Annotated in this window: 53 protein-coding genes, 2 tRNA genes and 2 pseudogenes (1 of these 57 cut by a window edge); 26 read left to right on the top strand and 31 right to left on the bottom strand. The window is 62.6% G+C overall.

The genetic code is table 11. The features are described 5' to 3' along the window. A protein-coding gene (locus NKI85_RS19790) for a TfoX/Sxy family protein (RefSeq protein WP_352528797.1) crosses the window boundary here: on the bottom strand, positions 1 to 154 show its 5' portion. 170 nt of this gene lie to the left of the window's left edge; only the first 154 of its 324 coding nucleotides appear in the window; it begins with the start codon at positions 152 to 154; the stop codon falls past the left edge of the window. Positions 155 to 244: 90 nt separating this feature from the next. Between NKI85_RS19790 and NKI85_RS19785 the strand changes: the two genes are divergently transcribed. Further along, positions 245 to 742, top strand: coding sequence for a GFA family protein (locus NKI85_RS19785; protein ID WP_352528795.1), 498 nt, complete (start codon positions 245 to 247; stop codon positions 740 to 742). Between the two features lie 162 nt (positions 743 to 904). On the opposite strand, the gene sufA is transcribed toward NKI85_RS19785, so the two are convergent. The 7 genes from sufA to NKI85_RS19750 all read right to left on the bottom strand — a co-directional run bounded on the left by sufA (position 905) and on the right by NKI85_RS19750 (position 8,168). Next, positions 905 to 1,285 (bottom strand): Fe-S cluster assembly scaffold SufA, encoded by a 381-nt coding sequence (sufA, locus tag NKI85_RS19780; protein WP_006206001.1) that lies wholly within the window; start codon positions 1,283 to 1,285, stop codon positions 905 to 907. Positions 1,286 to 1,395: 110 nt separating this feature from the next. Beyond that, the gene (locus NKI85_RS19775; RefSeq protein WP_352474719.1) at positions 1,396 to 1,788 is read right to left on the bottom strand and encodes an SUF system Fe-S cluster assembly protein; all 393 of its coding nucleotides are present in this window, start codon (positions 1,786 to 1,788) and stop codon (positions 1,396 to 1,398) included. A 5-nt stretch (positions 1,789 to 1,793) separates the two neighbouring features. Further along, positions 1,794 to 3,035, bottom strand: a complete 1,242-nt coding sequence (locus NKI85_RS19770) for a cysteine desulfurase (protein ID WP_352528793.1) — start codon at positions 3,033 to 3,035, stop codon at positions 1,794 to 1,796. A 169-nt stretch (positions 3,036 to 3,204) separates the two neighbouring features. Continuing rightward, on the bottom strand, positions 3,205 to 4,473 hold the full coding sequence (sufD, locus tag NKI85_RS19765) for a Fe-S cluster assembly protein SufD (RefSeq protein WP_352528791.1): 1,269 nt from the start codon (positions 4,471 to 4,473) through the stop codon (positions 3,205 to 3,207). Between the two features lie 25 nt (positions 4,474 to 4,498). After that, on the bottom strand, positions 4,499 to 5,254 hold the full coding sequence (gene sufC / locus NKI85_RS19760) for a Fe-S cluster assembly ATPase SufC (protein ID WP_352528789.1): 756 nt from the start codon (positions 5,252 to 5,254) through the stop codon (positions 4,499 to 4,501). Between the two features lie 29 nt (positions 5,255 to 5,283). Next, on the bottom strand, positions 5,284 to 6,801 hold the full coding sequence (gene sufB, locus NKI85_RS19755) for a Fe-S cluster assembly protein SufB (RefSeq protein WP_352528787.1): 1,518 nt from the start codon (positions 6,799 to 6,801) through the stop codon (positions 5,284 to 5,286). Between the two features lie 188 nt (positions 6,802 to 6,989). After that, positions 6,990 to 8,168, bottom strand: a complete 1,179-nt coding sequence (locus tag NKI85_RS19750) for a cysteine desulfurase family protein (RefSeq protein ID WP_352528784.1) — start codon at positions 8,166 to 8,168, stop codon at positions 6,990 to 6,992. A 255-nt stretch (positions 8,169 to 8,423) separates the two neighbouring features. Between NKI85_RS19750 and NKI85_RS19745 the strand changes: the two genes are divergently transcribed. Next, the gene (locus NKI85_RS19745) at positions 8,424 to 9,098 is read left to right on the top strand and encodes an alpha/beta hydrolase (protein ID WP_023717356.1); all 675 of its coding nucleotides are present in this window, start codon (positions 8,424 to 8,426) and stop codon (positions 9,096 to 9,098) included. 12 nt (positions 9,099 to 9,110) lie between these two features. Then, positions 9,111 to 9,779: an FMN-binding negative transcriptional regulator gene (locus NKI85_RS19740; protein WP_352777540.1), complete on the top strand. Its 669-nt coding sequence runs from the start codon at positions 9,111 to 9,113 to the stop codon at positions 9,777 to 9,779. 41 nt (positions 9,780 to 9,820) lie between these two features. Here the strand turns inward: NKI85_RS19740 and NKI85_RS19735 are convergent, their stop codons facing one another. Next, positions 9,821 to 10,153, bottom strand: a complete 333-nt coding sequence (locus NKI85_RS19735) for a lipid-A-disaccharide synthase N-terminal domain-containing protein (RefSeq protein ID WP_023717355.1) — start codon at positions 10,151 to 10,153, stop codon at positions 9,821 to 9,823. Next, complete coding sequence (locus NKI85_RS19730) at positions 10,146 to 10,874, bottom strand: glycosyltransferase family 2 protein (RefSeq protein ID WP_352777537.1); 729 nt, start codon at positions 10,872 to 10,874, stop codon at positions 10,146 to 10,148. Before NKI85_RS19730 ends, NKI85_RS19735 begins: the two co-directional genes overlap by 8 nt. A 289-nt stretch (positions 10,875 to 11,163) precedes the next feature. Here NKI85_RS19730 and tyrS point away from each other — a divergent pair, with 289 nt between their 5' ends. Beyond that, positions 11,164 to 12,417 (top strand): tyrosine--tRNA ligase, encoded by a 1,254-nt coding sequence (tyrS, locus tag NKI85_RS19725; RefSeq protein WP_352777535.1) that lies wholly within the window; start codon positions 11,164 to 11,166, stop codon positions 12,415 to 12,417. Between the two features lie 97 nt (positions 12,418 to 12,514). Here tyrS and NKI85_RS19720 read toward each other — a convergent pair whose 3' ends face one another. Further along, positions 12,515 to 15,892 carry a hypothetical protein gene (locus NKI85_RS19720; RefSeq protein WP_352528776.1) on the bottom strand — a complete coding sequence of 1,126 codons (3,378 nt, stop codon included), beginning with the start codon at positions 15,890 to 15,892 and terminating at the stop codon, positions 12,515 to 12,517. A gap of 96 nt (positions 15,893 to 15,988) precedes the next feature. On the opposite strand from NKI85_RS19720, the gene NKI85_RS19715 reads away from it, so the two are divergent. The 14 genes from NKI85_RS19715 (at position 15,989) to NKI85_RS19650 (ending at position 29,066) form a co-directional block, all read left to right on the top strand. Continuing rightward, the gene (locus tag NKI85_RS19715) at positions 15,989 to 16,456 is read left to right on the top strand and encodes a peroxiredoxin (protein ID WP_352528774.1); all 468 of its coding nucleotides are present in this window, start codon (positions 15,989 to 15,991) and stop codon (positions 16,454 to 16,456) included. A gap of 139 nt (positions 16,457 to 16,595) precedes the next feature. After that, positions 16,596 to 17,891 carry a M23 family metallopeptidase gene (locus NKI85_RS19710; RefSeq protein WP_352528772.1) on the top strand — a complete coding sequence of 432 codons (1,296 nt, stop codon included), beginning with the start codon at positions 16,596 to 16,598 and terminating at the stop codon, positions 17,889 to 17,891. 196 nt (positions 17,892 to 18,087) lie between these two features. Then, the gene (locus NKI85_RS19705; RefSeq protein WP_352777532.1) at positions 18,088 to 19,524 is read left to right on the top strand and encodes an FAD-binding oxidoreductase; all 1,437 of its coding nucleotides are present in this window, start codon (positions 18,088 to 18,090) and stop codon (positions 19,522 to 19,524) included. After that, positions 19,521 to 20,261 carry a FadR/GntR family transcriptional regulator gene (locus tag NKI85_RS19700; RefSeq protein ID WP_352528768.1) on the top strand — a complete coding sequence of 247 codons (741 nt, stop codon included), beginning with the start codon at positions 19,521 to 19,523 and terminating at the stop codon, positions 20,259 to 20,261. The genes NKI85_RS19705 and NKI85_RS19700 overlap by 4 nt, the downstream gene beginning before the upstream one ends. Positions 20,262 to 20,263: 2 nt before the next feature. Then, the gene (locus NKI85_RS19695; protein WP_352528766.1) at positions 20,264 to 20,701 is read left to right on the top strand and encodes a VOC family protein; all 438 of its coding nucleotides are present in this window, start codon (positions 20,264 to 20,266) and stop codon (positions 20,699 to 20,701) included. Positions 20,702 to 20,793: 92 nt separating this feature from the next. Next, positions 20,794 to 21,822, top strand: a complete 1,029-nt coding sequence (locus tag NKI85_RS19690; protein ID WP_352528809.1) for an ABC transporter substrate-binding protein — start codon at positions 20,794 to 20,796, stop codon at positions 21,820 to 21,822. Further along, a complete protein-coding gene (locus NKI85_RS19685) occupies positions 21,822 to 22,595 on the top strand; it encodes an ABC transporter ATP-binding protein (protein ID WP_352528764.1) in 774 nt (257 codons plus the stop codon). The genes NKI85_RS19690 and NKI85_RS19685 overlap by 1 nt, the downstream gene beginning before the upstream one ends. Then, positions 22,592 to 23,347, top strand: coding sequence for an ABC transporter permease (locus tag NKI85_RS19680; protein ID WP_352528763.1), 756 nt, complete (start codon positions 22,592 to 22,594; stop codon positions 23,345 to 23,347). Before NKI85_RS19685 ends, NKI85_RS19680 begins: the two co-directional genes overlap by 4 nt. A 117-nt stretch (positions 23,348 to 23,464) precedes the next feature. After that, a complete protein-coding gene (locus NKI85_RS19675) occupies positions 23,465 to 24,631 on the top strand; it encodes an ROK family transcriptional regulator (RefSeq protein WP_352528761.1) in 1,167 nt (388 codons plus the stop codon). Further along, entirely contained in the window at positions 24,628 to 25,392 is a 765-nt protein-coding gene (locus tag NKI85_RS19670) for an ATP-binding cassette domain-containing protein (RefSeq protein ID WP_352528759.1), read from the top strand. The genes NKI85_RS19675 and NKI85_RS19670 overlap by 4 nt, the downstream gene beginning before the upstream one ends. Positions 25,393 to 25,431: 39 nt before the next feature. Beyond that, a complete protein-coding gene (locus tag NKI85_RS19665) occupies positions 25,432 to 26,472 on the top strand; it encodes a sugar ABC transporter substrate-binding protein (protein WP_352528757.1) in 1,041 nt (346 codons plus the stop codon). 163 nt (positions 26,473 to 26,635) lie between these two features. Next, the gene (locus tag NKI85_RS19660; RefSeq protein WP_254817612.1) at positions 26,636 to 27,631 is read left to right on the top strand and encodes an ABC transporter permease; all 996 of its coding nucleotides are present in this window, start codon (positions 26,636 to 26,638) and stop codon (positions 27,629 to 27,631) included. Then, positions 27,628 to 28,413, top strand: coding sequence for an SDR family oxidoreductase (locus NKI85_RS19655; protein WP_352528755.1), 786 nt, complete (start codon positions 27,628 to 27,630; stop codon positions 28,411 to 28,413). Before NKI85_RS19660 ends, NKI85_RS19655 begins: the two co-directional genes overlap by 4 nt. Next, positions 28,410 to 29,066 carry a GNAT family N-acetyltransferase gene (locus NKI85_RS19650; protein ID WP_352777526.1) on the top strand — a complete coding sequence of 219 codons (657 nt, stop codon included), beginning with the start codon at positions 28,410 to 28,412 and terminating at the stop codon, positions 29,064 to 29,066. The genes NKI85_RS19655 and NKI85_RS19650 overlap by 4 nt, the downstream gene beginning before the upstream one ends. A 179-nt stretch (positions 29,067 to 29,245) precedes the next feature. Here NKI85_RS19650 and NKI85_RS19645 read toward each other — a convergent pair whose 3' ends face one another. Both NKI85_RS19645 and NKI85_RS19640 read right to left on the bottom strand, forming a co-directional pair. After that, the gene (locus NKI85_RS19645) at positions 29,246 to 29,635 is read right to left on the bottom strand and encodes a hypothetical protein (protein ID WP_352528751.1); all 390 of its coding nucleotides are present in this window, start codon (positions 29,633 to 29,635) and stop codon (positions 29,246 to 29,248) included. A 344-nt stretch (positions 29,636 to 29,979) separates the two neighbouring features. Then, positions 29,980 to 30,055 (bottom strand) — tRNA-Val (locus tag NKI85_RS19640). A gap of 216 nt (positions 30,056 to 30,271) precedes the next feature. Between NKI85_RS19640 and NKI85_RS19635 the strand changes: the two genes are divergently transcribed. Continuing rightward, positions 30,272 to 30,348 (top strand) — tRNA-Asp (locus tag NKI85_RS19635). A 205-nt stretch (positions 30,349 to 30,553) separates the two neighbouring features. Here NKI85_RS19635 and rbsK read toward each other — a convergent pair. The 3 genes from rbsK to NKI85_RS19620 are packed head-to-tail and all read right to left on the bottom strand — an operon-like array spanning position 30,554 to position 33,028. Further along, positions 30,554 to 31,480: a ribokinase gene (gene rbsK, locus NKI85_RS19630; RefSeq protein WP_352528749.1), complete on the bottom strand. Its 927-nt coding sequence runs from the start codon at positions 31,478 to 31,480 to the stop codon at positions 30,554 to 30,556. 4 nt (positions 31,481 to 31,484) lie between these two features. After that, positions 31,485 to 31,937, bottom strand: coding sequence for an RbsD/FucU family protein (locus NKI85_RS19625; protein ID WP_352528747.1), 453 nt, complete (start codon positions 31,935 to 31,937; stop codon positions 31,485 to 31,487). 32 nt (positions 31,938 to 31,969) lie between these two features. Then, positions 31,970 to 33,028, bottom strand: coding sequence for an ABC transporter ATP-binding protein (locus NKI85_RS19620; RefSeq protein WP_352777642.1), 1,059 nt, complete (start codon positions 33,026 to 33,028; stop codon positions 31,970 to 31,972). Between the two features lie 293 nt (positions 33,029 to 33,321). On the opposite strand from NKI85_RS19620, the pseudogene NKI85_RS19615 reads away from it, so the two are divergent. From NKI85_RS19615 to NKI85_RS19605, 3 genes and pseudogenes are all read left to right on the top strand, one after another. Continuing rightward, positions 33,322 to 34,985: pseudogene (locus NKI85_RS19615) on the top strand (ABC transporter substrate-binding protein). A gap of 125 nt (positions 34,986 to 35,110) precedes the next feature. Further along, positions 35,111 to 36,232, top strand: a complete 1,122-nt coding sequence (locus tag NKI85_RS19610) for a carbohydrate ABC transporter permease (RefSeq protein ID WP_352777640.1) — start codon at positions 35,111 to 35,113, stop codon at positions 36,230 to 36,232. A gap of 13 nt (positions 36,233 to 36,245) precedes the next feature. After that, positions 36,246 to 37,163: a carbohydrate ABC transporter permease gene (locus tag NKI85_RS19605; protein WP_352777523.1), complete on the top strand. Its 918-nt coding sequence runs from the start codon at positions 36,246 to 36,248 to the stop codon at positions 37,161 to 37,163. 50 nt (positions 37,164 to 37,213) lie between these two features. Here NKI85_RS19605 and NKI85_RS19600 read toward each other — a convergent pair whose 3' ends face one another. Continuing rightward, positions 37,214 to 37,957, bottom strand: coding sequence for a creatininase family protein (locus NKI85_RS19600; RefSeq protein WP_352777521.1), 744 nt, complete (start codon positions 37,955 to 37,957; stop codon positions 37,214 to 37,216). Positions 37,958 to 37,962: 5 nt separating this feature from the next. Continuing rightward, positions 37,963 to 38,529 (bottom strand): 6-phospho-3-hexuloisomerase, encoded by a 567-nt coding sequence (gene hxlB, locus NKI85_RS19595; RefSeq protein WP_352528739.1) that lies wholly within the window; start codon positions 38,527 to 38,529, stop codon positions 37,963 to 37,965. A gap of 184 nt (positions 38,530 to 38,713) precedes the next feature. Between hxlB and NKI85_RS19590 the strand changes: the two genes are divergently transcribed. Then, positions 38,714 to 39,736, top strand: coding sequence for an aldo/keto reductase (locus NKI85_RS19590; protein WP_352777519.1), 1,023 nt, complete (start codon positions 38,714 to 38,716; stop codon positions 39,734 to 39,736). A gap of 88 nt (positions 39,737 to 39,824) precedes the next feature. On the opposite strand, the gene NKI85_RS19585 is transcribed toward NKI85_RS19590, so the two are convergent. The 4 genes from NKI85_RS19585 to clpP form a co-directional block, all read right to left on the bottom strand. Further along, positions 39,825 to 40,097, bottom strand: coding sequence for an HU family DNA-binding protein (locus NKI85_RS19585; protein ID WP_023674657.1), 273 nt, complete (start codon positions 40,095 to 40,097; stop codon positions 39,825 to 39,827). A 195-nt stretch (positions 40,098 to 40,292) separates the two neighbouring features. Beyond that, complete coding sequence (gene lon / locus NKI85_RS19580; RefSeq protein WP_352528805.1) at positions 40,293 to 42,704, bottom strand: endopeptidase La; 2,412 nt, start codon at positions 42,702 to 42,704, stop codon at positions 40,293 to 40,295. A 281-nt stretch (positions 42,705 to 42,985) separates the two neighbouring features. After that, positions 42,986 to 44,260, bottom strand: coding sequence for an ATP-dependent Clp protease ATP-binding subunit ClpX (gene clpX / locus NKI85_RS19575; RefSeq protein ID WP_352528735.1), 1,275 nt, complete (start codon positions 44,258 to 44,260; stop codon positions 42,986 to 42,988). A 305-nt stretch (positions 44,261 to 44,565) separates the two neighbouring features. Further along, positions 44,566 to 45,195 (bottom strand): ATP-dependent Clp endopeptidase proteolytic subunit ClpP, encoded by a 630-nt coding sequence (gene clpP / locus NKI85_RS19570; RefSeq protein WP_352528733.1) that lies wholly within the window; start codon positions 45,193 to 45,195, stop codon positions 44,566 to 44,568. A gap of 346 nt (positions 45,196 to 45,541) precedes the next feature. Here clpP and NKI85_RS19565 point away from each other — a divergent pair, with 346 nt between their 5' ends. After that, entirely contained in the window at positions 45,542 to 46,132 is a 591-nt protein-coding gene (locus NKI85_RS19565) for a hypothetical protein (protein WP_352528731.1), read from the top strand. A 4-nt stretch (positions 46,133 to 46,136) separates the two neighbouring features. On the opposite strand, the gene NKI85_RS19560 is transcribed toward NKI85_RS19565, so the two are convergent. Next, positions 46,137 to 47,240, bottom strand: coding sequence for an NAD(P)/FAD-dependent oxidoreductase (locus NKI85_RS19560; protein WP_352528729.1), 1,104 nt, complete (start codon positions 47,238 to 47,240; stop codon positions 46,137 to 46,139). 97 nt (positions 47,241 to 47,337) lie between these two features. Here NKI85_RS19560 and NKI85_RS19555 point away from each other — a divergent pair, with 97 nt between their 5' ends. Next, positions 47,338 to 48,585, top strand: a complete 1,248-nt coding sequence (locus tag NKI85_RS19555; protein ID WP_352528727.1) for a cytochrome P450 — start codon at positions 47,338 to 47,340, stop codon at positions 48,583 to 48,585. A 164-nt stretch (positions 48,586 to 48,749) separates the two neighbouring features. Here NKI85_RS19555 and NKI85_RS19550 read toward each other — a convergent pair. The 3 genes and pseudogenes from NKI85_RS19550 to NKI85_RS19540 all read right to left on the bottom strand — a co-directional run bounded on the left by NKI85_RS19550 (position 48,750) and on the right by NKI85_RS19540 (position 50,721). After that, positions 48,750 to 49,649 (bottom strand): annotated as a pseudogene (locus NKI85_RS19550) (LysR family transcriptional regulator). A 142-nt stretch (positions 49,650 to 49,791) separates the two neighbouring features. Beyond that, the gene (locus NKI85_RS19545; RefSeq protein ID WP_352528725.1) at positions 49,792 to 50,025 is read right to left on the bottom strand and encodes a hypothetical protein; all 234 of its coding nucleotides are present in this window, start codon (positions 50,023 to 50,025) and stop codon (positions 49,792 to 49,794) included. Positions 50,026 to 50,121: 96 nt separating this feature from the next. Further along, the gene (locus tag NKI85_RS19540; RefSeq protein WP_352528723.1) at positions 50,122 to 50,721 is read right to left on the bottom strand and encodes a hypothetical protein; all 600 of its coding nucleotides are present in this window, start codon (positions 50,719 to 50,721) and stop codon (positions 50,122 to 50,124) included. A 58-nt stretch (positions 50,722 to 50,779) separates the two neighbouring features. On the opposite strand from NKI85_RS19540, the gene NKI85_RS19535 reads away from it, so the two are divergent. After that, entirely contained in the window at positions 50,780 to 51,232 is a 453-nt protein-coding gene (locus tag NKI85_RS19535) for an LVIVD repeat-containing protein (RefSeq protein WP_352777514.1), read from the top strand. Between the two features lie 158 nt (positions 51,233 to 51,390). On the opposite strand, the gene NKI85_RS19530 is transcribed toward NKI85_RS19535, so the two are convergent. The 5 genes from NKI85_RS19530 to NKI85_RS19510 all read right to left on the bottom strand — a co-directional run bounded on the left by NKI85_RS19530 (position 51,391) and on the right by NKI85_RS19510 (position 55,029). Continuing rightward, positions 51,391 to 51,747: a cupin domain-containing protein gene (locus NKI85_RS19530; RefSeq protein WP_352528719.1), complete on the bottom strand. Its 357-nt coding sequence runs from the start codon at positions 51,745 to 51,747 to the stop codon at positions 51,391 to 51,393. Next, positions 51,747 to 53,027: an O-acetylhomoserine aminocarboxypropyltransferase gene (locus NKI85_RS19525; protein ID WP_352528717.1), complete on the bottom strand. Its 1,281-nt coding sequence runs from the start codon at positions 53,025 to 53,027 to the stop codon at positions 51,747 to 51,749. The genes NKI85_RS19530 and NKI85_RS19525 overlap by 1 nt, the downstream gene beginning before the upstream one ends. Before the next feature lie 150 nt (positions 53,028 to 53,177). Further along, on the bottom strand, positions 53,178 to 53,699 hold the full coding sequence (locus NKI85_RS19520) for a CoA-binding protein (protein ID WP_352528715.1): 522 nt from the start codon (positions 53,697 to 53,699) through the stop codon (positions 53,178 to 53,180). Between the two features lie 76 nt (positions 53,700 to 53,775). Beyond that, positions 53,776 to 54,198: a VOC family protein gene (locus NKI85_RS19515; protein ID WP_352528713.1), complete on the bottom strand. Its 423-nt coding sequence runs from the start codon at positions 54,196 to 54,198 to the stop codon at positions 53,776 to 53,778. Between the two features lie 9 nt (positions 54,199 to 54,207). Next, the gene (locus tag NKI85_RS19510) at positions 54,208 to 55,029 is read right to left on the bottom strand and encodes an enoyl-CoA hydratase (RefSeq protein ID WP_352528711.1); all 822 of its coding nucleotides are present in this window, start codon (positions 55,027 to 55,029) and stop codon (positions 54,208 to 54,210) included. Between the last annotated feature and the right edge of the window lie 70 nt (positions 55,030 to 55,099).

The raw sequence follows: 55,099 nt of genomic DNA, 5'->3' as shown, positions 1-55,099 counted from the left end.
GGGCGCTTTCGGCGTCGGCCTTCAGCATCAATTCGCCGCGGATGACGATGGCGACGATGACGCCGTCGAAGTAGATGCCTTTACCGCCGAACAGCTTGCGGATGCTGACCGGCCCGAGGCCTTCGAAAAGCTCTTCTATGCGCTCGTTGTCCATGCGGCGATCATGTCATCGGGATTTCCCCTTGTCATCGCCGCAACCGGCACCATCCTGACAAGTTCAGAATCAATTTCGTCGGAGTTTTTCATGCCGCTTCTGCTCAAGGGATCCTGCCGGTGCAATGCCGTGCGTTTCGAGGTGGAGAGCCACACGCCGGTGCCGTTCATGCTGTGCTACTGCTCGATCTGCCGCAAGCAGCAGGGCGGCGGCGGTTTTGCCATCAATCTCGGCGCCGATTACGAGACGCTGAAAATCGAGGGCAAGCGCCATCTCGGCGTCTACCGGGCTGAGATCGAGGACGACGAGCACCCGCAACGCGAGATCTCGTCAGGCCAGCGGAATTTCTGCAGGAAATGCGGGGCAGCACTCTGGCTCTACGACCCGACCTGGCCGGAGCTGGTGCACCCCTTCGCCTCGGCGATCGACACAGACCTGCCAAAGCCGCCGGAGAAGGTTCATCTGATGCTGAAATACAAGGCGAACTGGGTCGAGCCCGATATCGGCAAGGGCGACAAGGTCTTCGACGTCTATCCCGAGGAATCAATCGCCGACTGGCACAAGAGGACGGGGATGTGGGTGGATTAGGGTTCTTCGGCAGTCCCCCTCATCCGGCCCTTGGGCCACCTTCTCCCCGGAGGGGAGAAGAGACTGGCTCGACCGACCTCTTCTCCCCTCCGGGGAGAAGGTGGCCGCGAAGCGGCCGGATGAGGGGGTCTCGCGAAAGCCTACTTAAAGAAAAGAAAATTCTCAGGCTGAAGCGCGCGCCTCGGCCAGTGCCTTCAAATCAGCCGGCTTCAATTCGACCGATTCACCGCAGCCGCAGGCCGAGCTCTGGTTCGGGTTGCGGAAGGTGAAGCCGGTGCGCAGTGTCGTCTGCTCGAAATCCATCTCGGTGCCGAACAGGAAAAGTGCCGCCTCCGGCGCGACATAGACATGCGCGCCGTCGCGCTCGATATGGTCGTCCTTGGTGTTGGGCTCGGTCACCAGATCGACCGTATATTCCATACCAGCACAGCCGCCCTTCTTGATGCCCAGGCGAATGCCATGTGCATTCTCACGGGTCGCGACGATCTCGCGAACCCGGTCGGCGGCCTTTTCGGTCATGGTGATGACGGCGAAGCGTCCCATCTTTTTCTTTCTCCATTCCTTGCAGGTTCAAGGCCTGCCGAATGATTCTCACCTAAAATGGTGAAGTTTCCTGCCCGGCGCAAGTCCGCCGATCTTTGTCCGGTCGGATGCTAATACCACCCAACCGCCACCTGCGCCTCTTCCGACATGCGGTCCGGCGACCAGGGTGGGTCGAAGGTCATGTTGACCTCGACGCCGGAGACGCCTTCGACGGCGCCGACGGCGTTTTCCACCCAGCCAGGCATTTCGCCAGCCACCGGGCAGCCCGGCGCGGTCAGCGTCATGTCGATCTTGACCGAGCGGTCGTCCTCGATGTCGATCTTGTAGACGAGGCCGAGCTCGTAGATGTCGGCCGGGATTTCCGGGTCATAGACCGTTTTCAGCGCCGAGACGATGTCGTCGGTCAGCCGCGCCAATTCGTCGGCGGGGATTGTCGATCCGGAAACCGCCGCATTGGTCGTCGCTTCCGAATTTGTCTCGGCGGTGTGGCTGGCATCGTCCATGATCGTCACCCGAAGAACTTTCGCGCTTTTTCCAGCGCATCGGCCAAAGCATCGACTTCGGCCCTGGTATTATACATGCCGAACGATGCCCTGCATGTGGATGTTACGCCGAAGCGTTTCAACAGCGGCTGGGCGCAATGGGTGCCGGCGCGGACCGCCACTCCCTGCCGGTCGATGACCATCGACACGTCATGGGCATGGATGCCCTGCAGCTCGAAGGAAATGATAGCGCCCTTGCCGGGGGCATCGCCGAAGATGCGCAGCGAGTTGATGGCGCGCAGCCGCTGATGCGCATAGTCCTTCAAATCGGCCTCGTGCGCGGCGATGCGCTCGCGGCCGATCTTTTCCATATATTCCAGCGCTGCACCAAGCCCGATCGCCTGCACGATCGGCGGCGTGCCGGCCTCGAAGCGGTGTGGCGGATCGTTGTAGGTGACGATGTCTTGCGTCACCTCCTCGATCATCTCGCCGCCACCCATGAACGGGCGCATGCGCTCCAGAATGTCCTTCTTGCCGTAGAGCACGCCGATGCCCGATGGGCCATAGACCTTGTGGCCGGTGAAGACGAAGAAATCGCAGTCGAGATCCTGCACGTCGATCGGCATATGCACGGCGCTCTGGCTGCCGTCGACCAGCACCGGTATGCCGCGCGCATGGGCGATGCGCACGATCTCCTTGATTGGAGTCACCGTGCCGAGTGCATTCGACATGTGGGTGATGGCGACGAGCTTGGTGCGGTCGGTCAGCCGCTTCTCGAACTCCTCGATGTGGAAGACGCCGAGATCGTCGACCGGCACCCAGACCAGCTTGGCGCCCTGCCGCTCGCGGATGAAATGCCAGGGCACGATGTTGGAATGATGCTCCATGATCGACAGGACGATTTCATCGCCCTCGCCGATGTTCGGCATGCCGAAACCGTAGGCGACGGTGTTGATCGCCGCCGTGGTGTTCGAGGTGAAGACGATGTTGTCGGTATCAGGCGCGTTGAGGAAACGGCGCACCGTCTCGCGCGCCTTTTCATACGCGTCGGTTGCCGCATTCGACAGGAAATGCAGGCCACGGTGGACATTGGCGTATTCCTGGGAATAGGCGTGCTGAATGGCGTCGAGCACCGCCTGCGGCTTCTGCGCCGAGGCGCCATTGTCGAGATAAACGAGAGGTTTGCCGTAGACTTGCCGCGACAGGATCGGGAAGTCGCGGCGGATCGCCTCGACGTCATAGGGGATGTTTTCGACTTTCTGGTCCACAGCAATCAACCTTCCAATGTGGCTCCCCCTCACCCGACCTCCGCTTCGCTACGGCCACCCTCTCCCCGCTGGGGAGAGGAGATCGCCAGCGTCGCCGCCTGTCTCTTCTCCCCTTGGGAAGAAGGTGGCCGCGAAGCGGCCGGATGAGGGGGCCTCGCCCTATGCCGCTCTACCCGTGCGCCACGAACCAGTTGTCGAGCCTCGCCTCCAGCGCCTCGACGATGGCTTCGTCGTCCAGTTCCTCGATCACTTCGGCGACGAAGGCCTTGACCAGCAGGCCACGCGCCGTCTTCTCGTCGATGCCGCGCGCCATCAGGTAGAACAGATGGCTGTGGTCGATCTCGGTGACGGTCGCGCCATGGCCGCAGACGACGTCGTCGGCAAAGATTTCCAGCTCGGGCTTGGTCGAGAACTCGCCGTCATCCGACAGAAGCAGCGTATTGCAGGCCATCTTGGCGTTGGTCTTCTGCGCATATTGATGGACGTTGATGCGGCCCTGGAAGGCGCCGCGCGCCTTGCCGGTCACTACGTTGCGGATCACTTCCGTCGAGGCGGTGTGCGGTACGGCGTGGTCGAGCACCATGGTGACGTCGGTATGGGTGTCGCCGGCCAACAGGTTGATGCCGCGCAAGGTGAATTCGGCGCCTTCGCCGGTCGTCTTCACAACGACTTCCTGGCGCACAAGCTTGCCGCCGGCATTCATGACGAACAGCGTCAGCTTCGAATTCTTGCCGAGATGCGCCTTGAACTGGGCAAGGTGCGTTGCCGTATCCGGCTGCTCCTGCACGATCAGCCAGGTCACTTCGGCGCCCTCGTCAAGCAGAAGCTGGCTGACCGAACTGACCAGCGCCGCCCCCTCGCCAGCCTGGCGCTCGACGATAACAGCCTTGGCGCCGGTGCCGACGCGGACGTCCAGGCGCACATGCGTCTGTCCACCGGCCTGCAAATTCTGCAATTCGAGCGGCTTATCCAGTTGGGCACCGTCGGCGATGTCGACGAAATAGCCGTCGGCAACAAAGGCGGTGTTGAGCGCGCCGATGGCGTCGTCGCTGCCATAAGAATCGAGCCCAGGTGCTGCGCTGCCGTCGGTCAGCTTTTCCGACAGGCGCTGCACGGCAACGCCATCGATGCTAGCGAGCTTCGCGCTCGAAACGCCGTTCAGCACCGGCAAAACGCTGGAGCCTTCGACGATCGGCGCAATGGCTTTCGCGACCGCTGCCGGATCGAAGTCCGGCACCGAAGTCAGCAGACGACGCAGGTCCGTATAATGCCAGGATTCGATGCGCCGCGTCGGCAGGCCGCTCTTGATCGCCTCGATGGCGTCGTCGCGCTTCAGCATCACCGCGCCGTCGCCCGGCAGCAGCGACAGCCGCTCGCCGAAGGCGTCGATCAGCGCCGTTTCGGCTAATGTTCGCTGGGGTGTCGTGTGCATATTCATCAGTTTCGTCCTGCCTTCCGGCATCTCACGCGGCTTGCCCGATCACGCCGGCATAGCCATTGGCCTCGAGATCGAGCGCCAGCGACTTGTCGCCCGACTTGATCACCTGGCCCCTGTAGAGCACGTGCACGGTATCAGGCACGATGTATTGGAGCAGGCGCTGGTAGTGGGTGATGACGACGATGGCGCGGTCCGGCGAGCGCAGCGTGTTGACGCCGTCCGCGACGATCTTCAGCGCATCAATATCGAGACCGGAATCCGTCTCGTCGAGCACGCAGAGCTTTGGCTCCAGCAGCTTCATCTGCAGAATCTCGGCGCGCTTTTTCTCGCCGCCGGAAAAGCCGACATTGAGCGGCCGCTTCAGCATCGCCATGTCCATGTTGAGCGAGGCGGCCGCCTCCTTCACGCGCTTGAGGAATTCCGGGATTTTCAGCGGTTCCTGGCCGCGCGCCTTGCGCTGCTCGTTCATCGCAACTTTCAGGAATTCCATCGTCGCCACGCCCGGTATCTCCATCGGATACTGGAAGGCGAGAAAGATGCCGGCGGTAGCGCGCTCGGCCGGATCCATGTCGAGGATCGACTGGCCGTTATAGAGGATGTCGCCCTCGGTGACCTCATAGTCCTCGCGCCCGGCGAGGATGTAGGACAGCGTCGATTTCCCCGAGCCGTTCGGGCCCATGATGGCGGCGACCTCGCCGGCCCTGACCGTCAGGTTCAGGCCGCGGATGATCTCGGTGCCGTCATCGACGATGCGGGCATGCAGGTTTCTGATTTCAAGCATTCTTCTTTTTCCTGAAAATTCTATTCCGGTCAGCCGACCGAGCCCTCAAGCGATATCCCGATCAGCTTCTGCGCCTCGACCGCGAACTCCATCGGCAGCTGCTGGATGACGTCCTTGACGAAGCCGTTGACGATCAGCGCGATCGCCTCTTCCTCGGGGATGCCGCGCTGCATGACGTAGAATTTCTGGTCCTCGGAAATCTTCGACGTCGTCGCTTCGTGCTCGAACTGGGCCGTCGAATTCTTGGCTTCCATGTAGGGCACGGTGTGTGCGCCGCACTGGTCGCCGATCAGCAGCGAGTCGCAATTGGTGAAGTTGCGGGCGTTGGTCGCCTTGCGGTGCGCCGAAACTTGGCCGCGATAGGTGTTCTGCGAAAAGCCGGCGGCAATGCCCTTGGAGATGATGCGGCTCGACGTGTTCTTGCCGAGATGGATCATCTTGGTGCCGCTGTCGACCTGCTGATAACCGTTCGACACCGCGATCGAATAGAACTCGCCGCTGGAATCGTCGCCGCGCAGGATGCAGCTCGGATATTTCCAGGTGATGGCCGAGCCGGTCTCGACCTGCGTCCACGAAATCTTCGAGCGATGGCCGCGGCAGTCGCCGCGCTTGGTGACGAAATTGTAGATGCCGCCCTTGCCTTCGGCGTCGCCGGGATACCAGTTCTGCACCGTCGAATATTTGATCTCGGCATCGTCGAGCGCGACCAGCTCGACCACCGCGGCGTGAAGCTGGTTCTCGTCGCGCTGCGGCGCCGTACAACCTTCGAGATAGGAGACGTAAGCACCCTCCTCGGCGATGATCAGCGTGCGCTCGAACTGGCCGGTGTTCTTCTCGTTCATGCGGAAATAGGTCGACAGTTCCATCGGGCAGCGCACGCCCTTGGGCACGAAGACGAAGGAGCCGTCGGTGAACACGGCCGAATTCAGCGTCGCGTAGAAATTGTCGGAGGTCGGCACGACCGAGCCGAGATATTTCTTCACCAGCTCCGGATGCTCGCGGATCGCTTCCGAGATCGAGCAAAAGATGACGCCGGCCTGCGCCAGCTCCTTCTTGAAGGTGGTGACGACGGAGACGGAATCGAACACCGCATCGACGGCGACGCGGCCTGACTTGTAGACGTTGTCGCTGGCTTCCTCGAGCTCCGACGCATCGGTCTTCTGCACGCCGGCAAGGATTTCCTGTTCCCTGAGCGGAATGCCGAGCTTCTCGTAGACCTTCAGCAGTTCGGGATCGACCTCGCTGAGCGAAGTCGGCCCCGGCGTGCTCTTGGGCGCGGCGTAATAGTAGAGATCCTGGAAATCGATTTTGGGATAATGGACGCGCGCCCATTTCGGCTCATCCAGCGTCAGCCAGCGGCGATAGGCTTCCAGGCGCCATTCCAGCATCCAGGACGGCTCGTCCTTCTTCGCCGAAATGAAGCGGATAATGTCTTCGCTCAGGCCCTTGGGGGCCTTGTCCATCGCGATTTCGGTCTGGAATCCGTATTTATACTGGTCGACATCGATCTTTCGAACTCGATCGATCGTCTCCTGCACAGCAGGCATCAGCGTTCTCCATCCACGCCGGGGTCAAGGCCCGGCAGTTTTCAAACTATGGCACCGCAAACGTGCACCCATCAGGCACCCGAGGCGGCGTAAGTTTCATATAGTGCGTTCATGCCGGAAATTCACCCGGCCAAATGCGAACGCACGGCTCTACCAGGCCGCAAGGCCCTACATTTCGTCTGCCGCGCTCAGGCGGCTCGTTCCCTGCTTGCCTTTTCCTTACCGGCTTGCCGCGCGACGATCGTCGCCAGCGCCGCGCGAAACAGCTCGATATCTTCGGCGCTGGTCGCGTGGCCGATGGACACGCGCAACGCGCCAAGGCTGTCACCATAACCCATGGCTTTCAGCACATGGCTCGGGCCGACCTTGCCCGACGAACAGGCCGATCCGGCCGACAGCGCCACGCCGGCCAGGTCGAAGGCGATCTGCGCCGTCTCGGCCTTGATGCCGGCAATAGCGAAGAACGTGGTGTTGGCAAGCCTTGCAGCGCTGGTCCCGAAGATTTCGGCATCCGGCACCAGCGTTTTCACGATCGCCTCAATTTCCTCGCGACGCTGCCGCACCGCATCGATCGTTTCCAACCCGGCAAGCGCCTCACGCGCCGCCGCGCCAAACCCGGCGATCGCCGCCAGGTTTTCAGTGCCGCCGCGATGGCCCTTTTCCTGGCCGCCGCCGCTGACCAGCGGTTTTGGCATCATCAGGTCCGACGCCGCGACAATGGCGCCGACGCCCTTGGGGCCGCCGATCTTGTGCGAGGACAGAATCAAATAGTCGCCGTAACCCGCCGAGATATCGAGCGGAATGCGGCCCGCCGCCTGCACCGCATCGACAACCAGGACGCCGCCCGCCGCCTTGACGATTTCGGCGATGCGGCCGACTGGCTGGATCACGCCGGTTTCATTGTTGGCGGCGTGGATCGCCACCAGCGGCAAGCCTTCGGCCTTGTCATGTGCGGCGAGCGCTGCCGCCAAGGCGTCGAGCCTGACGATGCCGTCGGCGTCGACGCCGATCCGCGCCAGCTGCGCCGCCGGGAAGCCCCCGCCATTCAGCAGGCAAGGATGATCGGCCTCGGACACATAGAGCCGGCTCATGCGGACGGCACCGCGCCCCATCCGCCAGTCCGGCGTCAGCAGCGTCGAGGCAGCTTCCGTCGCGCCGGAGGTGAATACGACATGCTCGGCCCTGGCGTTGACCAGTCGCGCCACGACGCGCCTGGCATCCTCGATCAGCCGCCGCGCGGCGCGGCCCTCGGCATGGACCGAGGACGGGTTGGCGGCGACGTCGAGCGCAGCGACCACCGCCGCGCGCGCCGAGGCAAGCAGCGGCGCGCTGGCGTTGTAGTCGAGATAGGCGCGTGCTCCGGCCATTTCCGTCCAACTGGTCCCTTCAAAAGCTGTTCCGCGAAGATAGCGCGTTATTTCCTTGAAATTGCAAGGCAAGACGTCCTATTTACGCGGCTTGCGGCGCGGGTGGCCGAGCCACAATTTTTGGCCGCCCAGTTTTGAACAATTCTAAACTAGCTTCTAGAAAGACGCTCGCCCTGCGTCAAGGCCTAGGGAAGAGTGGGGCCAGAGGAAGAGTTGTTCCGGGCGCCGCGCAATTTATGCCAAGTGGAGTATTTCATGCCTGAGGTCATTTTCACCGGTCCGGCCGGCCGTCTGGAGGGTCGCTATCAGCCCTCGAAGGAAAAGAGCGCGCCGATTGCCATCGTCCTGCACCCGCACCCCCAGTTCGGCGGCACGATGAACAACAAGATCGTCTACGACCTCTTCTACATGTTCCAGAAGCGCAATTTCACCACGCTGCGCTTCAATTTTCGCGGTATCGGCCGCAGTCAGGGCGAATTCGACCACGGCACCGGCGAGTTGTCTGACGCCGCCGCGGCGCTCGACTGGGTGCAGTCGCTGCATCCAGATTCCAAGAGCTGCTGGGTCGCCGGCTATTCGTTCGGCTCGTGGATCGGCATGCAGCTCTTGATGCGCCGGCCCGAGATCGAAGGCTTCATCTCGATCGCGCCGCAGCCCAATACCTATGATTTCTCGTTCCTGGCGCCATGCCCGTCGTCCGGCCTGATCATCCATGGCGACGCCGACAAGGTCGCGCCGCCCAAGGACGTACAGGGCCTGGTCGACAAACTGCACACGCAAAAGGGCATCACCATCACCCAGAAGACCTTGCCCGGCGCCAACCATTTCTTTGCCAACCATGCCGAGCTTCTGATCGAGGAATGCGCGGACTATCTCGATCGCCGGCTGGCCGGGGAACTGTCCGACCCACGGCCGAAGCGGCTGAGATAATCGGGAACGACGATGTACCAGCCGCCTCATTTCCAGGAAACCCGGCAGGACGTCCTGCACGGGCTGATCCGGGCGCATCCGCTTGGCCTGCTGGTCTCGAATGGTGCCGAGGGGCCGGTCGCCAACGCAATTCCCTTCCTGCTCGACGCCCCCTCCCTGCTCAACGAGGAAGTGCCGCCGAACGGCAGGCTACGCGCCCATCTAGCCAGGGCCAATCCGCAATGGCGGCTTTTGGCCGACAATCCCCTGTCGCCCGTGCTGGTCGTCTTCCAGGGCGCGGACGCCTATGTGACGCCGTCCTGGTACGAGACCAAGCGCGAAACCGGCAAGGTGGTACCGACCTGGAACTACGCCATCGTCCAGGTGCGCGGCATCGTTACGGTGGTCGAGGACCAGGATTGGCTGGCTGAGCAGATTTCCGATCTGACAATGTCGCAGGAGGGCAATCGCGCGACGCCGTGGGCGGTGACCGACGCGCCAGCACCCTTCATCCAGTCGCAGATCAAGGGCATTGTCGGCCTGGAAATCGAAATCACTGAAATCAGCGGCAAATGGAAGGTCAGCCAGAACCGGCCGGCCGCCGACCGCATCGGTGTCGCCGAGGGGCTCGAGAGCGAGGCTGCCAGTTCGGCCGACATGGTCCGGCTGGTAAGATCCTACGGCGGGCTGGACAGCAAGTAATCTGGATTGCTTGCTCGACCGGTTTAGGGCCGGAAGCGGGCTCAATCGACCTTCGTCATCGCCGCCTTGCGCTCGTTGGCGATCAGCCAGAGATTGCGGATATAGATCAACAGGCCCATGGCCTGGCCAGCGATGAACACCGGATCCTGACGCTGGATGGCATAGACCAGCAGCAGGCCGCCGCCGAACAGCGAAAAGAACCAGAAGGCGATCGGCACGACACTGCGCTTGGCCTTTTCCGACGCCACCCACTGCACCAGAAACCGCATGGTGAAAAAGAACTGGGCGACGAAGCCGAGCAGTACCCAGGCATCGAATTGCTTGACGAAAACATCGTGAAGCCAGGTCGCCAATTCCTGAAGCACGTTACCCATGCGTGATTTCCTCTACTTTGGGCATTCTGCGGCGCCTGCGGCGCAGCCACCAGACACCGGCAAGATCGAGCACGCCCTGCAGGCCGCGATCGAAGATGCCGTAGTTCGATTTGCCGTGACGGCGGGAGCGGTCGACGACGTCGCAATGAACGACGCGGTAGCCCTCCTGGATGACCAGCGCCGGAACAAAGCGGTGGGTGCCGTCGAAGAACGGCAATTTCCTCAAGATGTCGGTGTGGATCGCCTTGAGGCCGCAGCCCGTGTCCCGCGTCTCGTCGTGCAGGATGGCCTTTCTCAGCCCGTTGGCGAAACGCGACGCCAGCTGCTTGATCTTGCTGTCGCGGCGCTTCAGCCGCTGTCCCTGCGCGGCCCCGACGTCGGGACCAGCCTGCCGCAGCGCATCGATCAACATTGGGATGTAGCCGGGATCGTTCTGGCCGTCGCCGTCGATGGTGGCGACGATATCGCCGCGCGCTGCCCAGGCGCCGGAGCGCACCGAGAGCGACTGGCCGGCAGATTTTTCATGCCTGAGGTGGCGCAGCGGAAACGCGCGAAGTGCCGCCTGGGCGGCGAGCACCGAAGGCGTGTCGTCGGTCGAGCCGTCATCGACGACGATCACCTCGAAGTCGCGCCCGGCCATGGCAGCGCCGATCTCGTCGAGCAGAAGCGGCAGGTTCGCCGCCTCGTTCCGGCAAGGAATGACGATGGATATCTCCGGCATCTCGACTCTGTCACAGGATATGGCATTCGATCGATGCCGCGCGGTCCAGCGGAAGAGCCCCGCTGGCGCGGCGCCTCATTACGCCAGCCGAAACGAGGACGCAAGCATAGGGAATGTCATCCGCGGGAACGCAAAACCGGATTCCACTTTTGCTGATCGCGCAAACCCATCCGAAGCGCGATCGGACGCAAAACCGGATTCCACTTTTGCTGATCGCGCTTGGATGCTAAACGCCCGCCTTCATGCACATCCCGAGCCGCCGCGGCCGGGCGCTTCCGGGAAAGAAACGATGTCCGCCTTCAAATCCGATTTCCTGCGCACAATGAGCGAGCGCGGTTTCATCCACCAGACCTCGGACGATGCCGCCCTCGACCAGCTTTTCGCCACGGAAACGGTGAGCGCCTATATCGGCTTCGATGCCACCGCGAAGAGCCTGCATGCCGGGTCGCTGATCCAGATTATGATGCTTTACTGGCTGCAGCAGACCGGCCACCGGCCGATCGCGTTGATGGGCGGCGGCACCTCGATGATCGGCGATCCGTCGTTCAAGGACGAGGCGCGCAAGCTTTTGACGCCGCAGGACATCGAGAACAATCTGGCCGGCATCCGCCGCAACTTCGCTCCGTACCTCAAATTCGGCAGCGGCTCGAACGACGCCGTCATGATCAACAATGCCGACTGGCTGATGGATATCAACTACGTCAATTTCCTGCGCGATGTCGGCCGGCATTTTTCGGTCAACCGCATGCTCACCTTCGATTCGGTCAAGCTCAGGCTGGAGCGCGAGCAGTCGCTGTCGTTCCTGGAATTCAACTACATGATCCTGCAAGCCTACGACTTCGTCGAGCTCTACAAGCGCCTCGGCTGCCGGCTGCAGATGGGCGGCTCCGACCAGTGGGGCAACATCGTCAACGGCATCGATCTCGGCCATCGCATGGAAGGCGCGCAGCTTTACGCGCTGACGACGCCGCTGCTTACTACCTCGTCCGGCGCAAAAATGGGCAAGTCGGCATCGGGCGCGGTCTGGCTCGATGCGGAGATGCTGTCGGCATACGAGTTCTGGCAATATTGGCGCAACACCGAGGATGCCGATGTCGGCCGGTTCCTGAAGCTTTACACGACCTTGCCGCTCGCCGAGGTCGCGCGCCTCGAACGGCTCGGCGGCTCGGAGATCAACGAAGCCAAGAAGATCCTCGCCACCGAGATCACCGCCATGCTGCATGGCCGCGAGGCGGCGGAGAAGGCCAGCGAAACGGCGCGTAAGACGTTCGAGGAAGGGGCGCTCGCCGAAACACTGCCGACCGTCGAGGTGGGCAGGGCCGATCTCCAAGCCGGCGTCGGCATATTGTCGCTGTTCGTCACCGCCGGGCTGGCAGCGTCCAACGGCGAGGCGCGGCGGCATATCCAGGGCGGCGCCGTGCGCCTCAACGACCAGCCGGTATCCGACGACCGCCGGATGGTGACGCTGCAGGATCTCGGCCCGGAAAACGTCGCAAAGCTGTCGCTCGGCAAGAAAAAGCACGTTCTGGTGCGGCCGGTTTGAGTGTCTGAGATGCTGTGCAGAGCCCTTGATGTCGGCAGGACAGAGGGGGGCGCGAAGGATCGCTACAGAGCGACTTTATTCCGAACCCCGACCCGCCTCACCGGTATTCAAAGATCGACCTGAAAATGCCGGGCGCGATCACCGATAGCGGATTGACGTCGAGGGTCGGCTTGTTGGCATTGCCCCTGAGCCTGTAGGTGACGCCGATCAGGCCGCGGTCGCGGCCATTGCCGAGCAGCGCGCCGATCAGCGGCAGTTCGCCGAAGATGCGGTTTACACCGTAGGCCGGCATGAACGTGCCGGTCATGTCCATATTGTTGTTCTGATCATAGAGCGTGCCCTGGAAGGTGGTGCCGATGCGCGAGCCGCGCAGCACGCCGTTGCGCAGCTTCAGATAGCCGCTGCCTTTGTCGATTTCGCTAAAACCGCGCTCGAACTTCACCCTCGACGTGTCGAGATTGCCCTTGACCGCCTCATTGAGGCTGCGGCTGTCGCCGGCCGGCGTCGTCGACACGATCGAGGCGAGCTTCGGCTCGTTGACGATAAAGAAGTTCTTGGCGTCGACCTGGCCTTTCATCGGCCCGTCGCCGGCCCCAGTGAGCGCCAGCGTGATCGAGCCGCCTTCCATATGCTCGTAGATGTTGAGGAAGCGCAGTATGGCGCCGGCGTCGGCCGACTTCATGTTGAGTGTGCGCAAGCCGCCGCCGGTCGTGTTGCTGATGGTGATCGCGGCTCCCGAATCTGCCGTGGCGCTCACCTTGAGCCCGTTCACCCTGGAGCCGGCGCCGCTGTAGTCGAGCTTCAAATTCGACAGCACCTCGTCGTGGAAGCCGGTCAGGGAACTGACGTCGGCGCTGACCGAGATCGCATCGACGCCGGTGGTCTTGGTGGCGGTGTCGACGTCGGACGTGAATTGCTTGATCAGCGAGCGTGCGTCCAACGCGCTGCCGCTGACCTCGACCGCATAGGCCTTGCCCGACCGCTTCACCGAGACGGCGACGTCGTCGCCCCTGTTCAAGGTGACCTTGCTGAACCGGGCCGAGGACAAGGCGCCGTTGACCAGCACGGCGCTGCCGTCGATGGAGAAGGTCTTGCCGTCGAGTTCGAAATTGGACAGCGTCGTGGTGTCGCCGGTCTTCGCCATGGCGAAGACGACCTTGGCGGGAATGCCGGGGCCCTTGCTCCAGCCGGCCCAGGGAATGTCCAGCCTGGCATTGGTCAGGTCGGCCGACACGTTCTGGTTGCCGGCGCCGCTCTTGTCGATCGCCACCTTGATGGTTCCGGAAAGCAGCGTCGACAGGCCAGGCATGGCGGTGGCGCGCGTCTTGTCGTCGAGCACCAGCGCTACTTTACGACTGCGCGGCGGGCCGCCATCCCTAAGCGGTTCGATCAGGTCGAGCTCGGCCGGAATGCCGTTGAGCAGCGCCTTGGCCGAGATCACCGCCCGGTCGGGCGCGACCGTGATCGAGCCGTCGGCATGGCTGACCGTCTGGCCCTCGAACGGCTTGCCCAGCGACAGATCCTTGTAGTCGAGTGCCACCAGCCAATCGAGTTTGGACGAGTCGACGCCGGACTGCAGCGGAATATCGGCCTTGACGTGGCCGGTCACCGTTCCGGACAGGTCGTCCGGCAGCAGGCCGACATGGCGCATGGCGTTGATCGGGTCAAACGATGCCAGTTCGGCGATTGCCGGCGCCTCGCCGGCGACATCGATGTCGAGCGCGCCGATCACCGGCGGATGATTCGCCGCCTTGACGGTGAGCGTGCCGTTGCTCGCCGCCACGGTACGGCCGCTCGGCATATAGACGCTTCCCGAGGACAGCGCGACGTCGACGTCGTTGCCGTGGAAGCCGACGACGCCGACGGCATCGCGGATCGGCGGGATGCGGCCGGCCGTGTCGAAGCGCGATCCTTCAACCTGGAATCGGCCGAACACTTCATCGGCGGAAAGCGGCACGCCGTTGCCGAGCCGTCCGGGTACGACCTGGAACTGCAGGCTGCCGTCGACGACGCGGCCGCCGAACAGGTTCTTAAGCACCCACAGCCTGGCATTCCGCGCCGAAAACCATGGCCATAATTGCTTGACGTGCGAGACCGGCATGTCGTGAACGTTGAGCGCGACCGATATGCCCGGCGCCTGGTTGGCGACAAATGAAACCGAGGCCGTGCCCAGCACTTCGCTGGCCGGCCCGGACCGGACGCCGATCTGCTCGGCGATCAGCTTTTGGCTCGTCGGCTGGTAGACGCCGGCAATACGGGCAATGAAGCTGAGCGCCGGCTCCGGCGAATCCGAAGGCGCCAGGGTCGAACCGTCGCTGGTCAGGTCGTAACGATAGGATGGCTCCTCGCCGGCTGTGCCAGTAGCCGGCTTCGGCCCGATCGAACCGGCGAAATCGAAGGTCGAGCGGCCGGTCTTCACCAGCAAACTGTCGACCTGGATCTTGTTCGAGCCGGCGACGAGCGTTGCATCGAGATCGACGTCGGCCGGAAGCAGGCCGCGCGGCCCGAGATCGAGCACCGATCCAGTCAGCGACAAGGCAGCGGTCAGCCGCGAACCATTGTCGCCGACGCCTTCCGACCCCGCCAGCTTCAAGGTGATCGCACCCAATTTGCCACCTGCCGCCGCAGTGTCGGGGTCCGCCGCCTCGACGCTGGCGTCCAGCGCGGTGATGCGTCGCGTCGCCGGATCGCGGGTGGCGGAAGCGGCGATGGTGAGCGCCCTGCCGTCGACATCCGCGTCGGATGAAAACTCCATGCTTCCCGGTCCCGACTGCGACACGGAGGCGTCGGCGATGGTGACCGATTTGACCGATCCGGTCTCGGGCAGTGCCAGCTCGACGTTGCGCAGATCGATCTGGCGCATCGAATCCTCGCGCACCGCATCAAGCGCGCGGTTGATGTTGGCGAAGACGGCGGCGGAAAGTTTTTCCGGATCGATGAGGCCGTCCTGGTTGCGCAGCCCGGCCGTCCAGTCGCCGCCGGACGGCATTGCCGCCATAACGACGTGCGCGTCGGAAATCCTGGCGCTGGTCAGCCGCACCTCGCCCGAAAGCAGCGGGATCAGCCGGATGCCGAAGCGAACCTGGCCGGCATCGGCCATCGGCTTGCCCTTGGCGGTCTTGAGGCTGACGTCGCTGACCTGCAGCGCAATGAAACTCGACCCGTCAAGCGTCAGCCGGGCCGGCCCGACGGCAACGTCGACATCGAAGCCGGCCAACCTCTCGATTGCCGTTTCGGCCTCCGCACGAAGCCGCTCCGAGCCGAAGCCTGACACGCCGATCGCATAGACGCCGGCCGCAGCCAGCAGCACAAGGGCGACAAGGCCGGCAAACAGCCGCGCCATCAAACGAACGCCGCGACCGATCGACGCCTGGCCGAGCGGCGGTACGCGGCATGCGGACGGAAAGGTCCCCAGGTCGGTGATCTCGTCACGCCTGAACCTGATCTTCTCGTGCTGCGGTAGCTCCTGATCCACGCAATCTTCCGTTGAAACGAATTCGATCGTGGACGAATCCCCGCTCGACATTATATCGGTGCAGCCTGGCGCGTAACCTCAAACAAGGGCATCGGTATGGCTGACCTCGACGTGGGCGATATTGCGCCGCAATTCGATCTTCCGCGCGACGGCGGCGGCTCACTCAGCCTCGCCGCATTGCTGGGAAAACCCATCGTACTCTATTTCTACCCACAGGACGACACCACAAGCTGCACCAACGAGGCGATCGGCTTTTCGCAGTCGAAGCCGGAATTCGAAAAGGCCGGCGCTGTCGTGATCGGCCTGTCGCCGGACAGCGTCAGGAAGCACGACAGGTTCAAGGCGAAATACGATCTGAGCATCGATCTGGTCGCCGACGAGGAACGCAAGGTGATCGAGGCCTACCATTTGTGGGTCGAAAAGAAGCTCTACGGCCGCACCTATATGGGCGTCGAGCGCGCGACGTTCCTGATCGGCCGGGACGGACGCATCGCCAGGATCTGGCGCAACGTCCGCGTCAAGGGTCATGCCGAAGAGGTGCTGGAGGCGGTTCGCGCGCTTTGAGTGCTGCGGCACGCCGCTGCAACTCGATGCGCGTTTTGCGCGAAGACCTTTGCCTGGGCGTTCGATCCGGCAAAACTTTGTTAACCCTAATAATGTGTAATCAGGCTCGTCGTTGGTATCGTAACGAAAGCTTGGTCCCGTGAACGTAACCAGTCAGTCAGCGGTCTTCGGCAGGCGCAGAGAGCCCCACACGGTCATCATCGCCCGGGGCGACCAGATAAGGCATTTCACCATACGTCCGTGGCTGGCCGCATTTTGCGGCTCGGCGCTGGCGGCGATCGTCATAGGCTACCTGCTGGCGACCTCTTATCTGGTGCTGCGCGACGATCTGATCGGCGCCACGACGGCGCGGCAGGCGCGCATGCAGCAGGCCTACGAAGACCGCATCTCGGCACTGCGCAGCCAGGTCGACCGCATCACCAGCCGACAGCTTCTCGACCAGCAGCTGATGGAAACCAAGGTCAGCGAGTTGCTGGAGCGGCAGAGCCAGCTCAGCCTGCGTCACGGCCGCCTCGGCCCGATCCTCGAACGAGCCGAAAATGAGGCCGGAACGCCGCCCGAACCGACGGCAAAGCCGGACGAACATGCCGATGCGACCGGCAGCATCGCACGGCCGACGGCCTATTCCGTCGCCAGCCTTGCTGCCCCGCTTGCCGGCCCTGTGGACGTCGACGACACGAGGCCGTTCTCGCTGTGGTCGACCCGCGCTGATCCGCTGCCGAGCGAGAGCACGGCCGACCGGGCAGACAAGCTCTTCGTTTCGATCAACAACTCGCTCAAGGCGATCGAGAGCCAGCAACTCACCCGCATCGCCACACTTGCCGACAATGCCTATAAGAGCGCCGACGCGATCTCGCAGGCGCTCGAGGCCGCCGGCCTGCCGCCCACCAGCGAATTCGAAAAGAGCGACGTCGGCGGCCCGCTGATACCACTTGACAGTTCGTTGACCTTTGACAGCAAGGTCAAGGAGTTGGACGAGGCGCTTGACGCGCTGGATCATCTTAAAAAGGAAGCGCGCCGGCTGCCGCTCGCCAACCCCGCGCCCGGCCATAGCGTCACCAGCCCGTTCGGCGTGCGCACCGACCCCATCCTCGGCACGGCCGCCTTGCATTCCGGCATGGATTTCAGGGCGCCGATCGGTATGCCGGCCAAGGTCACGGCAGCCGGCGTGGTCGTCAAGGCCGGCTGGAACGGCGGCTACGGCCGCATGATCGAGGTCGACCACGGCAATGGTTTTGTGACGCGTTACGGGCATCTCAGCGAAATCGACGTCGCCGTCGGCCAGAAGCTCGATGCCGGCGACATCATCGGCAAGACCGGCAACAGCGGCCGCTCGACCGGCCCGCACCTGCACTACGAGGTTCGCCACAATGGCGAGGCGATCGACCCGCTGCGGTTCCTGACCGTCGGCAAGAAGGTCGAGCGGTACCTCTAGGAGCCGGGCTGCTCCTCAGACGGACCAGCAATTGAGTGGCAACCTCGCCTAAGCATCCGCCGGCGATCGCCCTTCGCTCTGTCCTCCCCAGCAAACATTCGGCTCCAGCCCTTGAGGGCTTGTGCCCACGGCGTTGACTCCGATGCAGTTGTAGGATGATATGTATAAGCCTATGCCTTAGCTCAACAGGCTTGTAATGACCGTTCATGGTATCCCGCCTGAAATTCTGAATGCCCTGGAGGGCGCTGTCGGACAAAGCGGCGTGGCCGCCGACGCTGCCGGCATGGCGAAATACCTTGGGGACTGGTCCGGGGATCATCGCGGCGGAGCCCTTGCGGTGCTGAAGCCTGCTTGCGTCAGCGAAGTCCAGGCTGTGGTGCGGCTCTGCGGTACGCTCGGCCTCGGAATCATCCCACAGGGCGGGAACACAGGACTGGTAGCGGGCGCAATCGACCTCGACACCCGTGGCGCGGTGGTCGTCAGTCTGGAGCGGTTGAACGGCATCCGTCTCGTCGACGCCGACAATTTCATCCTGCAGGCCGACGCCGGCTGCATCCTGCAGCACATCAAGGATGCGGCAGCGGCACAGAATTGCCTGTTTCCGCTGGCGCTCGGCGCGCAGGGAAGCTGCCAGATCGGCGGCAATGCGGCCAGCAATGCCGGCGGTACCAACGTGCTGCGCTATGGCATGGCGCGCGATCTCATCCTCGGCCTCGAAGTCGTCCTGCCCGACGGCGAGTTGTGGAGCGGCTTTTCCGGCCTGCGCAAGGACAATCGCGGCTACGACCTGAAGCAACTTTTCATCGGCAGCGAAGGAACGCTCGGCATCATCACCGGCGTCGAGCTCAAGCTGTTTCCGAAACCGATCCGGGTCGAGACCGCCTATCTCGGTCTCGCTTCGTTCGAAGCGGCCATCACCCTGTTCCGGCAGGCTCGCCGGGCCTCATCCGATCTGATTTCGGCCTTCGAGATCATTGGTTCGGAGTGCATCGAGCTCGCGCGCTTGATCGACGCCGACGTCGTTTCGCCGGTCGAAGCTCCCGTCCACGTGCTGATCGAACTCTCCGCAAGTGCTGCGGTCGACCTGCGCTCCATGCTGGCCGATTTCCTGGCCGGGGCCATGGAGAGCGGTCTGGTGGCCGACGCCGTCCTTGCTGAAAGCATCGCGCAGGCCAGGGCGTTCTGGGCCATTCGCGAGGGCTTGGTCGAGGGCCAGGCAAAGCGCGGCTACCATGTGCGCACCGACCTTGCGGTCAGGATATCGGACATCCCTGCCCTCATCGGTCAGGCCCGCCAATTCGTGGTGCTGGAACATCCCGGCTGGCTGCCGCAGGCGTATGGCCATGCCGGCGACGGCAATATCCATTTCAACGTCCTGCCACCGCACGGGCTCGCCGAGGCTGAAGCTCGTGCCGAAGGCGCGGAGATCACCGCCGGACTCTACCAGATCGTCGGCGCGCTTGGCGGCTCGATCAGCGCCGAGCACGGTATCGGCCGCACCCGTCATCGCACTTTCTGGGCCGGCCTGGCGCCTGCCCATCGCCGGCTCATCACTGCGCTCAAAACAACGATCGACCCTCAGGGGTTGATGAATCCCGGCTGCCTTCTGCCATCGACGGAGACGTTTCCATGAAGCAAAGACTGGCCGCTATCGGCACGGTGGAGGCGCTGCCGCATCGCGTCGCCGCATTCCTCAGCCGCGAGATCGAATCCGGCGAGCTCAATCCGGGCACGCGGCTGCCGACCGAGCAGCAGCTCTCGGAAAAATTCGGAGTCAGCCGCAACGTGGTGCGCGAGGCGATCGCCCAGCTCAGGGCCGATGGCATGATCGAAGCCAGGCAAGGCGTCGGAGCCTTCGTGCTGGCGCCAGAGCAGCGCGCGTCGATCCGGATCGACGGCGAGGCGCTGAAAGCGACCGGGAATATGGAGCGGCTGTTCGAGCTGCGTTGCATACTGGAAGCCGAGTCAGCCGCGCTCGCCGCCGAACGGCGCGGGCAGGAGCACCTCGACGCAATCAAGGCGGCGCTCGACCGGATGAGCGGCGAGGAGCGCTGGGAAGAAGGCAGCATCGACGCCGACCTGCTGTTTCATCGCGAGATCGCGCGGGCGACCGGCAACAATTACATCCACACCTTTATTTCCTTCGTTTGCGAGCAGATCCGCCGCTCGATCCACTACGCGCGCCTCACCAATCCGCTGCACGACTTGGTCGAAGTCAATGTCGGGGAGCATGTGCGCATCTACGAGGCACTGGTCGCCGGCGATCCCGCGGCCGCCGAGGCGGCGATGCGCGCCCACATCGTCGGCGCCGCCGGTCGCGTCGGCGTCAAGTTGCCGGCATCGCGCCTCGCGCGCAGCACAGGGAGGTAGCCATGCCGGTCGGAGGCGCACATGCGATTTCGGACGTCTGCCTGCTCGTCGAGAATATCGAGCGGACGGTTGAATTCTATGTCGAAAAACTCGGCTTCCGCCTGCGGCGCCGCGCCGAGGGCTTTGCCGACTTCCATGGCGAGGGGATCACGCTGGCGGCCTGGGAGATCGACCATATCAGCCGGCACGCCGGCATCTCGAAACTCAGGTCGCCGCGCCAGGCGCACAAGGTCTGCGTGGCGGTCAGGCTTGACGCGCCCGGCGAGATCGACCGGCTCCACGGCGAACTGGCGGCCAAGGGCGTGCCCTTCTACGGCCCGCCGGAGGATTATGTCTGGAATGCGCGCTGCGCCTATTTCACCGATCCCGATGACACGCTTTGGGAACTATACGCCTGGCTCGACGGCGGCCCCGGCGACTATCACGACGAACAGCCGTAGACGACGCCGCGCCACTGGGAAACGGCGCGCAATGAAGAGACGAGAACGTCTTGCAACAGGAGCGAAAAATGAGTGGGAACAGGCACTACGACATGAACCGCCGCAGCTTCATGAAAGCCGGCTTCGCCGCCGTCGCGGCAGCATCGGCCGGAATGCAGCTCGTGCTGACGCCGGGCGCCAGGGCTGCCGGAAAGGTCGTCATCCAGTACGACTGGCTGATGTCCAACGGACAGATCGGCGACATCGCCGCGGTCGCCAACGGTTATTTCAAGGAGGTGGGCCTCGAGGTGGAATTCAGCCCGGGCGGTCCCAATGCAGCGACGGTGCCGCCGGTGATTTCGGGGGCCGCGCAACTCGGCCAGTTTTCCGAAACGCCCCAGCTCTACGCGGCGCGCGCCAGCGGCGTGCCGGTGAAGATCATCGCCTGCGGCTTCCGCACCGGTCCTTATGCCTTCACTTCGAAGCCTGCCAAGCCGATCCGCGGGGTGGCCGATCTCAAGGGCAAGAAGATCGGCATCCAGCCGACGGCGCGCTTCGTCATCGATGAGATCCTGGCCAAGAACGGCATCGATCCGTCCGAGGTCACTGTCGTCAATGTCGGCTTCGACAAGGCGCCGCTGGTGCGCGGCGACGTCGACGCGATTGGCGGATGGATCACCAACACCCAGGCGCTGAGCGTCGTCGGCGATGACAGGATCGATCTTCTGGTGCGCGATCTCGGGCTGAACTCCTATGCCGACGTCTATTTCGCTAGCGACACCGCGATCGAACAGGATGCGGAAACGCTGGCGAAATTCATCGGCGCCGTCGCCAAGGGCTGGGGCTGGGTGCACGCCAATCCGCAGGAAGCAGTCAAGAAGATGGTCGAGGCCTATCCGGAGATGGACCTTGGGTGGGAGCAGAAGACGATCAATCTGGTGCTGAAACTCTCCTTCGACGGTGCAACCGCCAAGGACGGATGGGGAACCTTCGATCCCGCCTCGATCGAGGAGCAGCTGGCGCTGCTGGACAAGGTCGGCCAATACCCGAACGGCCGGCCCGCGGCAGCCGACGTCTACACCACCAAAATACTCGAATTGTCGGCCGCCGACCGACCCAAGCTCGACGCGCCCGCCGCTTGATGGCGAACGCGATCGAGGCCCGCGGCCTGGATGTCGGCTATGGCGGCCGGCAGCCGGCGGTGAAAGTGCTCACCGGTCTCGACTTGTCGGTCGCGGCCGGCTCCTTCCTGTCGATCCTTGGACCTTCGGGATGCGGCAAGTCGACCCTGCTCCGTGTGGTTGCGGACCTGCTCGATCCGCTCAGCGGCTCGATCAGCGTGCTTGGCGACACACCGCATGCGGTCCGTTCGCGGCGCGACGTCGGTTTCGTCTTCCAGGACTCGACCCTGCTGCCCTGGCGCACCGTGCGCGACAACGTGCACCTGCCGCTCGATGTCGGACAAGGCCGGCTTACCCGGACAATAGACGACCGAACCGACGAACTGCTTGATCTGATGGGGCTTGCCGGGTTCGGCGAGCGTCTGCCGCACCAATTGTCCGGCGGCCAGCGCCAGCGCGTGGCGATAGCCCGGGCACTGCTTGGGCAACCCAGGCTGCTTTTGATGGACGAGCCTTTCGGCGCGCTGGACGAGATCACCCGCGACCGTCTCAACGACGAGCTTCTGTCGTTGTGGCGGCGCACCGGCGCGACCATCCTTTTCGTTACTCATTCGATCGCCGAAGCCGTCTATCTCGGAGAACGGGTCATCGTTCTCGCCGCCAATCCGGGCCGCCTGGCCAGGGACCTCGATATGCGGCCGTTCAAGCAGGAGGGCAACCGCTGTTCGCGCGAGGATCCGGCGATCGTTGCCGTGATGGCCGAACTGCGCGGCGCGCTGGAGCAGGCCTCATGAGGCAGGCGCCCTTGCCATCGGCGCTGGCCGTCGCTCTGCCCGTTTTTGGCGCGGCCTCGATCCTGATCGCCTGGCAGTTCGTGCTGCCATGGCTCGGCGTGCCGGCCTATATCGTGCCGACGCCGACGGCCATATCAGGCGTGTTCCAGAGGAGTCTTGCTTTGCTGCTCAGCAACCTCTGGCCGACGCTGATCGAGGCGCTGGCAGGATTTTTCATCGGCAATCTCGCCGGTGTGCTGCTGGCGGTGCTGTTCGTGCACAGCCGCATCCTGCAGGCCGCGTATTTTCCGATCGTGCTGTTCTTCAACACCATTCCCATCCTGGCGCTGTCGCCGATCATCATCCTGATCTTCGGGCTCGGCATGACGCCGAAGATCGTGATCGCGGCGGTGATCTGCTTCTTCCCGACACTGGTCAACATGATCCGGGGGCTGGACTCGGCCAGCGACAACGAGCACGAACTGTTCCGCGTGCTATCGGCTACGCGGTGGGAAATATTCTGGAGTCTGCGCCTGCCAAGAGCATTGCCGATGTTGTTCTCCTCGCTGAGAATCGCTTCGGCGACGGCGGTGATCGGCGCCATTGTCGGCGAGTGGATCGGGTCGGACAAAGGTCTCGGCGCGCTCATCATCCAAGCGACCTTCAACTATCAGTCGGACCGGCTCTATGCGGCGATCGTGCTGTCGTCGTCCTTGTCAATCGCGATGTTCTCAATCGTGGTGCTGCTGGAGCGACGTGCCATCCGCTACTGACCATGTCGTGAGCGGCCATCAGCTAGGTTCGCTCCGCACGGCTCTCAATTATTTTTGAATTCCATTTGACTGAATAAATCTTCGGTGCCAGTCTGGCCTCTCTCGAGGGCGCAAGGCATGGCACTGCGGGGAACCAATCAGGAGTTCGGGCGGCCGTATAATCGGCGCATCGTGCTCGAATCCATCCGCCTTCACGGGCCGATCGCCCGCGGCGACATTGCCAGGCGGGTCGGGCTCACCGTGCAGACCGTGTCGACCATCGTTCGCGAGTTGGAAGAGCACGGTTACGTGCTGTCGCTGCGCGAAGAGCCCAAGGGGCGCGGTTTGCCTCCGGCCACGCTGCGGATCAATCCGGAAGGCGGCTATGCCGTCGGCATCCACGTCACCCCGCTGGGCATCAACGCCGCCCTGATCAACCTCAGCGGCGACGTGATCGAGAGCACCTACCGCCAAGCCTCCAATGCAACGCCCAACCACGCCTTCGAGCTGATCGGCGCCATGGTGCTCGAACTGACCGCGTTGCGGCCCGGAGGCCGCGTTCTCGGCATCGGCATGGCCTTGCCCGGCCCGTTCGGCGTGGAGTCCATGAGCTTTGTCGGGCCGACCACCATGACCGGCTGGAAGGACGTGGCGCTGCGCGAGCGGCTGGCCGCATCGACCGGGCTGCCCGCCTTTTTCGAAACCGACATGGCGGCCGCGGCCATCGGCGAGCGCCTCTACGGCCTTGGGACGGCATATTCCGAATATTACTATCTCTATTTCGGCGTCGGCCTCGGCGGCGTCATGGTGCATGACGGTGCCGCACTACGCGGCGCCTGGGGGAATGCCGGCGAGATCGGGCACATCCCCGCGGTGCCGGGCGGCGAACCCTGCCCCTGCGGAAATCGCGGCTGTCTCGAACGGTATCTCTCGCTCGAGGCGCTGCGCCGCCGCAACATCGCCGACGCCGACTGGGTCAGCGAAATCGCGCCGATCTTCCGCAACGCCGTCACCATCATCGAAAACCTGTTCGACCCCGAAACCATCATCCTCGGCGGGCTGGCCTCCACCGATCTGCTCGAAAGGCTGGCCGGCGCGGCTGTGAACCTGCCCAACTCGGTCTCGGCGCGAAGCGACCGCAAAACGCCTCGCGTCAGCGTCGCGCGCGGCGGCCAGCATGCGGTGTTGCGCGGCGCCGCCGCACTTGCCGTCTCAGGGGTGCTTTCGCCGCGCTTTGGCCAGATCTTCACCGCCGAGCGCGAGCGCGGGCGAGACCTCCTGCATAATAAGGGGATCGCCGCATGAGCGAACCGCTGCTGGTGCTCGACAACGTCACCAAGAACTATGGCGCGATCGAAGCGCTGAAAGGCATCAGCTTCTCGATCGGCAAGGGCGAAGTGGTGGCGCTTCTCGGCGACAACGGCGCCGGCAAATCGACGCTGGTCAAGATCATCGCCGGCGGCCTCGAGCCGACCTCCGGCCGGATGCTGTTCGAAGGCAAGGAATTCCTCGCCAAATCCCCCGCCGAGGCCAAGGCCGCGGGGATCGAGACCGTCTACCAGGACCTGTCGCTTTGCACCAATGTCGACGTGGTCGCCAATTTCTTCATGGGCCGCGAGATCACCAGGAAGGTTCTCGGCATTCCGGTGCTCGACGAACCCGCCATGGAGCAGGTCGTCGAAAAGGCGCTGGCCAGCGCCGGCACGCGCATCCCATCACTCAGAACCAATGTCGAGCACCTCTCGGGCGGTCAGCGGCAGGCCATCGAACTCAACCGGTTCGTGCATTTTGGCGGCAAGCTGGTGCTTCTCGACGAGCCGTTCGCAGCCCTTGGCGTCGAGCAGACGCGGCGCGGCCTCGACATGATCCGCCAGGTGGCGAGCCAGGGCATCGGCGTCGTCATCATCACCCATATCATGCAACAGGCCTTCCAGGTCGCCGACCGGATCGTGGTGATCCGGCAAGGCGTCGTGGCGGGCGACGTCGCACGCAGCAAAACAAGTCCCGACGCGGTGATCAACATGATCACCGGAGAGACGCTCGCCGGTGCCGGACCGGCGAGCTGAGGGACAAATGAGGGGTCCGGCGCAAGAGGAGCGAACGACATGAAGAAAATACTTCTTTCCGTCTTCGGTATCCTGGCACTGGCCTTTGCCACGCTCACGCCGGCATTCGCCCAGTCCAAGGGCACCGTCTATTATATGGTGCCGACATTGCTCGATGAGTTCCAGACCGGCTCGGTGAGCGCGCTGGAATTGTTCCTGAAGCAGGTCGGCTACGAGATGAAGACGCTGAACGCCGACAACAAGACCGACGCTCAGCAATCGCAGATGAACGACGTCATCGCGCTGAAGCCGGCGGCGATCATCCTTGCCGCCGTCGATTTCAATGCGCTGAAACCATCGATCGAGGCCGCCCGCGCCGCCGGCATCCCGGTCGTCGAGTTCGACCGCCAGATCACTTCGACCCCGTCCGACTTTACCTCGGTGGCCGGAACCGTCGAGATCGGCTACGTCGCCGCCGATCAGGCGCAAAAACTCCTGACCGCGAAGAACGGCTCGGTGAAGGGCAAGATCCTGCAGGTGCTCGGCGATCCGGGCGACCCCTACACGCTCGATATCCAGAAGGGTTTCGAGGAGAAGATGAAGGCATTCCCGGACGTCAAGATCATCTCGCTGCCGGCCATGCAATGGGCGGCGGATGCGGCCGGGACCATCGTCAACGACCAGATTCTCGCCAACCCTGATATCGACCTGATCTTCAGCCATGCGGCGCACCTCTCGGTCGCTGCCGTCGCCTCGCTCGAGGCGGCCGGCAAGAAACCAGGCGACGTCATGCTGATGAGCTCGAACGGCGCTCCGGTCGGCCTCGACCTGATCCGCAAGGGCTGGCTCAACGTCGAAGTCGAGCAGCCGCTCTATGCCCAGGCCGCTGCCGTCGCCATGTTCATGGACAAGGCGGTCAACAAGCAGGAGATCAAGCCCGGCGAATACGACGTGCTCGGCCTGAAGTCGACCGTGACCAAGGAAGCCTGGGGGCCGAACATCAAGATCCCCGGCGCTGCGATCACCAAGGAAAATGTCGATAACCCGGCCTTCTGGGGCAACATGAAGCCGCCCTCGGACACCGTAAAGCCGGTCGAATAGCAAAGTCGCCAAGCGCTCCGGGCCACGCCGGCCCGGAGTCCAGCCCTGCAGCTGTGCGCGTTAGAACGGACGCGCATGGGAACGCTGCAGCAATTTTCAACCGCGCCTGATCTTTCCGAAGACCGAGTGGTTTTTCGGGGTGACGCGCCAACCGGATCCGCAGATGAACCCCCGCACGCGCCAAACCCTCGAGTTCATCCTCGACAATCTCGTCTGGTTCATGCTGGTCTTCGTACTGGTGGTCTTTTCCATCCTCATCCCGAACTATTTTCAACTCGGCATCTTCGCCAACATCATCGAGGCGTCGAGCGTGCTCGGCGTCATGTCGATCGGCCTGGCGCTGGTCATCATCGCCGGCCATATGGACCTGTCGGTCGAATCGGTGGCGGCGCTCAGCGCCATGGCGGTCGGCATCCTGTTCTGCTCATCGGGCATCGGCCTTGGCATCCAGTTGCAGCCGCAATGGCTGATGGTTCCGGTTTCGCTACTCATCGCCCTTGCCGTCGGCGGCCTCATCGGCGTCATCAACGGCTACCTGGTGGTCAAGGTGAAGATGAGCGCCTTTATCATCACGCTGGCCTCCTACATCTGGGTGCGCGGCCTGGTGCTGGTCATTTCCGGCGGCCGCTCGGCACAGGACCTTGCGCCGGCAATCCGCTGGTTCGCCATCCAGCGCCTGGGCGGCCTGCCGCTGACCGCCTGGATCGCCATCGCCTGTTTCATCGTCTTCTCGCTGATCATGGCCAAGACACCTTTTGGCAGACATCTCGTCATGATCGGCGGCAACGAGACGGCGACCTTCCGCGCCGGCATCCGCGTCAATCGCAACCTGGTCATAGCCTTCGTTCTCGCCGGTGCCATTGCCGGCCTTGCCGGCTGGCTGCTGGCGATCCGCACCTCCGGCGCCACCGCCAATCTCGGTGTCGGCCTGTTGTTCAACGCCTTCGCCGCGGTCGTCATCGGCGGCGTCAGCCTGAAAGGCGGCGTCGGCACCTTGCCCGGCGTCTATGCCGGCGTGCTGCTGCTCTCGGCCATCAATACGGCGATCAACCTGATGGGTCTGCCGGCCAACTTCACCCAGGTGATCCACGGCCTGCTGGTGCTCGCCGCAGTGCTGCTCGACGCGTTCAAGCAAACCATCCGCCAGAGGCTGGCATGAGCAGCCGACCGCAAACCGTGAGACTTTTTGGCAAGGTGGCGCTGGTCATCGGCGCGGCCCGCGGCATTGGCAAGGCGATCGCACAGCGCTTTGCCGAGGAGGGCGCGAAGCTCGTCCTGGCCGATACCGAGGTTGAGGCCGGGCAAGCGGCCGCGGATGAACTCGGTGCCGCATTCATCTGCACCGACATCTCGCAGATGGCCGATGCGCAGGCCGCCGTGGCGCTGGCGCTCGACCGTCACGGCCGGCTCGACATCATGGTCCAGAATGCCGGCATCTATCCCTGGCAATTGCTGGAAAACACCAGTCCCGACGACTGGGACCGGGTCATGGCGGTGAACTTGCGTGGCAGCTTCATCGCCGCACGCGCGGCGCTGGTGCCGATGAAGGCGCAGCATTTTGGCCGCATGCTGTTCACCTCCTCAATCACCGGCCCGCATGTCACCAGCCCCGGTCACGGCCATTATTCGGCGACCAAAGCCGGCATCAACGGGCTGATCCGTTCGGCCGCGCTCGAATTCTCGGGCTATGGCATCACCGTCAACGGCGTCGAGCCCGGCAATATCCTCACCGAAGGCATAGAGCAGCATCGCGGTGCGGCCTTCATCAAGAACATGGAAGACGCGATCCCGCTCGGCCGCCTCGGCAGCCCGCGCGACGTGGCCAACGCCTTCCTGTTCCTGGCCTCGGACGACGCCAGCTACATCACCGGCACGACCATCATCGTCGACGGCGGGCAGCTTTTGCCCGAGGGCAAGGATTTCCGGCTGCTGCCGCCATGATCCTCGATTTCGGCGGCGGTTTCTTCCTGCGCCGGGCGACCGCCGCCGATCATCCGGCACTTGCGATGATCTGCCTCAAGACCGGCGACGCCGGCAAGGACGCCAGCGGCCGCGAGGACGACCCGGATCTGCTCGGCCTCGTCTACACCATCCCCTACCAGGTCCTCGAACCCGAGCTGGCCCTCATTGTCGATGGGTCCACAGGTCCGGCCGGATATCTGCTTGGCGCAGCCGACACAGCCGCTTTCAATGCCAGCCTGGCGACAAACTGGTACCCGGCACTGCAGGGTCGCGTGGCTGAACCCGGACCCGACAGCTCGCATTGGCGCGGCAGCGATTGGGCGCGGCACCAGATCCATCATCCCGATTTCGCTGTCCCCGCCTGTGCTGGCCGCTACCCGTCGCACGGCCATATCGACCTGTTGCCGCAAGCATGCGGAAAAGGCGTCGGCAGGCGCGCGATGGAATTTCTCGAGCAGCGGCTTGCGGCGAGCGGCTCAACCGGCGTCCACCTCGAAGTTATGCCGCACAATCACGGTGCGCTGAAGTTCTACAAGGCGATCGGCTTCGAGGTGCTGCAGGACGCTGATCCGCCGAAGCATTGCATCTTTGTTGCAAAACGGCTTGCTCATGCGGCGGAAGCTGCAGGCTGAGCCGCGGCAAGCAATTGCATGAGTTGCACGGAACACAGTGACCGGGAGGTTTATAGAAGTACAATGCTGCGGTGCTGCAGCAACAAGTTGCCCCGCGCGAAACACCTTTGCCGCACGAACCAAACCTTCGTCGCGGCAACGGACATTGAAGGGCCGCCGCATCAACGCGGTGCGGCTAATCAGAGTCTTGGCGGAGCGTCTACTAGTTCAGCGTGGGGCAGAGGAACATCCGCGACTGTTTCGCCGACCACAATGGAGAACACATAAAGCAGATAAATGGTTAATACCACTAACGCGAGGAATGAGCCTCTGGCAAAGATTCCTGCAACCGTGGCGCGGGGATGAGGTTCAACTTTTTCCTTCTTAAAGGTGTCTTCTTCGCTAGGGGTTGTCTTCACAACCCATTCGCCTGGAAGCCGGTTTTTTTCAGCCTCCTTCGATATCTTATCCGCGAGATCTCCTGCGATCACGGCATCATTAGGAAGATGACTCGTAAGCCATCCAGGAATATCTTCGCTCCCGCCCGTGCCCATGTGCAGTAAAATACTGCAAGTTTTAACTTTCGGCAATCGTTTGCCTTATGGGAGGCAAGCAGGTCAGACTTAAGTCCTTACGGAAAGACAGTTCGAATCAGACCAAAGTCCGAGTTGCGTAGTGGTCGGATGCGTCTCACCCGGGCCGTGAAGCGTTTGCGAGCGGAAGATACGGCAACAACGACGAATCCATTGGTTGCGATCAGAGGTTGCGCCGGGACGGTCAGCATGAGGGGTGTAGCCCCGGTGCACGCAGATTGGCAGAAATGGACTGCCAGTGGGGCTGCGTCGACCAACGCCGATTGGGCGATTCTCCTGCAGTGCAGGCATATGAACCTGATGTTGCACGGACATGTCTGGATTGAACACATCGCGGAAAATGGTGGGCGATGACGGGCTCGAACCGCCGACATCTTCGGTGTAAACGAAGCGCTCTACCAACTGAGCTAATCGCCCGCTCCGGGCGGACCTTTAAGCAGTTAGGACCGGCTTCGCAAGGCCAAATGAGCGGCCAGCGGCTTGGCCAGGAGCCGGTTTCGGCAACAAAGTTCTGCTTGTCAAAAAACCTTCTGCTGTTTGCCGTTATGCTGTCCGGGTCCGCTTGACACCCGGTGGCTTACCCCTTATCCACCGCCCCAACGACGAACACGGCTGACACGTGCTCGTCAATGCGCGGGTGTAGCTCAGTTGGTTAGAGTGCCGGCCTGTCACGCCGGAGGTCGCGGGTTCGAGCCCCGTCACTCGCGCCATTTCTCCTTGGGGTCACGGCCCCTTGATGTCGGAGAAATGTCGACGTTGATTGTCAAAAACCGTCTTTTTTCATGAGGTAATCCAGATTCATTGCTTTCGAATCTGAGATTGATTCTCATACATCAACCTACCAGCCCTGCTTGCTTGCGGCCGAGCCAGAAGACAACAGCTCCCCGCCCACAGTCTGGTCCCGCAGCTACGGCCTCACCCCTTGGCGAGCAGCGCCTCGACTTCCTGCAGCGTCGGCATCGACGGCGCGGTGCCTGGGCGCGTCACCGAAATGCCGGCGACGGCGCAGGCGAAGCGTACCGCCTGCAAGGGTTCGATCCCTCTCGACAGCGCTGCCGCCAGGCCGCCGTTGAAGGCGTCGCCAGCGCCTGTGGTCTCGACCACCGGGCCGGCAGCGACCGCAGCGGCATGCTCGGAACGATCGGCCGTGTGCAGCAGCGCACCCTTTTCGCCGAGCGTCACGATGGCGGCGCCAACGCCCTTCTCGAGCAGATTGTCAGCGGCGCGGCGGGCATCGTCGATGGAGGAAACCTTGATACCGGTCAGCTCCTCGGCCTCGGTCTCGTTGGGGGTGACATAGTCGCAAAGCGTATAGATGCGGTCCGGAAGCTTTGCCGCCGGCGCCGGGTTGAGGATGGTGGTCACCCCTGCCCCGCGCGCGATTTCCAGCGCCCGCATCGCCGCCTCGATCGGCTGTTCGAGCTGGGTGACGAAGATTCCGGCCGCGCGGATCAGCCCGGCATTTGCCTCGATGTCGGCGGGCGAGATCAGCATCGCCGCGCCGGGACTGACGATGATGGCGTTGTTGCCGCTCGTCTCCTCGATGAAGATATAGGCCGCACCGGTATAGCTCTGCGGCGTCTCGACGACGGCGCTTTTCACGCCCGCCTGCGACCAGGTCTGCCTCGCCATATCGGCGAAGGGATCGACGCCGAGGCGGGTCAGGAAGGTGACGTCGGCGCCGAGCCGGCCGGCCGCCACGGCCTGGTTCGAGCCCTTGCCGCCGGGGCCGAGTGTGAAGGACGTACCCAGGATCGTCTCTCCCATGCGCGGCTGGCGGGCGGCGCGGTAGGCGGTGTCGGCGACGAAGACGCCCAGTATGACGATCGGTCTGCCCGGCATATCGCTACTCCGCATCCGGCGGCACGACGCCCTTGCGGAATGCGAAGCAGCCGTAGAAGCGGCGCTCGCCGGTCTGGATGACGCAATAGGCCTTCTTGGCGCGTTCGTAGAAGGCGTAGCGCTCGACCGAGATCATCGGCCAGGCCTTGCCCTCGGCGGTGTCGATCTCTTTTTGCACTTCCTTCTGCACGGCGGGAATTTCGTCCGGCTTGCCGACGATCTCCATGCGGGCAGCCGCATCGTCAACGAAGGTGTCCAGCGGATAGAGCGACAGCACCGCCTTGGCCACGTCGGCCGCCGGCGCATCGATGCGCAGCAGTCTGCCAAGCACGGTCTGGCGCGCCACGGAATCGGACGGGAAATTGGTGTCGGCGATAATCAAATCGTCGCCGTGGCCCATCGCCCGCAGCGCCTGCAGCACATCGGCATTGAGCAGCGGATTGATTCCTTTGAGCATGGTATTCCTCGCGAGGCTTGCTGGGGGCGAAATCAGAGCCGCTTGCCGGTCTCTGCGTCGAAGAGATGCACCTGGTCGAGCCGCGGTTTCAGGTGCAGTGTGTCGCCCGGCTTGAAGTCGTGGCGCTCGCGGAACAATGCCACCATCTCGCCCTCGCCGAAGCGCAGGAAGACCAGCGTTTCGGAACCGGTCGGCTCGACCACCGAAATCTTCGCCGGAACACCATCGGGATGGATTTCGAGATGCTCGGGCCGCACGCCGTAGACGACATTGCGGCCATCTTCCACGGTATTGCTCGAGGCGATCGGGAACGGCGTCCCGGCGATCTCGACGACGGGCTTGTCGCCCTTGCGCACGACGCCCTTGAGCAGGTTCATCGAGGGCGAGCCGATGAAGCCGGCGACAAACAGATTGGCCGGCCGGTCGAACAATTCCAACGGCGCGCCGACCTGCTCGATGCGACCGTCGCGCATCACCACGATCTTGTCGGCCATGGTCATGGCCTCGATCTGGTCGTGGGTGACGTAGATGGTGGTGGTCTTCAGTCGTTGATGCAGTTCCTTGATCTCGGTGCGCATCTGGACACGCAGCTTGGCGTCGAGATTGGAGAGCGGCTCGTCGAACAGGAACACCTGCGGATTGCGGACGATAGCGCGGCCCATGGCGACGCGCTGGCGCTGGCCGCCGGAGAGCTGGCGCGGATAGCGCTTGAGGTAGGGGTTGAGGTCGAGGATATCGGCGGCGCGCTTGACCCGCTCAGTGACCACCGCCGGGTCGGTTTTGCGCAGCTTGAGAGCAAAGGCCATGTTCTGCTCCACCGTCTTGTGCGGATAGAGCGCGTAGTTCTGGAACACCATGGCGATGTCGCGCTTGGCCGGCGGCAGATGATTGACGACGCGCTCGCCGATGGCGATGGTGCCACCGGAAACGGTTTCCAGCCCGGCCACCATCCTCAGCAGCGTGGACTTGCCGCAGCCCGAAGGGCCGACCAGCACCACGAATTGCCCATCGGCGATGTCGACGCTGACATCGTGCAGAACCTTGACGGCTCCGAACGCCTTGGCCACATTGCGGATCGCGACTTGAGCCATCATTCCCCCTTCGGTTGCCGTGAAGCTAAACAACGCAAACGGCGAGGGCAAGTCAGTCTCTTATAGATAAAAAACCCATTCACGTTGACACCGCACTTCGTTGTGCGAATAGTGACGGTGCTCGGCTTATGACCCTGTTCCGGGCGCACCGGCACGCTTGTCCGGCACTCAATGCGAAGCGTCGCGGGAGGGAGAATTCGGGCCGCTATTTACCGGAGTCGCTGTCGTTGGGGAACATAATCGGCGCTCCACCATCTGAACCAATTCACAATTGACCTTCTGGGAGGAACGAGATGAAAATCAGCCTTTATAACCAACTTGTCCGCGCGGGGGCCACCCGCCGCGACGTGCTGAAGGGAGCCGCCAGCATGGCCGCCCTCACCGCCGCATCCGGTGCGGGTCTTGGCGCATTGACGCGTCCGGCTTCCGCCGCCGATGATCTGCGTGCGCAGATCTTGCAGATCCCCGGCGTCGGCAAGGGTCAACCGACCGATGCCGACTTCCAGAAGGTCGGCGAGATGTGCCTTGGCGCCACCAAGGCCAGTGTCAAGCAAGGCGAGTTCGCGGGTGTCGAGCTCACCTTCATGGGTCTCAACAACCAGAACCTGCACAACGTGCTGTACCGCGGCTTCCTGAAGGCGTGGGAGGACTATACCGGGGCCAAGTTCACCTGGATCGACCTGGCCCAGGCCGACTACGGCGCCCGCCTGCAGCAGTCGATCGCCACCGGCACCGTCGACTTCGACGTCATCGAAATGGGCGCGCCGTTCGAAGGCGACGTCTGCGGCAAGGGGCTGGCTTCGGTCATGCCCGATTGGGTCAAAGAACAGATCGACATGAAAGATGTCGTGGCCTATCTGCAGCCGCCGGTCGGTACCTGGGATGGCAAGCAGTACCGCGTGACCGTCGACGGCGACGCGCATAATTTCAACTATCGCACCGACGTGTTCGCCGATGCCGACCTCGCCAAGGCGTGGAAGGACGGCGGCGGCCAAGGCGAATGGGGCGTGCCGAAGACCTGGCAGCAGGTGCAGGCGGTGACCAAGTTCCTCAAGGGCCAGAAGTTCAAAGGCCAGGACGTCTATGGCTATCTCGATGCCCCTAAGCCCTGGGGCGGTTTCGGCTTCTACTTCCTCGGCAGCCGCGCCACTGCCTATGCCAAGCACCCGGACGACAAGGCCTGGCTGTTCGATGCCGACACAATGAAGCCGCGCATCAACAACCCGGCATGGGTGCGCGCGATCCAGGACGTGGTCGATGCACTGCCTTCCGAGCCGCCGGATCAGATCAACGCCGACCCCAACACGACCTGTTCTCGCAATTCCTGGGTGGCACCGGTTCGATGCTGGCCTGGTGGGGAGACGCTGGCTCCAACGCCAAGACCAGCGACTCCTCGGTCGTCGGCGACGTCACCGGCTTTTCGATCCTGCCGGGCTCGGACGACGTCTATAATTCCAAAACCGGCAAGTGGGATACGCTCGCGAGCGGCCCGAACTATGCGCCGAACTGCGCCTATCTCGGCTGGGGCGTTTATGTCATGGCCCGCGTCGATAGCGACGAAAAGAAGAAGAAGGCGGCGTGGTCTGCCGCTGCCCATCTCGGCGGCAAGGACCTGTCGCTCTGGTGCGCGGCCTATCCGTCGGGCTTCCAGCCCTACCGCAACAGCCATTTCAACATTCCGGAATGGGTGGCGGCCGGCTACGACGAGGCGTTCATCACCTCGTATCTGAAATCGGAAGCCGACAGCTACAACCATCCGAACGCGGCGATCGAGCCGCGCATCCCCGGCATCTTCCAGTATTACAGCGCCGCCGAAGACATTCTTGCCAACACATTCGCCGGCAAGATGAAGGCGCAGGAAGGTGCGGACGCCATCGCCGCCGCCTGGGAGAAGCTGACCGACCAGCTCGGCCGCGACAACCAGATCAAGCTCTACAAGGCCTCGCTCGGCATGTAGGCTGACAAGATGAAACAGGTCCGGCGGCGCACAGCCGCCGGACCTCCCTGACCGGCTTGGCCCTGACCGGCTCAGCCGGTGATCGAGCCTCCTGTGAACGGGCAAGACGCGTGGCTGACCGGACCTTGGCTGACCAGACTTTGTCCACAAGTGAATGGCCGGCAAACGCCGTCCCATCCGATCCGATACCGCGGAGCCGCAAGCGGCTTGGCTGGGCGCTGATGGCCGTTGCAACGCTCGGCCTTTTGGCGGTCATAGCGTTGCAAATCCTCTACAAGGCCGACATCGACGCCGTTGGTTTCGAGACCTGGCGCCCGATCGTCTACGCCTATGTGTTATGGGGCATCACAATCGGCATCGGCCAGGTGCTGACGCGCGGCGAGGACGGCCAGCGCGCGCTGTTCCTGCTGCCGGCGCTCTTGTTCACCATCGCCATGGTGATCTTTCCGACGCTGTTCGGCTTCTATATCGCGCTGACCGACTGGAACCTCAGTTCCGTCAGCGGCCGGACGTTCAATGGCCTCGACAATTTCTGGCAGATGCTGAACGACCCCTACTACCGCAACGCACTGTTCAACATGGTGTTCTACGTGCTGGCGGTGTTCGTCGAATATATCATCGCGTTCGGCCTGGCGCTGTTGCTCAACGCGCAGATCCGGGCGCGCAAATTCTTCCGCGTCGTCTTTCTCATGCCCCTGATGCTGTCGCCGGTGGCGGTATCGTGGATGATCGGCAAGTCGCTGATGGAATATCGCTTCGGGCCGGCTGCAACGCTGGCGCGGCATCTTGGCTGGGAAAACCCGGCATTCTTCTCCAACCCGATCACCGCCCGCATCTCGATCATGGTGCTCGATGCCTGGACCTTCATCCCGTTCATGATGATCATGCTGCTCGCCGGCCTGCAGGCGATGTCGCGCGAGGTGCTCGAGGCAGCGCGTGTCGATGGCGCCACCGCCTGGCAGACTTTCTGGCAGGTCACCTTCCCGCTGATGCTGCCGGTGTCGGTCACGGCGGTCATCCTGCGCATCATCTTCAAGCTGAAGCTTGCCGATATCATCATCACCGTCACCTCCGGCGGGCCTGGAGGTGCTACCGATTCGGTGTCGAGCTTCATCTACCGCGAATATCGCGACCGCTCGAATGTCGGCTACGGCACCATGCTGGCGATGGCCTACCTCATCATCATCATCGTGTTCGTGACCTGGCTGCTGAAATTCGCCAGCCGCTTCGTGCGCAACGTTAACTGATCGGGCCGGCGAGATGAGCGTTCAAACCACCGACTATGCCGCCTCCGAAATCCGCTCGCCGGCGGCGTTCCTCGCCAACCGCGTCTTCATCTACGGCGCGCTCATCTTCTGGGCGTTTATCTGCCTGTTCCCGATCTATTGGACGATAACCACCTCGTTCAAGACCGCGGTCGACGTCACCCAGGGCCATCTGATCCCGTTCGTCGACTTCCAGCCCGACTGGAAAGGTTGGCGTTCGCTCGGCCTGTCGCCGGATTCGATCTTTCGAACGTCGACGGTGCGCGACGAATTCCTCAAGCGCTTCATGAATTCGGTCATCACCTCGGTCGGCGCCTCGAGCCTGGCCATCGTCATCGGCAGCCTCGCCGCCTACGGGCTGACCCGCTACCGCTACAAATTCGCCTGGTTCAGGAATGAGGACATCTCCTTCTTTTTCCTGTCGCAGCTGATCCTGCCGCCGGTGGTGCTGGCCCTGCCCTTCCTCGTGCTTTACCGGGAGGTCGGGCTGCTCGACACGCGCGTCGGGCTGATCCTGCTCTACACGCTGATGGTGCTGCCGATCGTCATCTGGATCATGCGCGACCAGTTCAACTCCATCCCGGTGGAGCTGGAGGAGGCAGCACTCGTCGACGGCCTGTCGATCTGGGGCGCCTTCTTGCGCATCGTCATGCCGATCGCGCTGCCGGGCATGGTCGCCGCCTTCATCCTGGCGATGGTGCTGTGCTGGAACGAGTATTTCTTCGCCGCGCTTTTGACCTCGACCGACGCCAAAACCATACCGGTGATGGTGGCGAGCCAGACCGGCTCGCAAGGCATCAACTGGTGGTCGATGGCGGCCCTCGCCACCGCCGCCATTACCCCACTCGCCGTCATCGGCATCGCGCTGGAGCGCTACCTGATCATGGGCATGACGGCGGGCGCGGTGAAGTAACTGGGCCGATCTTCCCTTCTCCCATTGTTGTGGGAGAAGGGAAAGCCGCGCTAGCGCAAAAGCGTTGCGCGCAGATGATCGAGGATCATAGCGACGCCCTGTCGTCCCAATTCCGCCGAGGCTTCGAGGGCGCTTGCCGTGTACCAGCCGGTGTTGTCGGCGAAATGGTCGGCATCGACCGCTTCCGGGCACAGCGCCAGCATCAGCGACGTCTCGCCGATGCCGGCATGGTCAAACGGGTACTGGCTGTGCATTGAAGCCGGCATCAGCGGATGCACCTGCACCCAGTTGAAGAAATTGCTGCCCTCGGCGTGCTCGGCATAATAGTCGGCCATCGCCGCAGAGCCCCACCAGCCTTCGCCGCGTTCTTTCTCAAGGAAGCGGAAGATGGCTTGCCGACCGGCGGCCTTGAAGGCGAGATCGGTCGGCATGCCGGCGGCAAAATTCTCGGTCTGGTGGTGAATGATGGCGTGGATGTTGCGGAAGCCGATGCGCAGCAGGCTGTAGAACAATTCCTCCGCGAATGGCGCCAACACATTGCCGCCGACCTGCACCGAGCCGCTGCCTTCCGGCGCCGCAACGACATAGCTTGCCGCGCCGTAATAGAAGGGCGGCAGAATGACGATTTCGGCCTCCGTTTTGAACAGTTCCAGGATCTTGACCACCGCCAGTGTGTCCATGCCGACGGCCATGTGCTCGCCGTGATATTCGAGCACACCGAGCGGCAATACGACCGGCCAGTTCTCGGCGATCGCCTTGCGGATCTGATGCGGCAGCATCAATTCGTAGCGCATGACGCCTACTCCATATTGGTGTGACGGGCGCGCATCGCTTCCGGCGATACGCCCGTCAGAGCCCTGAGCTTCAGCACCATCACTTCGAAGAGGACGAACAGAGCACCTTCGAAAACCGAGCCCATCGGCAGGACGGATGTCTTTTCCGGGCCTTGGTCGTCGGCCATGGTCTGAGCAGGGATAAGCAGTGTGAAGTCGGCCAGCTTTGCGGCAGTGCTGCCGGCTTGCGCGGTCAGCAGCAGGACGGCGGCACCGGCATCGCGCGCGATCTGCATCAAAGTCAGCACGGTCGACGTCTCGCCCGGGCCGGAACTGACGAGGAACACATCGCCCGCGCCCAGCGGCGGCGTGATCATGTCGCCGACGACCGACACCGGCAGACCGAGATGGTAAAGCCGCATGGCAAAACCCTTGACCTGCAGCGCCTCGCGGCCGCAGCCATAGGTGACGATCTTTCTCGCTTCGGCCAAGATGGCGCAAGCGGCGTCGATGCGGCTTTCGTCGATGCGCTCCAGCACGGTGCCAAGCTCGTTCAGCGCAATCCCAAACAGGTTTCCGCCGGCGTCCATCATAACATTTGCACCAGCTTGCATGTGCAGGAGAACCACTTGAATATCTCGGTCACATTTACCTCGAACAGCTTGTTTTCATTCATGCTATCACCGCGAAAATCGGTGTCCAACGGCACGCGGTGCTTTTGATGCGCCACAGCCGTGATAGTGTCACGGCAAATCGCAAATGAGGAAACGGCAGCATATGAAGACACGGCGTTTCGACCGCATCGGCAATGGCGGCATCAATTTCACCGAGCTCGGCTTCGGCACGGCGCCGCTCGGCAATCTCTACCGCGCCGTCTCCGACGAGGATGCCAATGCCACGCTGGAGGCGGCATGGCGGGTCGGCTGCCGCTACTACGACACCGCACCGCTCTATGGGCTGGGCCTTGCCGAAACGCGGCTCAATCCGTTCCTGCGTTCGAAGAAGCGTGACGACTACGTGCTGTCCAGCAAAGTCGGGCGCATCATGCGCGCCTGCCCGCCGGACCAGCGCACCGGCATCGGCAAGTTCTTCGACACGCCGTCGCGCCGCGAGGTCTACGACTACAGCTATGACGGCGTTATGCGGTCCTTCGAAGCCTCTCTGGAACGGCTCGGCGTCGACCGCATCGACATCCTCTTCGTGCATGATGTCGACATTTTCACCCATGGCAGCAAGGAAGCCTCGGACCAGCGCATCCAGGAATTCATGAGCTCCGGTTATTACGGATTGCTGGCGTTGCGCGACCAAGGCGTGATCAAGGCGTTCGGCGGCGGCATCAATGAGTGGCGGGTTGCCCAGACGCTGGCCGAGCGCGGCGATTTCGATCTGTTTCTGCTTGCCGGGCGCTACACGCTGCTGGAGCAGGAAGCGCTGCAGTCTTTCCTGCCTCTATCCCAGCAACGTGGCATCGGCATCGTTCTCGGCGGGCCGTACAATTCCGGCATCCTGGCAACCGGGCCGAAGCAAGGCGCCTATTACAATTATTCGGAGGCGCCGCAGGACATCATCGACCGCGTTACCCGCATCGAGGCCGTCTGCAAGCGCCACGGCGTGCGCCTGATCGAGGCGGCGCTGCAGTTCCCGCTGCTGCACCCTTCGGTCGTGTCGGTAATCCCCGGCGGCCAGCGGCCGGGCGAAGTCGAAAGTAATCGCTCGCTGCTCGACGCGAAGCTGCCACCGGCGCTGTGGGCCGATCTCAAGAAAGAAGGCTTGATGCGCACGGATGCGCCGACGGCATAGCGCCGCCTTTTCCAACGACCCTGCGGGGCCTAGAAAAGAAAAACCGGATAGCCGGCTTTTCTTTTCTCTGAAAGACTTAAGGAGGCGCTTAGTTGACCGCGTCCTTGAGGCCCTTGCCGGCCGAGAACTTCGGCACGGTGCGCGCCGGGATCTTCACTTCCGCACCGGTCTGCGGATTGCGGCCGGTCGACGCAGCGCGTTGTGACACGGTGAAATTTCCGAAACCGACAAGCCGGACATCGCCGCCCTTTTTCAGTTCGCCGGTGATGACGGAAAACACCGCATCAACCGCCGACTGCGCGTCACCCTTCGAAATACTCGCGGCATCGGCGACAGCGGACACCAGTTCGTTCTTGTTCATAAAAATTCCCTTCCATGAGAAAACCGGAACACTCGACTCATCCGGCAGGAAACGGACTTTAGAAAGAAGCGCTCCGGCAACCAAGTCGAAAAGCGCCAAGAAAGTCGAAAAAAGCCCGGAAATCCGGGGTTCTTCACATGAAAAGCCGGGCTCAAGGCCCGGCTCTCTCTTTGTGCATTGCAACTTTAGCAGGAGCTAATGCGCCAGCGATTTGCCAGCGTCGTCTCCGACATCCACCACCGCCGGCGCATTGACGGGTTCGACCCACTGGATCGGTTCCGGCATGCGCACCAGCGCATGGCGCAGCACTTCGCCAACCCGTGAGACCGGAATGATCTCCATGCCGCTCTTCACGTTCTCCGGAATCTCCGCCAGATCCTTGGCGTTCTCTTCCGGGATCAGCACCTTCTTGATGCCGCCGCGGAGTGCGGCGAGCAGCTTTTCCTTGAGGCCGCCGATCGGCAGAATCCTGCCGCGCAGCGTGATCTCGCCGGTCATCGCGACATCGGCCTTGACCGGGATACCGGTCAGCACCGAGACGATCGCCGTCGCCATCGCCACGCCAGCCGACGGTCCGTCCTTGGGGGTTGCGCCCTCTGGCACATGGACGTGGATGTCGCGCTTGTCGAACAACGGCGGCTCGACGCCGAAATCGATGGCCCGCGAGCGGACGTAAGAGGCCGCCGCCGAGATCGATTCCTTCATCACGTCGCGCAAATTGCCGGTCACGGTCATGCGGCCCTTGCCGGGCATCATGACGCCTTCCACCGTCAACAGCTCGCCGCCGACTTCCGTCCAGGCGAGCCCGGTGACCACGCCGACCTGATCGTCGCTCTCGACCTGGCCGAAGCGGAAGCGCGGAACACCAAGATAATCGGCAAGATTGTCCGCCGTGATGTTGATCGTCTTCTTCTTCGTCTTCAGGATCTCGGTCACCGCCTTGCGCCCGAGCTTCATCAGCTCGCGCTCCAGGCTCCTGACGCCCGCTTCACGGGTGTAGGTCTGGATGATGCCACGGATCGCGTCCTCGCCGACGGAGAACTCCTTCGGCTGCAACGCGTGGTCGCGGATCACCTTGGGCATCAGGTGACGTTTGGCGATCTCTATCTTCTCGTCCTCGGTGTAGCCGGCGATACGGATGATCTCCATGCGGTCCATCAAGGGCGCAGGGATGTTCAACGTGTTCGCCGTCGTCACGAACATCACGCTCGACAGGTCGTATTCGACCTCGAGGTAATGGTCCATGAACGTCGAATTCTGCTCGGGATCGAGCACCTCAAGCAAAGCCGATGACGGATCGCCGCGGAAATCCTGGCCCATCTTGTCGATCTCGTCGAGCAGGAAGAGCGGATTGGATTTCTTCGCCTTTTTCATCGACTGGATGACCTTGCCGGGCATCGAGCCAATATAGGTGCGCCTGTGACCGCGGATCTCGGCCTCGTCGCGCACGCCGCCCAGCGCCATGCGGATGAACTCGCGGCCGGTCGCCTTGGCGATCGACTTGCCGAGCGAGGTCTTGCCGACGCCGGGAGGTCCGACGAGGCACAGGATCGGCCCCTTCAGCTTCTTCTGGCGGCTCTGCACGGCGAGGTATTCGACAATGCGGTCCTTGACCTTGTCGAGCCCGAAATGATCGGTATCGAGCACATTCTGGGCAAAGGCCAGATCCTGCTTGACCTTGGAGTTCTTACCCCACGGGATCGACAGCAGCCAGTCGAGATAGTTGCGCACGACGGTCGATTCAGCCGACATCGGCGACATCGTCCGCAGCTTCTTCAGTTCGGCTTCCGCCTTTTCGCGGGCCTCCTTGGAGAGCTTGGTTTTCTTGATGCGCGCCTCGATCTCGGCGGCCTCGTCGCGGCCGTCCTCGCCTTCGCCGAGCTCCTTCTGGATCGCCTTCATCTGCTCGTTGAGGTAGTATTCGCGCTGCGTCTTCTCCATCTGGCGCTTGACGCGCGAGCGGATGCGCTTCTCCACCTGCAGCACCGAGATTTCGGCTTCCATGAAGCCCATCGCCTTTTCCAGCCGTTCCTTGACGGACAGCGTGGCGAGCATCTCCTGCTTCTCGGGGATCTTGATGGCAAGATGCGAAGCGACCGTGTCGGCGAGCTTGGAATAGTCGTCGATCTGGCTGGCGGCACCCACCACTTCGGGCGAGATCTTCTTGTTCAGCTTGACGTAGTTCTCGAAGTCGGTGACGACGGAACGGGCCAGCGCCTCGACCTCGACCTCTTCCTCCTCCGGTTCGACCAGCGCCGCAGCACGGGCCTCATGGAAGTCGGGACGGTCGGTGAACGCGACGATTTTCGCACGCGAGGCGCCTTCGACCAGCACCTTTACGGTGCCGTCCGGCAGTTTCAGCAATTGCAGCACATTGGCGAGCGTGCCGATATCAAAGATGGCATCGGGCTCTGGATCGTCGTCGGCGGCATTCATCTGGGTCGCGAGCAGGATCTGCTTTTCCTGACCCATCACTTCTTCCAGCGCCTTGATCGACTTTTCACGCCCGACAAAGAGCGGAACGATCATATGCGGGAACACCACGATGTCGCGCAGTGGGAGGACTGCGAAAACGCCGTCGCTGGGAGCCTTGGATACTTTGGCCATTGTCCAACCTTTCATGTCGCGGCCGCCAATGGGCCAACCGCGAATCTCATATTAACGACCGGGGATCGTTCCGCCTACCACCGTTTGTGACGGGAGTTTTACAGCACAGAATTCGGCACCACGGCCTTCTGCCTTTAGTTGGAGGCACGGGGGGTAAAGATCAAGGGTCAACACGGTCCGTCCCTCCAATCTGCAGCCATTACGCGGCGCCGTTACGCGGTGTGCGACAGCAAAACGGCGCCCTGCGGCGCCGTTTCAGAAAAATCCATTGCCGGCTCACGTCAGGCGCTGACGTTGCCTTTCTTTTCCTTCTGCTCGGAATAGATGTAGAGCGGCCTGGCGTTGCCTGACACCACCTCTTCCGAAATAACCACTTCGCGCACGCCTTCCAGCGCCGGCAGTTCGAACATGGTGTCGAGAAGGATCGCTTCCATGATCGAACGCAGGCCGCGCGCGCCGGTCTTGCGGTCGATGGCGCGCTTGGCGATCGCCGACAGCGCGTTCTCGTGGAAGGTCAGGTCGACATTCTCCATCTCGAACAGCCGCTGGTACTGCTTGACCAGCGCGTTCTTCGGCTCGGTCAGGATCTGGATCAGCGCCGGTTCGTCGAGATCCTCGAGCGTCGCCAGGACAGGCAGACGGCCGACGAACTCGGGAATGAGCCCGAACTTCAAGAGATCCTCAGGCTCGACCAGGCGGAAAACATCGCCGGTGCGGCGATCCTCGGGCGAAGCGACAATGGCGCCGAAGCCGATCGAGGTCTTGCGGCCGCGATCCGAGATGATCTTGTCCAGCCCGGCGAATGCGCCGCCGCAGATGAACAGGATGTTGGCGGTGTCGACCTGCAGGAATTCCTGCTGCGGATGCTTCCTGCCGCCCTGCGGCGGCACCGAGGCGACGGTGCCTTCCATGATCTTCAGCAAGGCCTGCTGCACGCCCTCGCCCGACACGTCGCGGGTGATTGAGGGGTTGTCCGACTTGCGCGAGATCTTGTCGATCTCGTCGATATAGACGATGCCGCGCTGGGCACGCTCGACATTGTAGTCGGCCGACTGCAACAGCTTCAGGATGATGTTCTCAACATCCTCGCCGACATAGCCGGCCTCGGTCAACGTCGTCGCGTCGGCCATGGTGAAGGGGACGTCGATGATGCGGGCCAGCGTCTGCGCAAGCAGCGTCTTGCCGCAGCCGGTCGGGCCGATCAGGAGGATGTTCGACTTCGCCAGCTCGACGTCGTTGTTCTTGCCGGCATGGGCGAGGCGCTTGTAGTGGTTGTGGACGGCCACCGACAGCACGCGCTTGGCGTAGGGCTGGCCGATGACGTAGTCGTCGAGAACCTTGAGGATCTCCTGCGGTGTCGGCACGCCCTCGCGCGACTTCACCATCGAGGTCTTGTTCTCCTCGCGGATGATGTCCATGCACAGTTCGACGCATTCGTCGCAGATGAACACCGTCGGCCCGGCGATCAGCTTGCGCACTTCATGCTGGCTTTTGCCGCAAAACGAGCAATAAAGCGTGTTCTTGGAATCGCCGCTGTTGCTGCCGACCTTGCTCATTTTCATGTCCTTTCATGGCCGCCCGCCGATGGTCTGGTTGAAAGGGCGCATAATTCAATCTATCGCGGGAATCCGCCGCCGCCAGTGTTCCGGCTCTCGCAACGCATTCCGTACGAAACACAAATCGGAAAACGGGGCAACGATTCGAACAACCCCACGCAAAGCTAAGCCGTCGAAAATCAACATAGCCTTAACGTAGGCAATTGCACCCGTCGAGGGAACAGCCAATTGTGGCCGAAATGCCGCAAGCCGCGCCAAAAGCGCGTGATCCCGCCACTCACTGCCACCGCGGGGCCACCGCGGGCCTATAGGGCAATGCCTTCGACCGGTTCACGTGACGAAATGACTTTGTCGATGAGGCCGAAATCCTTGGCCTCGTCGGCAGTCATGAAATGGTCACGGTCGAGCGTTTTTTCAATCTCATCGTAGCTCTTGCCGGTGTGCTTGACGTAAACCTCGTTGAGGCGGCGCTTCAGCTTGATGATGTCCTGCGCATGGCGCTCGATGTCGGAAGCCTGGCCCTGGAAGCCGCCGGAAGGCTGGTGGACCATGATGCGAGCGTTCGGCGTGGCAAAGCGCATGCCCTTTTCGCCTGCGGTGAGAAGCAGCGAACCCATCGATGCGGCCTGGCCGATGCAGAGCGTCGACACGGCAGGCTTGATGAACTGCATGGTGTCGTAGATCGCCATGCCGGAGGTGACGACGCCGCCGGGCGAGTTGATATAGAGGTTGATTTCCTTCTTCGGATTCTCCGCCTCGAGGAACAGCAGCTGCGCGCAGACCAGCGTCGCCATGCCGTCCTCGACCGGGCCGGTGATGAAAATGATGCGCTCCTTGAGGAGCCGCGAGAAAATGTCGTAGGCCCGCTCGCCGCGATTGGTCTGTTCGACCACCATCGGAACGAGGTTCATGTAGGTTTCGACGGGGTTCTTCATGGACTATCCCTTTTTGAGGATGGGATTCCGGCGCCGGAGATTTGCAATCGGGCAGAATCGGTTCTGGATCGTTGTTCTGTAAATAGGATGCCGGCTCACCCTAGCGCAAGGCCGCCTCTCCTAGCCATCCGGTTAAGTCGAATCAAGGCTTCCAAAGCAAGTTTCGCCCGTCGCCGCGCCGGCAGCCCTCTGCTACCGCCGGAAGGGCGCTCATGCCTGGCCGTTGTTTAGCGATTTCTTAACCGCATCGCTTAACGAAAAGCGGTAAAACCGCTTTTTCCTGTCACGGCTTGCCCTACAATCCAACGTTGAACCCGCTCCACGCAGTTCAAACAGGGGGAGTGCAATGATCAGGAAAACAGCTTCCTTGGCTATTACAGGCGTCGCCGTTCTCGGCATGGCGTCCGAAACGGCGGCCGGCGGACGCGCGGTCGAATGCTACGAGCAGCTCAACCGGCCGGCCGTCTACGACACGGTCTATGAGGATGTGCTCGTCAGTCCCGCCGGCCAGCAGGTCGAGTATGTTGCACCGATCTACGGAACGCGCGAGCGCGTGGTGCAGATCGCGCCGGCGCGCGTCAGCTACGAGATCGTGCCCGCCATCACCCGAACCATCTGTCGCACCGTGAGGGTCGATGACGGCGGTTATTCCTGGGAATGGCGCATCATCAATGGCCGCAAGGTGCTGTGCAAGGTCAGGCACAAGGCGCGTTATGAACGCGTGGCCGAAATCGTTGTGGTGCAGCCGGAACGCCGGCGGCGCGTCGTCCTCCCCGCCGAGTATGAGAGCGTCGCCGAAGAGGTTCTCGTGCGACCCGAGCAACGGCGCATCATCGACGTGCCCGCTTCCTACCGGACGGTGGCCCGACGCGTGGTGGTCAGGGAAGGCTCATCCAGCTGGCGGCGCGTGCATATTCCGAGGCATTGCCAACATTAGCCGCTCAGGCCAGTTCGGCCCTGAGCCACTTCTTCAGGCCGGCGACATCGCCATTGCCGACGCAAGCCGCAACGCGCCGGCCGACCGCCGCGCCGAACTTGTAGCCGTGGCCGGAGCAGGCCGAGACGATCAGGCATTTGTCTTTCTGATGCGCGAGGAACTTCTCGTCGGCGGTAAAGGTGTAGGCGCAGGTGACCACTTCGGTGACCCTGTACTCCTCAATGTGCGCGATCGGCGGCGAAAACAGGTTGCGGATCGCCTCGCCTTCGCCCGGCACCGGCTGGCGGTTCCAGTCGGCGTCGCTGGTTGGCACCCTGTGCAGGCCTGAGCCGAATTTCATGCCGGCGCCGCCGGAGGGCGGGATCACGTAGCCGTCGACACTGCCGCCAATGTCGAGAACAACTGGTGCAGCCCGCCACGCCTCTTTCAGATCCGCCGGCGGCTCGACATAGGCGAGCGCGGTGCGCCAGGTTTTCAGTTCCCCATCGAGCTCCGGGAATAGTTTTAGCACCCAGGCGCCGGCAGCGACGACGATCCGGTCGGCCTGCATCGTTTCGCCGCTCGCAAGCACGATATGTCCGGCCTCGGCGTCGATCTCGGCCACCTTGCTGTTTTCGTAGACATTGGCGCCGTTCGCGCGCAGCCATCTGGCGAGGCCCGAGGCGATCTTGCGGCAGTGCAACGCGCCACCGTCCGGCGAAAAATACGCATAGCGGAACGAACCGGGCTGCAGGAACGGCCAGCGTTCGACCGCGGCGTCCGGCTCGAGCAGCTCGAACGGATAGTTCCCCTCCTCCAGCCCTTCGCGGTATTCCTCGGCCTCGTCGCCCGGCTCGCGCGAAATACAGATGAAGCCGCGCGGGTCGAGATGGCTTTCGCCGAGATCGGCCCACATCTCGTCCCACGCTTCATAGGCTTCGGTGATCAGCCGGCCATAGCCCGTTCCGGCGCGATAGGCGCGGCGGATGATGCGATGATGGTCGCCGGACGCGGCAAGCGGATTGGGGATCGGTCCCTGCTCGACGATCGAGACGAGGTGACCGGCCTTGACCAGAGACCACGCCGTGGAAAGCCCGGCAATGCCTGCACCGACCACGATCACATTCATGAAAACCGTCCTTCCGCAACCGCTTCCGCTGCTCACCTCACGGGAGGGCCAACATACGGTCTGGCACCAGACTGGCAAGCCGCGCTAATGGTCTGGCATGACCGAATTGAAACCACCCTGCCTTGCCTTTGATCCAGCCACGCGCAGCCTGCGGCTCGATCCGCACGAGCCTGCTTTCTTCCAGCATCCATACGAGGCCTACGCCTTCCTGCATGGCGCATCGAATGTCTTCTTCTGGGAGGAGTTTGGCTTCTGGTGCTTTGGCGGCTTCGACGACGTCAACCGGCTGCTGCGCGATCGCCGCTTCGGCCGCCAGAACCCGGCCGGCATTCCGGACAGCCGAGGCATCGGCCAGAACCGTACGCATCTCAGCGCTTTCGACGGCGTCGAAGCCAATTCGATGCTGGAATTGGAGCCGCCTGTCCACACGCGACTGAGAACGCTGGTCAACCGCGCCTTCGTCTCGCGCCAGGTCGAGCGGCTCAGGCCGCGTGTCGAAGCGCTGGCCAACGAACTGATCGACCGTTTCGAGCCAGGAGAAGTCGACCTGCTGCCGGCCTTCGCCGCTCCCCTGCCGATCACCATCATAGCCGAAATGCTCGGCGTGCCGGTCGAAATGGGACCGCAACTGCTCGACTGGTCGCATCAAATGGTCACCATGTACATGCATGGACGCACCCGCGCGACGGAGGAGACGGCCAACCGGGCCGCACGCGACTTTTCCGATTTCCTGCGCGGCTACGTCGCTGAGCGGCGGAAGAGGCCCGGCGAGGATCTTCTGTCCCTGCTGATTGCGGCACAGGAGGACGGCCAAAAACTCTCGGAGGACGAGTTGGTGTCCTCGGCCATTCTTTTGCTCAATGCCGGCCATGAAGCAACTGTCCACCAGACCGGCAATGCGGTGCGTTCGATCCTTGCGCAAGGCGGCGACCCGCGCCGCTTCTTCGCCTCGCCGGAGGCCACCGCAGCGACTGTCGAAGAATGCCTGCGCTTCGACGCGCCGCTGCACATGTTCACGCGCTACGCCTATCACGCGGTCGAGGCCGGGCCGGGGATCATCGTCCCACCGGGCGAGACGATCGGGCTGCTGCTTGGCATGGCCAATCATGACCCTTCTGCGTTTACCGAGCCCTTCGCCTTCAGGCCGGACCGCGCGGACCAGAAGAACGTGTCGTTCGGCGCCGGCATTCATTTCTGCATCGGCGCACCGCTCGCTCGGCTCGAATTGCAGGTGTCGCTGAAAACCTTGTTCGAGCGGCTACCGCGGCTTCGTCTTGCGGAACAGCCGCGCTTCCGCGACACGTATCATTTCCACGGGCTGGAAACGCTTGCTGTCAGAATCTGAGGACGGCTTCCGACGACAGGCTTCGAAAGCCTGCTCCGGCGAATTCCGGTCAAATAGGCAACATCTCAAGGTCGCGAGTGCCAAATAATCGCTGATCGAACGATGAAGCTAACCGGAAGCAGGACCTCACACATAACAATCTCCGGATGGCGATAGAAATTCGGTCATGAAGCTTGAAGAGAGACCGGATTTGAATCTGTTTGCGTCGTCTCGCGGACGATGTCGAGGAAGGCCTTCAGCACCGGCGAGGGTTGTTCACGCCGGTAGATGATTGAAGTGTCGATGGACAAGGTTCGTCCCTGGATAGGGCGATAAACGACGCCGCTCCGGCGCAAATTTTGCAGACAGGCGGGCAGCAGCGAGACGCCCAGCCCGACGGATACAAGTCCGATAATTGTCTGCTTGGGCGTTGCTTCTCGAACGATCCTCGGGCTGAACCCGGATGAACGTCACAGCCCGACGATCTCGTCATAGAGGGATGGACTGATGCTGCGCGGGAACTGAATCAACGCTTCGGAGGCCAGGTCGGCCAGCGCGACCTCTGCTTCCGAGGCCAGCCGATGCGTTTCCGGCAAGGCGACGATCAGGGGTTCGACCAGTATGCTTTCGACCCTCAATGCCTCGTGAACGACGGGAGGATGAACAAAACCGATATCGAGCTGGCGTTCGGCCACTGCCCTGACCTGATTGGGAATGCGCAGATCGGTCAGGCTCAACTCGACCTCGGGATAGCGCTTGGTGAAGCGTTGGACGACAGAAGGCACCACGCTGTAGATAGCCGCGTCGATGAATCCGACAGCAAGATGGCCGGTTTCGCCACGATCGGCTTTGCGAGCAAGCTCCACCGCCTGCTCTGTCTGCTGAAGCACGGCCCTAACCTCATCAAGGAACACACGCCCCGCCGCAGTCAGTTCGACCTTGCGCTTGGTGCGCTCCAGCAAGCGCACACCCATCGCCTGTTCCAGTTGCTGGATCTGCTTTGTCAGGGGCGGCTGTGAGATATGCAAGCGCGCCGCCGCGCGCCCGAAATGCAGCTCTTCGGCGACGGCCAGGAAGGACCGCATCAGCTTGTGGTTCATCTTCAGCCTTTAATTTCCCAAATAGAATTACTCATGGCTCAAACGATATTGGACGGAAAGTATCGGAATCTGCAAAATCCGGAAAGCTGCAAAATCCGGGAGACGCGCTTTGAAAGATTCCGAGATTTCACGCCGCCAGATGCTGAAAGTGCCACTCATCGGTGCGACGATCGCGGCGGCATCTCAATCCGGTCTTGTCTGCGAGGCGCTTGCCCAACCCGTTCCAGCTTCGTCGCCAGCGCCCCCTGGCGCTTTCGCCCACAATGTCGAAGCAGTGGGCTATACCGATCTCGATCATCGCCCAGCCTTCAAAATGGCGATCAGGCAGGTTGGCGAACGTTGGTATCTCTACACTGGGCATTTCTGGCACTCCGGCTGGAGCATCGTGGATGTGACCGACCCGGCCAAGCCCGAGACGGTCAAGTTCGTGCCCTATCGCGGCACGAATACCTGGACTCTACAAATAGATTTGTCCGGCGACACGATGGTGACCGCCCTCGAAAAGCCCTTTGCTCATTTCGGCGGTGACCCCGACGCACCGTTTGGCGAAGGCGTTCTGATCTGGGATATCGCCGACCCCATCAATCCGAAACAACTCAGTCACTACCGTACCGGCGGAAACGGCACGCATCGCAACCTCTATCCCGGTGGACGTTATGTCCACCTTGCCGCCGGCATGCCGGGTTACAGGGGCAACATCTACGTCATCCTCGATGTTTCGGATCGCTCGAGTCCGCGCGAAGCCGGACGCTGGTGGGTGCCGGGCCAGCACGAGGCCGGCGGCGAGAGCTTTGCAGCCGCGAAGCCCACCGCCGACCAGGAGACCGCCGATCGCTACCGGTTGCGACTGAAGCCGCAATGCATGTGCGGCGCCTTCTGCGCCAGCACGGGCGAGGATGTCTCGCTGCACGGCCCGCCTTATGTCACCGGCGATCTTGTCTATTTGCCTTATGGTGCGGCGGGTATCATTGTGCTCGATATCAGCGACGTCTCCCAGCCGAGGCAGGTCGGCGGCCTGAGCTTCAGCCCTCCGTTTCATTCGCGCTTCGGTGTGCATAGCGTGCTGCCGATTCCAGAGCGCGGCATTGCCTTCGCCAATTCGGAGAACGTCACCTATGGACGTGGTCCGATGCATCACGCGTCGATCGTCGATATTTCCGATTCCAGTGAACCCTTCCTGCTGTCGCTGTTGCCCGAAACCCGTGCCACCCGAAGGCGCTCCCTATTCGGATTTCACAACTCGTGGCGGCTGGCGCGGGCCGCACAACATCAACCACCACCAGCATCATCCCGATGTCCAGAAACAAGGCGATCTGTTCTACATCGCGCACTTCAACGCTGGGCTCAGGGTCTACGACGTCTCGAATACTCGGCTTCCACGCGAGGTCGGCTACTTCATCCCGCCGGAGCCAGTCCGACGCTACGGCCCTATGCCGGAAGACAAGCTGGTTGTTCAGACCGAGGACGTGGTCGTGGACCGGCGCGGCTTCATTTACATAAGTGACAAGAACCAGGGGCTCTGGATTCTCCGCTACACCGGCCCGCGGCCGGAAACGGATCGAACGTGACGGTCACATTCACCCTGAATGAGGCCTTAGTCTGAGCGCTGAAGCGGAGGCAGTCATGATTTGCTGGGAAGTTTCATGGCACCGCGACATGATGAGCGGATACGGATTTTCCGACACGGACATCGATCGCCTTTTGTAAAGTCCGGCGCGATGCGAGATCAAAGCTTGATCACATACTCCTTGCGCGTCGTTTCAAGCACTTCCCAGCTTCCTCTAAAGCCCGGCCTGAGCACAAAACTGTCGCCGGCCCTGACGGTGCGCGCCTCGCCACCCTTCTCGGCGATCACTGAAACGCCCGACAGTATGTGGCAAAACTCCCACTCGTCATATTCGATGCGCCATTTGCCGGGCGTTGCTTCCCAGACACCGGCATAGAGGCCGCCGTCCTGTTCCTCGACGTTCCAGGTGCGGAATTTCGGATCGCCCGAAATCAGGCGATCCGGCGCCGGTGCGCCAAGTTCCGGTTCGACGGTGTCGACGCCGACGGAAAGAAATTTCGGCGTGGTCATGGCCATCAAACCTTGACGAGGGCCTGTTCCAGATCGGCGACGATGTCGTTAACGTCCTCGATGCCGACCGAAAGCCTGACGGTGTCCGGACCTGCCCCGGCGTTAATCTTCTGCTCGTCGGAAAGCTGGCGATGCGTGGTCGATGCCGGGTGGATGACCAGCGACTTGGTGTCGCCGACATTGGCCAGGTGCGAGAACAGCTCGAGCGCCTCGACGAATTTGATGCCCGCCGCATAGCCGCCCTTTAGGCCGAAGGTGAACACCGCGCCAGCGCCGAGCGGCGAGTACTTCTTCTGCAGCGCATTGTTTTTGTCGCTGGGCAGGCCGGGATAGGACACCCAGGCAACCTTGGGATGGTTGGAGAGCCAGCCGGCCACGGTGACTGCATTGTCACAATGGCGCTGCATCCTGAGCGGCAGGGTTTCCAGGCCGGTCAGGATCAGGAACGCGTTGAACGGCGAAATCGCCGCGCCGATGTCGCGCAGGCCGAGCACGCGGGCGGCGATGGCGAAGGCGAAATTGCCGAAGGTCTCGTGAAGGACGAGGCCGCCATATTCGGGGCGCGGCTGCGACAGCATCGGATATTTGCCCGACTTCGACCAGTCGAAGGTGCCGCCGTCGACGATGGCGCCGCCGATCGAATTGCCGTGGCCGCCGATGAACTTGGTCAGCGAATGCACGACGATGTCGGCGCCATGCTCGATCGGCCGCAGCAGATAGGGCGAGGCCAGCGTGTTGTCGACGATCAGCGGCAGGCCGTGCTGGCGGGCAATGTCGCCGATCTTCTCGATGTCAACGAAGACGCCGCCCGGATTGGCCAGGCTTTCGATGAAGATCGCCTTGGTCTTGTCGTCGATCTGGCTCTCGAAGGTCGAGATATCGTTGGTGTCGGCCCAGCGCACCTGCCAGCCGAAATTTTTGAAGGCGTGGCCAAACTGGTTGATCGAGCCGCCGTAAAGCTTTGTCGCGGAAACGAAATTGTCCCCCGGCTGCATCAGGTTGTGGAAGACCAGCACCTGCGCGGCATGGCCGGAGGCGACGGCAAGGCCTGCCGTACCGCCTTCAAGCGCGGCGATGCGCTCTTCCAGCACCGCCTGCGTCGGGTTCATGATGCGGGTGTAGATGTTGCCGAACGCCTTCAGCCCGAACAGCGAGGCGGCATGGTCGGCATCGTCGAAGACGAAGGAGGTGGTCTGGTAGATCGGCGTCGCTCGCGCGCCGGTCGCCGGATCCGGCTTGGCGCCGGCATGGACGGCGAGCGTGTTGAAACCGGGCGTGCGGGCCATCGAAAACCTTCCCTTTTAAACCTTCTGAAAAGCGCGGCGCATTCTTGGCGGAGCTCAGCTCCGAATGCAAAGAAGAAAATGCCCCTCCGCGCGTGATCTGCGAATGGGCTAGCCGGAAAATGCCGACAGAGCCGGAAATTAATTGCGTTTCTATTTCTGGCGAACGCCGAAGCTCTGGAACCCCGGCCGCATCAGCGGCTTCTTCGACGACAAAACGCCGGAATTGACGCCGGTCCAGCCGATCTCGCCAGACAGCTTGCCATATTCGATCTTGGGGCACCGGTTCATCACCACTTTGATGCCGGCGGCTTCGGCGCACGCGGCCGCCTGGTCATGGCGTATGCCAAGCTGCATCCAGATGACTTTCGGCAGCGGATCGAGCCGCAACACGTCGTCGACAATGCCCGGTACGGCAGCGGAAGCGCGAAAAACGTCGACCATGTCGATCGGCTGGGGAACATCGGCGAGCCTGGCATAGGTCATCTGGCCGAGGATCTCCTTGCCGGCCTGGCCGGGATTGATCGGAAACACCGAAAACCCTTTGCCGAGCAGATATTTCAGCACGAAATAGCTCGGCCGCACGTCATTGGCGGACGCGCCGACCATGGCGATGGTCTTCACCGAATTGAGGATGCCGGCGATGTAGGCATTGTCGTAGCTGTCGTGGTTCATGCCTCGTCATACAGCGCTTCAGAGTGAGGTGCCAACAGCCGAGCAAGTGGCTTGCAATGGGCCAGGGAGAACGTCGTCAGCCCGGCAGGGAAATCGATCCGTCTTCGGCGATCGGAAAAGCCGGATTGTGCGCCACTTCCCAGACATGCCCGTCCGCATCGGCGAAATAGCCGTACCAACCGCCCCAGAATGCGCGGCCAGCCGGCTTGACGATACGGCCGCCGGCCTTCTCGGCCATCGCCAGCACTTCGTCGACCTCGGCGTCGGAGCGGGTGTTGTAGGCGAGGTAGACGGCCGAAGGTGCCTTGCTGAAGGTCACGCCTGAATCCTCTTCGGCGCTTTGCCGCGGGAACAGGCCGAGAATGGCGCCGCCCATCTGGAAGAAGGCAACGCCCTCGGTGATCCCGGCATGGCGCTTCAGGCCCATCGCCTCGTAGAAGCGCACGGCGCGGTCGAGATCGTCCGTGGCGATGGTGATGATGGAGATGCGCGGTTCCATATCCGCCTCCTATTCCTCCGGCCATTCCGGCTTGCGCTTGCCGACGAAGGCGCCGATGCCCTCTTCCGCATCGCGCGCCAGCATGTTCTCGACCATGACGCGCCCAGTGTAATCATAGGCGTCGGCCAGCCCCATCTCGGCCTGCTCATAAAAGGCTTCCTTGCCGATCTTGACGACCAAGGACGATTTGGACGCAATGGTTTGCGCGTATTTGGTGACAATCTGATTCAGATATTCGCGCGGCACGACGCGGTTGACCAAGCCGAATTCCTTGGCGGTTGCCGCATCGATCGTCTCGCCGGTCAAAAGCATCTCCATGGCGTGCTTGCGCGAGACGTTGCGCGACAGCGCCACCATCGGCGTCGAGCAGAACAGGCCGATATTGACGCCAGGCGTGCAGAAGGTCGCCTCGTGCGAGGCGATGGCGAGATCGCAGCTGGCGACCAGCTGCAACCCGGCCGCCGTCGCCAGACCATCGACTTCGGCGATCACCGGTCTTGGGTGGCGAACGATCGCCTGCATCAGCGCGGCGCAGGCGGAAAACGTCTCTTCGAAGAAAGCCCTGCCGCGATCAGGATCGGCGCGGTGCGTGCTCAACTCCTTGAGGTCGTGCCCGGCGCAGAACACTTTGCCGGCCGCCCCAAGCACTATGACGCGGAGGGATTTGTCGGCCTCGGCGCGGTCGAGTTCCGCCGTCAGCGCCGCCATCATTGCAAGCGAAAGAGCGTTGGCCGGCGGATTGGCGAGCGTCAGGCGCAGCACGCCGTTGTCCAGCCCGGAGACGACCGGCCCTTCGGCAAGGGCCGGCTTGATGGCGACGATTTCGGCCATGGGTCGTTACTCCGCGAGTTCGGGATCGGTGATGGACTAATCTAGTATGCCGCCTCGCTTCGTCCACCTC

Source organism: Mesorhizobium sp. M0571 (assembly GCF_040320985.1).
GTDB lineage: Bacteria > Pseudomonadota > Alphaproteobacteria > Rhizobiales > Rhizobiaceae > Mesorhizobium.
Note: the sequence above shows the minus strand (reverse complement) of the source record. Positions and strands in the feature narration are given on the sequence as shown.

Excerpts from the sequence above, each read along its gene's own strand:
- NKI85_RS19585 (WP_023674657.1), bottom strand. The coding sequence starts at position 40,097 with ATGAACAAGAACGAACTGGTGTCCGCTGTCGCCGATGCCGCGAGTATT.
- NKI85_RS19660 (WP_254817612.1), top strand. The coding sequence starts at position 26,636 with ATGAACCCCCGCACGCGCCAAACCCTCGAGTTCATCCTCGACAATCTC.
- NKI85_RS19730 (WP_352777537.1), bottom strand. The coding sequence starts at position 10,874 with ATGCCGGAGATATCCATCGTCATTCCTTGCCGGAACGAGGCGGCGAAC.
- NKI85_RS19680 (WP_352528763.1), top strand. The coding sequence starts at position 22,592 with ATGAGGCAGGCGCCCTTGCCATCGGCGCTGGCCGTCGCTCTGCCCGTT.
- NKI85_RS19670 (WP_352528759.1), top strand. The coding sequence starts at position 24,628 with ATGAGCGAACCGCTGCTGGTGCTCGACAACGTCACCAAGAACTATGGC.
- clpP (WP_352528733.1), bottom strand. The coding sequence starts at position 45,195 with ATGAAGAACCCCGTCGAAACCTACATGAACCTCGTTCCGATGGTGGTC.
- NKI85_RS19745 (WP_023717356.1), top strand. The coding sequence starts at position 8,424 with ATGCCTGAGGTCATTTTCACCGGTCCGGCCGGCCGTCTGGAGGGTCGC.
- sufB (WP_352528787.1), bottom strand. The coding sequence starts at position 6,801 with ATGCCTGCTGTGCAGGAGACGATCGATCGAGTTCGAAAGATCGATGTC.
- NKI85_RS19520 (WP_352528715.1), bottom strand. The coding sequence starts at position 53,699 with ATGAACCACGACAGCTACGACAATGCCTACATCGCCGGCATCCTCAAT.
- NKI85_RS19715 (WP_352528774.1), top strand. The coding sequence starts at position 15,989 with ATGGCTGACCTCGACGTGGGCGATATTGCGCCGCAATTCGATCTTCCG.
- sufA (WP_006206001.1), bottom strand. The coding sequence starts at position 1,285 with ATGGGACGCTTCGCCGTCATCACCATGACCGAAAAGGCCGCCGACCGG.
- NKI85_RS19515 (WP_352528713.1), bottom strand. The coding sequence starts at position 54,198 with ATGGAACCGCGCATCTCCATCATCACCATCGCCACGGACGATCTCGAC.
- NKI85_RS19565 (WP_352528731.1), top strand. The coding sequence starts at position 45,542 with ATGATCAGGAAAACAGCTTCCTTGGCTATTACAGGCGTCGCCGTTCTC.
- NKI85_RS19530 (WP_352528719.1), bottom strand. The coding sequence starts at position 51,747 with ATGGCCATGACCACGCCGAAATTTCTTTCCGTCGGCGTCGACACCGTC.
- lon (WP_352528805.1), bottom strand. The coding sequence starts at position 42,704 with ATGGCCAAAGTATCCAAGGCTCCCAGCGACGGCGTTTTCGCAGTCCTC.
- sufD (WP_352528791.1), bottom strand. The coding sequence starts at position 4,473 with ATGAATATGCACACGACACCCCAGCGAACATTAGCCGAAACGGCGCTG.
- clpX (WP_352528735.1), bottom strand. The coding sequence starts at position 44,260 with ATGAGCAAGGTCGGCAGCAACAGCGGCGATTCCAAGAACACGCTTTAT.
- NKI85_RS19605 (WP_352777523.1), top strand. The coding sequence starts at position 36,246 with ATGAGCGTTCAAACCACCGACTATGCCGCCTCCGAAATCCGCTCGCCG.
- NKI85_RS19675 (WP_352528761.1), top strand. The coding sequence starts at position 23,465 with ATGGCACTGCGGGGAACCAATCAGGAGTTCGGGCGGCCGTATAATCGG.
- NKI85_RS19560 (WP_352528729.1), bottom strand. The coding sequence starts at position 47,240 with ATGAATGTGATCGTGGTCGGTGCAGGCATTGCCGGGCTTTCCACGGCG.
- NKI85_RS19525 (WP_352528717.1), bottom strand. The coding sequence starts at position 53,027 with ATGGCCCGCACGCCCGGTTTCAACACGCTCGCCGTCCATGCCGGCGCC.
- NKI85_RS19700 (WP_352528768.1), top strand. The coding sequence starts at position 19,521 with ATGAAGCAAAGACTGGCCGCTATCGGCACGGTGGAGGCGCTGCCGCAT.
- NKI85_RS19685 (WP_352528764.1), top strand. The coding sequence starts at position 21,822 with ATGGCGAACGCGATCGAGGCCCGCGGCCTGGATGTCGGCTATGGCGGC.
- NKI85_RS19750 (WP_352528784.1), bottom strand. The coding sequence starts at position 8,168 with ATGGCCGGAGCACGCGCCTATCTCGACTACAACGCCAGCGCGCCGCTG.
- NKI85_RS19775 (WP_352474719.1), bottom strand. The coding sequence starts at position 1,788 with ATGGACGATGCCAGCCACACCGCCGAGACAAATTCGGAAGCGACGACC.
- NKI85_RS19655 (WP_352528755.1), top strand. The coding sequence starts at position 27,628 with ATGAGCAGCCGACCGCAAACCGTGAGACTTTTTGGCAAGGTGGCGCTG.
- NKI85_RS19535 (WP_352777514.1), top strand. The coding sequence starts at position 50,780 with ATGGACGTGGTCCGATGCATCACGCGTCGATCGTCGATATTTCCGATT.
- tyrS (WP_352777535.1), top strand. The coding sequence starts at position 11,164 with ATGTCCGCCTTCAAATCCGATTTCCTGCGCACAATGAGCGAGCGCGGT.
- NKI85_RS19545 (WP_352528725.1), bottom strand. The coding sequence starts at position 50,025 with ATGCCCAGTGTAGAGATACCAACGTTCGCCAACCTGCCTGATCGCCAT.
- NKI85_RS19665 (WP_352528757.1), top strand. The coding sequence starts at position 25,432 with ATGAAGAAAATACTTCTTTCCGTCTTCGGTATCCTGGCACTGGCCTTT.
- NKI85_RS19590 (WP_352777519.1), top strand. The coding sequence starts at position 38,714 with ATGAAGACACGGCGTTTCGACCGCATCGGCAATGGCGGCATCAATTTC.
- NKI85_RS19735 (WP_023717355.1), bottom strand. The coding sequence starts at position 10,153 with ATGGGTAACGTGCTTCAGGAATTGGCGACCTGGCTTCACGATGTTTTC.
- NKI85_RS19690 (WP_352528809.1), top strand. The coding sequence starts at position 20,794 with ATGAACCGCCGCAGCTTCATGAAAGCCGGCTTCGCCGCCGTCGCGGCA.
- NKI85_RS19785 (WP_352528795.1), top strand. The coding sequence starts at position 245 with ATGCCGCTTCTGCTCAAGGGATCCTGCCGGTGCAATGCCGTGCGTTTC.
- NKI85_RS19540 (WP_352528723.1), bottom strand. The coding sequence starts at position 50,721 with ATGCACACCGAAGCGCGAATGAAACGGAGGGCTGAAGCTCAGGCCGCC.
- hxlB (WP_352528739.1), bottom strand. The coding sequence starts at position 38,529 with ATGATGGACGCCGGCGGAAACCTGTTTGGGATTGCGCTGAACGAGCTT.
- rbsK (WP_352528749.1), bottom strand. The coding sequence starts at position 31,480 with ATGCCGGGCAGACCGATCGTCATACTGGGCGTCTTCGTCGCCGACACC.
- NKI85_RS19695 (WP_352528766.1), top strand. The coding sequence starts at position 20,264 with ATGCCGGTCGGAGGCGCACATGCGATTTCGGACGTCTGCCTGCTCGTC.
- NKI85_RS19555 (WP_352528727.1), top strand. The coding sequence starts at position 47,338 with ATGACCGAATTGAAACCACCCTGCCTTGCCTTTGATCCAGCCACGCGC.
- NKI85_RS19625 (WP_352528747.1), bottom strand. The coding sequence starts at position 31,937 with ATGCTCAAAGGAATCAATCCGCTGCTCAATGCCGATGTGCTGCAGGCG.
- NKI85_RS19510 (WP_352528711.1), bottom strand. The coding sequence starts at position 55,029 with ATGGCCGAAATCGTCGCCATCAAGCCGGCCCTTGCCGAAGGGCCGGTC.
- NKI85_RS19740 (WP_352777540.1), top strand. The coding sequence starts at position 9,111 with ATGTACCAGCCGCCTCATTTCCAGGAAACCCGGCAGGACGTCCTGCAC.
- NKI85_RS19620 (WP_352777642.1), bottom strand. The coding sequence starts at position 33,028 with ATGGCTCAAGTCGCGATCCGCAATGTGGCCAAGGCGTTCGGAGCCGTC.
- NKI85_RS19705 (WP_352777532.1), top strand. The coding sequence starts at position 18,088 with ATGACCGTTCATGGTATCCCGCCTGAAATTCTGAATGCCCTGGAGGGC.
- sufC (WP_352528789.1), bottom strand. The coding sequence starts at position 5,254 with ATGCTTGAAATCAGAAACCTGCATGCCCGCATCGTCGATGACGGCACC.
- NKI85_RS19600 (WP_352777521.1), bottom strand. The coding sequence starts at position 37,957 with ATGCGCTACGAATTGATGCTGCCGCATCAGATCCGCAAGGCGATCGCC.
- NKI85_RS19650 (WP_352777526.1), top strand. The coding sequence starts at position 28,410 with ATGATCCTCGATTTCGGCGGCGGTTTCTTCCTGCGCCGGGCGACCGCC.